This is a genomic window from Micromonospora coerulea, assembly GCF_016598485.1.
GTDB classification, from domain to species: Bacteria; Actinomycetota; Actinomycetes; order Mycobacteriales; family Micromonosporaceae; genus Micromonospora; species Micromonospora coerulea.
Window position 1 is genome coordinate 53945 of the sequence record NZ_JAEMUW010000023.1, and the last position, 41144, is coordinate 95088.

The following is a 41144-nucleotide window of genomic DNA, read 5'->3' on the forward strand; positions in this document are numbered from 1 at the left end:
CCACCCGGACCGTCCGGCCGTGCGGCGCGTCCGGACCGGCCGCTCCGCCGCCGAGGATCCGGCCGTGCTCGACGGCGAGCACGCTGTTGGCCACCCCGAGCGACAGGTTGTGGTGCGCGTGGATGCCGATCTGCGTCTCCGGTTCGAGGACCTGCCGGTACGCGTCGACCCGCTGCGCCACGTCGGACATCAGCAGCCGCCCGCCCGAGTCGGTGACGTAGACGCAGTGCGCGCCGTACGACTCCATCAGCTTGGCCTGGGCGGCCAGCCCGGCCGGGTCGTTCATGTGCGACATCATCAGGAACCCGGAGACGTCCATGCCGTTCTCCCGGGCCCAGGAGATGTGCTGGGCGGAGATGTCCGCCTCGGTGCAGTGGGTGGCGATCCGGACGCTGGTCACGCCGAGCGCCTGCGCCGCCTTCAGGTCGGCGATGGTGCCGATGCCGGGCAGCAGCAGGGTGGTGAGCTGCGCGCTGGTCAGCACCTCGGCGGCGGCGGAGATCCAGTCCGCGTCGCGGGCCGCGCCGTGCCCGTAGTTGACGCTGGAGCCGGCGAGGCCGTCGCCGTGCGCGACCTCGATCGCGGCCACCCCGGCCGCGTCCAGGGCGGCGGCGATGGTGCGGACCTGGTCGACGGTGTAGCGGTGGGCGATGGCGTGCATGCCGTCGCGCAGCGTCACGTCCTGGATGTAGAGGTCGGTCATCGGGCCGCCACCTCCGTCGCGGTCGAACGCCGCAGGGCCACCAGCCGCTCCGCGGTACGCAGCGCGGCCGAGGTCATGATGTCCAGGTTTCCGGCGTACGCGGGCAGGTAGTGCCCGGCGCCGGAGACCTCCAGGAAGACCGAGACCTGGAGCCCGGTGAGGTGCCGCCCCAGCGACGGCACGTACGTGTCGACCCGGTCGAACTGCACGTCCTGCTTGAGCCGGTAGCCGGGGACGTACTGCTGCACGGTCTGCACCATGTCGGCCACCGAGGCGGCGATGGCGGCGCGGTCGGCGTCGGCGTCCGGACAGAGGCAGTAGACGGTGTCCCGCATCAGCAGCGGCGGGTCGGCCGGGTTGAGCACGATGATCGCCTTGCCGCGCTCCGCGCCGCCGACCACCTCGATGGCCCGGGCGGTGGTCTCGGTGAACTCGTCGATGTTGGCCCGGGTGCCCGGGCCGGCCGAGCGCGAGGCGATCGAGGCGACGATCTCCCCGTACGCGACCGGGGTGACCCGGCCGACCGCGGCGACGATCGGCACCGTCGCCTGCCCGCCGCAGGTCACCATGTTGACGCATCCCTCGTGCAGGTGCTCGTCGAGGTTGACCGGGGGCACCACATAAGGGCCGATGGCGGCGGGGGTCAGGTCGACCACGGTCCGGCCGTGCGCGCGCAGCACCTCGAAATGCCGCCGGTGCGCGCTGGCCGAGGTGGCGTCGAAGACCACCTCGACGTCGGCGAACTCGGGCAACGCGACCAGACCGTCCACGCCGTCGGCGGTGGTCGCCACGCCGAGCCGGCGGGCCCGGGCCAGGCCGTCGGAGTCCGGGTCGATGCCGGCCATCGCCACCATGCGCAGGCTGCCACTCAGCCGGAGCACCTTGATCATCAGATCGGTACCGATGTTGCCGGACCCGATCACCGCCACACCGGTCGTCATTCGTCGCCCTCCCCTTCGAAGGAGACCCGCACCGAGCCGAGCCCGGAGATCCGCGCCTCGTAGGCCGCGCCAGGGGTCACCGGCACCATCGGGCCGAGCGCCCCGGAGAGCACGACGTCCCCGGCGCGCAGCGGGTCGCCGGCGCGCGCGAGGGTGCCGGCCAGCCACTCCAGCGCGTGCAGCGGATTGCCCAGGCAGGCCGCGCCGGCGCCGACCGAGACCGGCTCGCCGGCGTGTTCCAGGACCATCCCGCACAGCCGCAGGTCGACGTCGGCGAGCCGGCGGGGCGTGGTGCCGAGCACGAACAGCCCGCTGGAGGCGTTGTCGGCGACGGTGTCCACGATGGAGATGTCCCAGCCGGCGATCCGCGAGTCGACGATCTCAATGGCGGGCAGCACGTGGTCGACGGCCCGGATCAGATCAACGGTGGTGATCCGCTCCTCGGCCAGGTCCGCGCCGAGCACGAAGGCGATCTCCGCCTCCACCCGGGGCTGGAGCAGCCGGCCGATCGCCACCTCGAGGCCGTCGCCGACCGCCATCACATCGGTCAACACGCCGAAGTCCGGCTGGTAGACGCCGAAGTTCTCCTGCACCGCGCGGGAGGTCAGCCCGATCTTCGCGCCCACCCGGCGCTCGCCCCGGTCCCACCGGGCCTGGGCCTGGCGCTGCTGCACCTGGTACGCCGACTCGACGTCGCCCTCGGGCAGCAGCCGCCCGCGCAGCGGCGGGCAGGGCTTCCCGCTCTCCCCGGCCTCGGTCAGCTCCCGGGCGGCGGCTTCGATATCGATCATGTGAGGTCCACGCAGACGTTGGTGAGTTCGGAGTAGAAGTCGAGCGAGTGCACCCCGCCCTCCCGGCCGATGCCGGAGGCCTTCACCCCGCCGAACGGGGTCCGCAGGTCGCGCAGGAACCAGGTGTTCACCCAGACGATGCCGGCGTCCAGCCGCAACCCGGCCCGGTGCGCCCGGCCGACGTCCCGGGTCCAGACGGTCGCGGCCAGGCCGTACTCGGTGCCGTTCGCCAGCGCGTACGCCTCGTCCTCGGTGTCGAAGGGGGCGACGTGCACCACCGGGCCGAAGATCTCCTCGCGGTTGGTCCGGGCGTCCGGGCCCAGCCCGGTCAGCACGGTCGGCTGCACGTACGCCCCACCGTCGCGGGCGTCGCCGAAGCGCGGCGTCCCACCGCCGGCCAGCACCTCCGCGCCTTCGGCGCGGGCCAGGTCGTAGTGCCCGAGCACCTTGTCCCGGTGGCCGTGCGAGATCAGCGGCATGTTCGCGGTGGCCTCGTCGGCCGGCCAGCCGTACGCCAGCTCGCCCGCCCGCTTGGCCAGCCGGGCGGTGAACTCCTCGAAGACCGGGCGCTGCACGTAGATCCGCTCGGTGCAGAGGCAGACCTGACCGCCGTTGGTGAAGCTGGACCGGACCGAGCCGGCGACCGCCGCGTCCAGGTCGGCGTCGGCGAAGACCAGCCCGGCGTTCTTGCCACCCAGCTCGAAGCTCACCGCCTTCACCCCGTCGGCGGCGGCTCGCATGATCGCGCTGCCGGTGGCGGACTCCCCCGTGAAGGTGATCGCGTCCACGCCGGGGTGCCGGGTGAGGAACTCGCCGGCCGAGTCCGGGCCGAAGCCGTGCACCAGGTTGAACACGCCCTCGGGCACCCCGGCGGCGGCCATCACCTCGGCCAGCAGCGTCGCCGAGGCGGGGGTCTCCTCGCTGGGCTTGACCACCACGGCGTTGCCGCAGGCCAGCGCCGGGGCGACCTTCCAGGTGAGCAGCAGCAGCGGCAGGTTCCACGGCACGATGACCGCGACCACGCCGACCGGCTTGCGGACCGCGTAGTTCAGCGCCCGGCCGCCGGTCGGGGTGACCGTGGTGAACGACTCGGTCGGCGCGGTCGCCACGATCTCGGCGAACGTCCGGAAGTTCGCCGCGCCGCGCGGGATGTCGAGGGTGCGGGCCTGCGAGATGGCCTTGCCGGTGTCGGCGACCTCGGCCGCGACGAGGTCGTCGAAGCGGCGTTCCAACTCGTCGGCGACCCGGCGCAGCACCTCCGCGCGCTCCCGCTCCCCCATCCGGCCCCACGGCCCGCGCAGTGCCGCCCGCGCCGCGGTCACCGCGTCGTCCACCGTGGACTCCGCCGCCTCGACCACCTCGAAGACCGGCTCACCGGTGACCGGGCTGCGCTTGGTGAACCGGCGGCCCGCGTCGACGAACTCGCCGCCGACGAAGTTGCGCAGCAGTCCCGGCCCGTCCGGCGCGTGCCCGGCCATCAGCCGGGGATCCCAGAGCGTCATCCCCGCCTCCCTCGGCTGATCGCGGCCAGCCCGCCGGCCAGCAGCGCCACCGCGCCGGCCGCCACCGCCCCGACCACCTGGTACTGCCGGCGCACCCGGCGGCGCACCTGGGCGTACGGGGTGGTGGAGAAGGAGACCAGCTCGTACTGCGAAACGTACCGGCCGGGCAGGGCCCGTTCCAGGGCGTGTTCGATGCGCTTGCGGGTCTGGAAGACCGGCGAGGCGACCTTGTCCCGCATCTCCACGAAGTTGGCCAGCGCCATCCGGGCGATCGCCTCGGCGTTGGCCTGCCGCCGGTGCTGGAACAGCGGCAGCGCCGCCGACCACTCGTCGCCGCACTCGTCGAGGCAGCGGTCCAGCTCCACCACGTCCTCGAACGCGCAGTTGGCGCCCTGGCCGTAGAACGGCACGATCGCGTGCGCGGCGTCGCCGAGCAGGCCGACCTTCCCGTCCACCTGCCAGGGGGTGCAGCGGACCGTGCCGAGCACGCCGACCGGGTTGTGCTGGTAGTCGTCGACGAGGTTCGGGGCCAGCGGCACCAGATCCGGATAGTGCTTCGCGAAGTGCTGCTCGATGGCCGCCGGGCTGCCCAGCGAGGCGAAGCTGGCAGTGCCGTGGGTCGGCCAGAAGAGCGTGCAGGTGAAGGAGCGGTCCGGGTTCGGCAGGGCGATCATCATCGAGGTGCCCCGCGGCCAGATGTGCAGCGCGTCCGGGTCGAGCGCGAAATCCCCGCCGACCGGCGGGACGGTGAGCTCCTTGTAGCCGTAGTCGAGGAAGTCCAGGCTCTCGGTCAGCACCCCGTACCCGAGGAGTTGCCCGCGCACGGCGGAGCCGGCGCCGTCGGCGCCCAGGACGACCGAGGCGGCGGCGCTGACCTTGCCCTGCGGGGTCTCGAAGGTCATCTCGCCGGTGGCCGGGTCGAGGCCGACCAGCCGGTGATCGAAGGCGATCCGCACCCCGGGCAGCTTGCCGGCCGTGTCGAGCAGCGCGTTGTTCAGCGCGCCCCGGCTGATCGAGTTGATCGCCCGGTCGCCAGAGACGCTGTACGACTGGAACTGCGCCGCCCCCGCCACCGGGTGGATCATCCGGCCGCGCATCGGCAGCGCGTCCGCCATCACCTGCTCGGCCAGGCCGATCCGACGCAGCGCGTCGAGGCCGCGCTCGGACAGCGCCAGGTTGATCGAGCGACCCCGCTCGACCGTGCCGGTACGCGGATCCGGCCGCCGCTCGTAGAGGGCCACCGGGTACCCGCGCCGGGCCAGGAAGCAGGCCAGCAGGCAGCCGGCCAGCCCGGCCCCGACCACGGCGATCTCGTCGCGCTCCGTACTCATCAATGCTTCTCCACCGTCGCGGCCAGCGCGTCGGCGACCCGCCAGCAGTCGTGGTACGTCGAATAGAGCGGCACCGCGGCGAACCGGACGACGTTCGGTTCCCGGGCGTCGGCGATCACGCCGTGCTCGTGGCGCAGCCGCTTGGTCAGCTCGTTGGCGCTGCCCACCCCGATCCGCACCGAGAGCTGGCAGCCCCGGCGCTCCGGGTCGCGCGGCGTGATCACGGTCAACGGCCGGTCGGCGGTCACCTCGTCGAGCAGCCGCTCCAGATATCCGGTGAGCCGCAGGCTGCGCTCGCGCAGGGCCGGCATGCCGACGGCGTCGAAGAGCTCCAGCGAGGTGCGGACCGGGCCCATCGCGAAGATCGGCGGGTTGGAGATCTGCCAGGCCTCCACGGTGGCCGGCGGCCGGGAGACCGGGGTCATCTCGAACCGGGTGGCCGCCGCGGTGCTCCACCAGCCCTCGAAGCGCGGCAGGTCGGGGTCGCCGAGGTGCCGCTCGTGGACGAAGACGCCGGCGAGGGCGCCCGGCCCGGAGTTGAGGTACTTGTAGGAACACCAGGCGGCAAAGTCGACGTCCCAGTCGTGCAGCGCCAGCGGCACGTTGCCCACCGCGTGCGCCAGGTCCCAGCCCACGACCGCCCCGGCGGCCCGGCCGGCGGCGGTGATCGCCGGGATGTCCATCAGCTCGCCGGTCAGGTAGTTGACCCCGCCGAGCAGCACCAGCGCCACGGTGTCGCCCTCGGCGGCCAGGAAGTCGGTGACGTCCTCCGTCCGGAGGGTGTCCTCGCCGGCGCGCGGGGTCAGCCGGACCACCGTGGTGTCCGGGTCGAGGCCGTGGAAGCGGGCCTGGCTGCGCACCGCGTAGCTGTCCGACGGGAAGGCGCTGTCCTCGATGACGATCCGGGTCCGCGCGCCCGTCGGCCGGTAGAAGCTCACCATCAGCAGGTGCAGGTTGACCGTGAGGGAGTTCATCACCACGGTCTCCGCGGGCCGGGCGCCGACCAGTCGCGCGGCCGGCGCCGTCAACAGCTCGTGGTACGGCAGCCAGGGCCGCTCCGCCTCCAGGTGCCCCTCCACGCCCAGCCGGCTCCACGCCGCCAGGTCGGCCAGCAGTTCGTCCCGGGTGGCCCGGGGCTGGAGGCCGAGCGAGTTTCCGGCCAGGTACGCCACCTCGGGGTAGCGCCCACCCTCGGCCGGCGGCACGTGGAACAGGTGCCGGCGTCCGGGGTCGGCGGCGTCCAGGCGGTGCGCTTCGCTTTCCAGGGAGTTCATGTGCTCTTCTCCGGTCACATCGCGGTCCGGGCCGACCACAGCTCCGGGAAGACCACCCGGGCCATGCTGCGCTGCAACCAGGCCAGCCCGGCGGAGCCGCCGCTGCCGACCTTGGCACCCATGGTCCGCTGCACCGCCTTGATGTGGTGCCAGCGCCAGTCGCCGAACCGCTCGGCCACCTCGGTCAACGCCTCCCCGAGCAGCCTCAGGTGGTTGTCCGGGCCACCGTCGGCGTAGATCCGCACCCAGGCCGCCTCGACCGCCGGGTCCGGCTCGTGCTCGACCGCCACGTCCCGGTCCAGCAGCTCGGCGGGAAGGTCGAAGCCGCGCCGGGAGAGCAGGGCCACCACGTCGTCCCACAGGCTCGGCGCGGCGAGCGCGGCGGTCAGCTCGGCGTACACCTCGGTCTGCCGGCGGAACGGGCGGATCAGCGTCGGGTCGCGCAGGCCGAGCAGGAACTCCAGCTGCCGGTACATCGCCGACTGGAAGCCGGACCCCTCGCCGAGCAGGTTGCGGAACCGGTTGAAGTCCGCCGGGGTCATCCAGCGCAGGCCCTGCCAGGCGGCGTTCAATCCCTCCAGGTGCAGGGCGGCGCGGCGCAGCGAGGGCAGCGCCTCCCAGATCCGGTCGGCCTGCAGCTGTCGCTGGGCCTCGCGCAGCTCGTGGCAGGTCAGCCCGAAGTACAGCTCCATGATCTGGCTGACCATCAGGAAGGACATCTCGCCCGGGTCGTCGCTGAGCGGCTGCTGGAGCCGGTGCAGCGTGCTCGCCCGCACGTACGCGTCGTAGGGCACCCGCTCGGCGAACTCCAGCGTCGGTTCGCCGCCGTTGCGCGCCGCCCGGGCCGCCCGCTGCTGCGGGGTGGCCGGACGTACCGCCGCGGTCACCATCGGTGACCGCAGGTCCGTCTGCTCCACTGTCATCTCCCTCCGTACGCCGGGTAGCGTCATGATCCCGCAGCTGGATCGGCAGATGGAATGCCTGTTCAACGGCGGTACGGTGGGCGGACCTGCCGGATCGAAACCGGATTCGGATTCGGGTTCACGAAGGAAAGGTCACGCATGGACGACATGGACTGGGCGCTACTGCGGGAGCTCCAGGCCGACGCCCGGCTCTCGTTCAGCGAGCTGTCCCGGCGGGTGCACCTGTCACCGCCGGCGGTGGCCGAGCGGGTCCGCCGGCTGGAGGAGTCGGGCGTGATCACCGGCTACCACACGCACGTCGACCTGGCCCGGGCCGGCCGCAGCGTGGTCGCGCTGATCCGGATGTCCTGCTACGGCCCGCGCTGCATCCTGCACGACCCCGAGGTGGCCGGCTGGCCGGAGATCCTGGAGATCCACCGGATCACCGGGGACGCGTGCAGCATGCTCAAGGTGGCGGCCGGGTCGATCGACGAGTTCGAGGGGGTCATCGACCGCCTCGCCCCGTACGGCCAACCGTCGAGCACCATGGTGCTGTCCACTCCGCTGGACTGGCAGCCGGTGACCCCGCTCCCGCCGCCGGGCGGCGCGACCCCACCGGCCCGCCGCCGCTGACCGGGGTTTGCCCCTGGGCCAGCGGGAATGCAGCCCGCACTGCCCGTCAGCAGGATTCCGGTGCACCGCACCGGAAGGGGGGAATCATGCGGGGGCTTGTGACACATCGCGCCCTGTCCGCCGTACTGGGGGTGCTGGTGCTGATCGGGGCGTTCGTCCTGAGTACCGGCACCCCGGCCCGGGCCGGGGAGAACACGTTCGTCGAGGTCACGCCGAACAGCGCGCAGGCCGGCAGCCGGGTGAACATCCGGGCCAGCTGCGACAACGACAACAACCGCCAGGCGGAGGTGAACTCGGACGCCTTCGGCCGGGTGATGCTCCGCCCGGACAACGGCTTCCTCACTGGCGCCGTCACCATCCCGGGGAACAAGGCGCCCGGGGACTACCCGGTCGACCTGCGCTGCAACAACGGCAACACCGCGTCCACCATCCTCACCGTGCTGAACATGGCCCAGCCGAGCAAGGGCCCGGCGACCGGCGGCGGTGGCACCGCGACCGGCCGGGGCACCGGCTCGCTGCTGCTGGTCGGTGGGCTCGTCGCGGTGGCGGTGGTGGCCGGCGTCAGCGCTCGTCGCAGGACCGGGTCCCGCGTCTGACGAGGTGCGGCCATGGCCCGCTCACCTGACCGGGGCGCCCGCCCGACATCAGACCCGGACACGGCCGCCCGCGGCCGGATCACCGGGACGGCGCGGGGCCGGATGGCACGAACCCGCCCGACCGGGACCGTCAGCGGCCGCCCGGCCGGAACGGTTCTGGGCCGGATCACCGGGACGGCGCGCGGCCGGATGGCACGAGCCCGCCCGACCGGGACGGTCAGCGGCCGCCCGACCGGAACGGTTCTGGGCCGCCCGACCGGGACGGTTCTGGGCCGCCCGACCGCGACGGCCAGCGGCCGCCCGACCGGGACGGTTCTGGGCCGGATCACCGGGACGGCGCGGGGCCGGATGGCACGAGGCCGCCCGACCGGGACGGTCAGCGACCGCCGGGCCGGGACGGTTCTGGGCCGGATCACCGGAGCGGCGCGGGGCCGCCAGGTCGGGGCCGGGCGGGGCCGGGACGACCGGGCGACGCGACGCGGCGTCGACGCGGCCACGCCGCGCCGGCAGCCCCCGCAGCCGTCCGCCGGCCGGGGGCGGGACCCCGGCCGGACCGGGAGCCACGGCGCGGCCGCGGCGCGGTTGCTGTCCCAGGCGGCGCGCCGGTTCGCCCGCGCGGCCGGGCACGCCTTCACGGCCAGCGTCCCCACAACCGACCCACGGGCCCGGCCGGTGTCCGCCGCGGCCGTACGGGCGGCAACGGCGACCGGCCGGTGGCGGTCCGTGCGACAACGCGGTCCGGGCGCCCCGGTGCTGGTGATCGCGGCGCTGATGGTGCTGATCGTGGCGATGCTCGGCGTGGAACGCGTCACCGGGATCAGCGTGCTGCCGGACCAGCTCAGCGCCGGCCTGCGCCCGCCGCCGAAGAAGTTCCCGGTGCTGCCGGCGAGCCCACCGACGGACATCGCGATCGGCCGGATCGACCTGCGGGCCCCGGTGCACCGGGTCGGCATCGCGCCGGACGGCAGCATCGCGGTGCCGGACGTCGGACGCTCCGGCGAGGCCGGCTGGTACGACCAGGGACCGACCCCCGGCCAGTACGGCCCGGCGGTGATCGTCGGGCACGTGGACACCACCACCGGACCGGCCGTCTTCCACGAGCTGAAGAACCTGGACGACGGCGACCGGGTCGAGGTGACCCGGGCGGACCGGTCGGTGGCCGTCTTCGAGGTCACCTCGGTGCAGCGGTACGGCAAGGAGCGGCTGCCCGTCGACGAGGTCTTCGGGGACTTCAGCCGGCCCAACCTGCGCCTGATCACCTGCGGCGGCCGCTGGGTCGGCGGCCAGACCGGGTACGCCGACAACCTGGTGGTCTACGCGTCCCTGGTCCAGGCGCGTCGCGCCTGACCCGCGGTCAGGCCGCCACCTCGGGCTCGCGCAGGTCGAGCCAGTCCGCCCAGCGCGGGTCGGGCGCCCGGTGGCCGAGCACCCGCCAGGCCGTCCCCTTGGGGGCCGCGGGCAGGCTGTGCAGCCGCCAACCCAGCTCGGCCGGGGTCTTGTCACCCTTGGTGTGGTTGCAGCGGGCACAGGCGGCGACCACGTTCTCCCAGGCGTGCCGGCCGCCTCGGCTGCGCGGGAAGACGTGGTCGATGGTCTCCGCCGGGCCCCGGCAGTAGGCGCAGCGCCAGCCGTCCCGGGCGAAGATCGCCCGGCGGGAGAGCCCGACGTGGGTTCGGTACGGCACCCGGACGAAGCGGGTCAGCCGGACCACCGAGGGCACCGGAAGGGCGTTGCGGGCGCTGTGCAGGACGCCGTCGCCGTCGGCGACGCAGACGGCCTTGGCCGACAGGACGAGGATCGCGGCGCGACGCACCGACACGACACACAGCGGCTCGTAGGTGGCGTTGAGGACCAACGCGCCGGAGCCCGCCGTGGGTCGTATGTCAGGCATCGTGCTCACCCTCCCGGTCCAGCTGCTCCCGCCGCTGTCGTGCCGGCGCGCACCCGCGGGCAGCGGGGAGCCGCACCGACACCGGCCGGATCACCGACGTCCGTTGCGCCAATCGTCCCTGATCGGACCCCGGATTGCACGCACTAATCCGGGGTACCCACCGGAACCTGCCGTGGCCCGTGCCAAGTTGACCGGTTCCGCCCGGGTTGATCACCGCCGGGACGGCCGGAGGGTCGACAGCGGGCGTCCAGCGTCGTTGCGGTACGAAGACAGGGTGAGTACCCCCAGCCTGATTCCCCTCGCCGAGCCGATCCTGCCCAGCCCCGGCCCGACGCCAAGTCCCGAATGCCTGCAGGAGGCGCTCTGCAAGGGAGCCTGGGACCTCACCAACTCGGTCTGGTTCGCCGAGGGCAGCTACTGGATCCTGCTCAAGCCGCTCCGGGTCATCCTGATCCTGCTGCTCGCCGTCGTCGCCCGCTGGGCGGTGCACCGGACGATCAACCGGCTGGTGCGGACCACCACCGAGGGCGCGGTGCCGACCATGCTGCGGCCGCTGCGGGAGCGGATCCCCAGCGCCGCGCTCGAGCCGGAGCAGTTCGTGCCGGAGCGGCGGCGGCAGCGCGCCGAGGCGATCGGCTCGGTGCTGCGGAGCCTGGTCACCGCGTTCATCTTCGGCATCGCGCTGCTGATGGTGCTCAAGGAGTTCAGCTTCGACCTGGCGCCGCTGCTGGCCAGCGCCGGCATCGCCGGGGTGGCGCTCGGTTTCGGCGCGCAGAGTCTGGTCAAGGACCTGATCGCCGGCCTGTTCATGCTGATCGAGGACCAGTACGGCGTCGGCGACACCGTCGACCTGGGCGAGGCGACCGGGGTGGTGGAGTCGGTCGGCCTGCGGGTCACCACCGTGCGGGACGGCCGGGGGGTCCTCTGGTACATCCGCAACGGCGAGATCGTCCGGGTCGGCAACAAGAGCCAGGGCTGGGCGCTGGTCGTGGTCGACCTGCCGATCGGCTTCGCCGGCACGGAGGAGGCGACCGCGGTGCTGCGGACCGCGGCGGCGTCGGTGGCGATGGACCCGGAGCTGGCCACGCAGATTGTCGAGGAGCCCGAGGTGCTCGGCGTCGAACAGATCACCGTGGACGGCGCGGTGATCCGTACGGTGGTCAAGACGACCGCCGACGGCCAGTTCGCGATCGGCCGGGAGCTGCGCCGGCGGCTCGCCGAGGCGCTGGAGAACTCCGGCATCACCGCCCGGATCGCCGCCGGCCGGCTCTACCCGGGGATGCCGGCCCCGGCGCCCGTTCGGGGCGAGACCGGCACGGGCGGCGCCACCTGAGACCCGCGGGTGCCGTCCCGGCGGTACGGACGATCCGGGGGTCGCGGACCACGCGGCCCCTCGGGTATCGTCCGTTCGTTCAGTCGGAGATGCGACGATCGACCCGTTCGCCCTAGCCAGTTGTCAGACGATCGGGCAGAATCCGGTGCAACACGCTCCCCCCGGGAGCGTGCTCGTGTCCTCGCTGATCCGTAGATCTGACGACGGTTCCCGAGCAGGTCATCACGAGTGGCCCGCCCTGGGGAACGATGGAGGCGACGGTGTCCGACGAGCGACCCGCCCGGGAGGGCCCAGCCACCTTCCGTGAAGTGTTCGCCCAGCCCGAATACCGCGCCGTCTTCACGGCCAGCGCCCTGTCCTGGATCGGCGACTACATCGCCAAGGCCGCGGTCACCGTCCTGGTCTACCGGGAGACCGAGTCGGTCGCGCTCTCCGCCGCGGCCTTCGCGGTCAGCTACCTGCCCTGGCTGGTCGGCGGCCCGCTGCTCGCCACGCTCGCCGAGCGGCACCGGTACCGGCAGGTCATGGTCACCTGCGACCTGATCCGGATGGCGCTGATGGTGCTGGTGGCCATCCCCGGCAACCCGCCCTGGCTGATCCTCGCCCTGCTTTTCGGCACCACGCTGGCCAACCCGCCGAGCCAGGCCGCCCGGTCCGCGCTGATGCCGCTGATCCTCACCGGCGACCGGGTGGTGGTGGGCCTGTCGATCAACGCCAGCACCGGCCAGGCCGCCCAGGTGATCGGTTACCTGCTCGGCGCGGCGATCGCCACGGTCAACCCGACCGCCGCGCTGCTGATCAACGCGGCCACCTTCGGCGCCTCGGCCCTCGTGGTCCGCCTCGGCGTCCGGGACCGGCCGTCCGCGATGACCTCCGCGCATCGCAGCCACCTGCTGCGGGAGACCGCCGAGGGCTTCCAGATCGTCTTCGGCCGGCCGGTGCTGCGGTCCATCGCCGTGCTGGTGTTCAGCGCGATGCTCTTCTCCATCGTGCCGGAGGGCCTCGCCGCGGCCTGGGCCGCCGAGGGCAGCGGCGGCCACCTGGGCACCGGCCTCGCGCAGGCCGTCATCATGGCGGCCAATCCGGTCGGCTTCATCCTCGGCGGGCTGCTGGTCGGCCGGGCGTTCTCCCCCGACCGCCGGCTCGCGCTGATGCGGCCGCTGGCCGTGCTCGCCCCCGCGGTGCTGGTCCCGGCACTGCTCAACCCGCCACCGGTGGTGGTGGCGTTGCTCGCCGCCGCCTGCGGCTTCGCCGTGGCCGGCCTGCTGCCGGTGGCCAACGGGCTGTTCGTGCGGGCCCTGCCCGACGGCTACCGGGCCCGGGCGTTCGGCGTGATGGCCAGCGGGATCCAGATCATCCAGGGCATCGCGGTACTGACCACCGGGCTGCTCGCCGAGCGGTTCGCCATCTCGACCGTGGTGGGCACGTGGAGTGCGGCCGGGGTGCTGCTGATGCTCGCCGCGGCGCTGACCTGGCCCAGCCGGGAGACGGTCGACGCCGCCGTCGAGTCGGCCGGCCGACCCACGGCGGACGCGACGATCCCGCAGAGCCGCCGGCCCTGCCCGCCCGTGCAGCCGGCGGGGACGGCGGACGAGCGGCCCGGCGAGCGGGGTCGGCGCAGCCACGCGGTGACCTGACCCACCCGCCGGGCCCGGCCGGCCGGCATGGAGCACCTGGCAGGATGGAACGGTGACTTCCGCAGGCGCATCCGACCGGCCCGGTACGTCGACGACGCTCTTCGAGGCGATCGGCGGCGAACCCACCTTCCGCAAGTTGGTGGACGAGTTCTACGCCGGTGTCGCGACCGACCCCCTGCTGCGGCCGATGTACCCCGAGGAGGACCTCGGTCCCGCCGCCGACCGGTTCGCCCTCTTCCTCATGCAGTACTGGGGCGGCCCGAACACCTACTCGGCCCAGCGCGGGCACCCGCGGTTGCGGATGCGGCACGCGCCGTTCCGGATCGGGGCCGCGGAGCGGGACGCCTGGCTGCACCACATGCGGCGGGCCGTCGACCGGCTCGACCTGCCGCCGGAGCTCGCCGGCGCGCTCTGGGACTACCTGGAGCGGGCCGCGTACTTCATGGTCAACGTCATGGAGGACCCGGCGGCCGACGCCTGACGGCGGCCACCCCGCCGCGGCCGGGGCCGGCGGCCCCGGCCGGGGCGATCAGAGCAGGGCGCCCTCGTCGTGCAGCCAGTCCACGAAGGTGGCCGCGACCGCCGCGCCGCAGTCGAGCATCTCGACCAGCAGCGCGTCGTGCGTCCCGGCGCCGAGCGGCACCTGGAGCTCGGCGTAGATGGGCAGCTGACCGCGCTCGGTGGGGTCGCCGATGTACGCCTTGCAGAACCGCCGGGTGTGGTTCCACTCGTTGACCACCCGGTAGGCCCGGTCGGCCCAGTCCGGCGGCACCGTCGCGTGTGGACGGGCTCGCATCACCAGGATCTCGTCCTCCGGCCCCTCCAGGGTGACCAGCACCGCGTGCCGTTCCCACATGGCCAGCAGGTTGCCGTCGCCGTCGGCCAGGTAGCGCACGTCGAGCAGGTCGAGCGCGTCGCAGACCCGGCGGAGGGTGACCGGCGCGACGGTGGCCGGCATTTCCGTGATCACCGGCCGGTCGGCGGCCGGCGCGTCGTCCCCCGGCTGACGGGGGGCCGGTGGTCCGACCCGGACGGTGTCATCCACTGTGATCCCGCTTCGAGTTTCCGAATCGCCGCCGTTGCCGGCGGGACCTGGGCGCCATGACCACCACGGCATCGCTCGCGCACCTCACTCCCCAGCGGATCCAGTCGCCTACGGTGCGTTGGATCCGAGGATGGACGGTACCCGGACAGCCGGGTTGAGGCATCCCCCCAACGGCCGCCCCAGCCCGGAAGAACGATCCGGGGTCATCCGTTCGGGTGACTCGCCGTCGGGGTCAGGCTCAGCTCGACGGCCTTCGGTGACCACGCCGCGCCGTACGGTCCGACCAGGCCGACCCAACGGCCGGCAAGGCGTACCTGCACGTCGCCGGGGCCGAGGAAGCCCATCCGGACCAGGCCCTGCACCAGCCGCTGCGGCACCTCGACCGGGGCGTCCGGCGCGTCGTCGGGGGTGACCACCACGGCGACGTGGTCCAGCAGCGCGTCCCGCAGCGCCCGCTGCCCCACCGCGCGCCCGCCCACCCCGTGGGTGGCCGCCTCGCGCAGGGCGTCGGCCGCCGCCGCGGCGATCCGGCGCAGCTCCCCGGCGGGCAGCGTCTCCACCGCCCGGCTGGTCGTCGGCGGCAGCGGCCAGCGCCACCGGTCGTCCCGGCGGCGCGGCAGCGCCCCGCCGTCCCGCTCCAGCTCGGTTAGCAGCTCCCCCGCCGCGACGGTGACGTCGCCGGGGGCGACGCCGGCGACGGTACGGACCACGAGCACGTCCCAGGGCAGCCGGGCCCAGAGGGCGGTACGGCCCGCGTCGGGCGCCGGACGGAGCCGGACCACGGTGGCCGGATCCAACCGGACCAGCCGGGCCAGGAAGGCGCCCGCGTCGGCCACCCCCCGCAGCCCGTGCCCCCCGGTCTCCACCGCCCCGGTCACGCGGCGCCCGCCGTCGGCGCGTACCGGAGCAGGAAGTCCCGCTCCTCCGGGCTGATCCGCCGGGGCCGCTGCGCGGTCAGGTCGAACGGGACGAGCACCGAGCGGGCCCGACTGGCGAGCACCGCACCGTCGTACAGCTCGTAGGCGACGGTGAACGAGGCGGCCCGCAGCTCCTCCACCCACAGCTCGATCCGGACGGTCGGGGCCGCGTCCGCGCTGGCCCGGCCGAGCGCGTAGTCGACCGGGCGCAGGTAGTCGACCTCGTGCCGGCGGATGACCACCCCGTCGGCGAACGAGCCCACTCCCCACGCCCGGCCGCCGGCGAACATCAACGCCACCCGCGCCTCCTCGTACAGGGTGAGGAAGCGCGAGTTGTTGACGTGGCCGTACGCGTCCAGGTCGGACCAGCGCAGCGTGCAGTGGTAGACGAACTTGTCAGTCACGGGTGAGCTTGCGGTAGGTCACCCGGTGCGGGCGGGCGGCCTCGGCGCCGAGCCGGTCGATCTTGTTCTTCTCGTACGCCTCGAAGTTGCCCTCGAACCAGAACCACTTGGAGGGGTCCTGGTCGTCGCCCTCCCAGGCCAGGATATGCGTGGCGACCCGGTCCAGGAACATCCGGTCGTGGGAGATGACCACGGCGCAGCCGGGGAACTCCAGCAGCGCGTTCTCCAGGCTGGAGAGGGTCTCCACGTCCAGGTCGTTGGTCGGCTCGTCGAGCAGGATGACGTTGCCGCCGATCTTCAGGGTCAGCGCCAGGTTGAGCCGGTTGCGCTCGCCGCCGGAGAGCACCTTGGTCGGCTTCTGCTGGTCGGGGCCCTTGAAGCCGAAGGCGGCGATGTACGCCCGGGACGGCATCTCGACCCTGCCCACCATGAGGTGGTCCAGCCCGTCGGAGACGACCTCCCAGACGGTCTTGTCACCGGCCAGGCCCTGCCGGGCCTGGTCGACGTACGACAGCGAGACGGTGTCGCCCACGCGGACGTCGCCGGCCGTCGGCTGCTCCAGCCCGACGATGGTCTTGAACAGGGTGGTCTTACCCACACCGTTCGGGCCGATGATGCCGACGATGCCGTTGCGCGGCAGCGAGAAGGACAGGTTGTCGATCAGCAGCCGGTCGCCGAAGCCCTTGCTGAGGTCGTGCGCCTCGATGACCGTGCTGCCCAGGCGCGGGCCCGGCGGGATCTGGATCTCCTCGAAGTCCAGCTTCCGGGTCTTCTCCGCCTCGGCGGCCATCTCGTCGTACCGGTCGAGCCGGGCCTTGGACTTGGTCTGCCGCGCCTTGGCGTTGGAGCGGACCCACTCCAGCTCGTCGGAGAGGCGCTTCTTCATCTTGGCGTCGCGGCGGCCCTCGACGGACAGCCGGGCGGCCTTCTTCTCCAGGTAGGTGGAGTAGTTGCCCTCGTACGGGTAGGCCCGGCCGCGGTCCAGCTCGAGGATCCAGTTGGCCACGTTGTCGAGGAAGTACCGGTCGTGCGTGATGGCGATCACCGTGCCGGCGTACTTGGCGAGGTGCTGCTCCAGCCACTGCACGCTCTCCGCGTCCAGGTGGTTGGTGGGCTCGTCGAGCAGCAGCAGGTCGGGCGCCTCCAGCAGCAGCTTGCACAGCGCCACCCGGCGACGCTCACCGCCGGAGAGCTGCGTCACGTCGGCGTCCGGCGGCGGGCAGCGCAGCGCGTCCATCGCCAGTTCGAGCTTGGAGTCGATGTCCCAGGCGTCGGCGTGGTCGAGCTCCTCCTGGAGCTTGCCCATCTCCTCCATCAGCTCGTCGGAGTAGTCCGTCGCCATCTGCTCGGCGATCTTGTTGAACCGCTCCAGCTTGGCCTTGGTCTCGGCGACCGCCTCCTCGACGTTGCCGAGCACGGTCTTGGCGTCGTTGAGCGCGGGCTCCTGGGCGAGCATGCCCACGGTGAAACCGGGCATCAGCCGGGCCTCACCGTTGCTGGGCCGGTCCCACCCTGCCATGATCTTGAGGAGGCTGGACTTACCGGCGCCGTTCGGGCCGACCACACCGATCTTGGCCCCCGGCAGGAAGTTCAGCGTCACGTTGTCGAGCACGACCTTGTCGCCGTGCGCCTTGCGCGCCTTTTCCAGGACGTAGATGAACTGGGCCACGGTGCGGGCTACCTCCGTCGGTTGCGATCGCGAGCTGGTGGGGCGCGGGCGCGGGCCAGGACTTCCGCCGACCGCCGCCGGCCGGGGGCCGGCCGCACGCACACCGTCGTCAATCCTGACAGGTACGGCCCGCTTCGCCCACATCACCCCGCCACCGGAGTACGCGGACCAGGAGTTTGTCGACAAGATCACGGGCAGGGTTCGGCGAGCGTGGGACGGGTAGGGAACTCCGGCACGGGGCTCCAGACGCCGCAGCTACGCTCAGTACGCTCATCGCGGTGGACCCGTCAGCACCCGGAGGTGGCCGATCGTGACCGTCCGTAGCTCCTTTGTCGTAGTGGCGAACCGATTGCCGGTCGACGAGGTGAGCACACCCGAGGGACGGCAGTGGCGACGCAGCCCGGGCGGGCTGGTCACCGCCCTGCATCCCGTCCTCGCCGAACAGCAGGGCACCTGGGTCGGCTGGGCCGGTGGCACCGGCGCCGCCCCCGAGCCGTTCGACCTCGAGGGGATCCGGCTGCACCCGGTGCCGCTCAGCGCCGAGGAGCTGGAGCGCTACTACGAGGGGCAGTCCAACGCGACGATCTGGCCGCTGTACCACGACGCGGTGGAGACCCCGGCCTACAAGCGCCGGTGGCGCGAGGCGTACCGGCTGGTGAACGCCCGGTTCGCGGAGGCCGCGGCGGACGTCGCGGCCGAGGGCGCGACGGTCTGGGTGCAGGACTACCAGCTCCAGCTGGTCCCGGCGATGCTGCGCGAGCTGCGGCCGGACCTGAAGATCGGGTTCTTCCTGCACATTCCGTTCCCGCCGATCGAGCTGTTCATGCAGATGCCGTTCCGGACCGAGATCCTGCGCGGGCTGCTCGGCGCCGACCTGGTCGGCTTCCAGCAGCGGCTGGCGGCGCAGAACTTCGTCCGGCTGGCCCGGCACCTGCTCGGGCTGCGCTACGAGGGGCAGATGATCCAGGTCGACGGGCGGCAGGTGAAGGCCGGTGCCTTCCCGATCTCGATCGACACCCGGGAGATGGAACGGCTGGCCGAGGACCCGGCGATCCAGGCCCGGGCCAAGCAGATCCGCGAGGAGCTGGGCAACCCGAAGACGATCATCCTGGGCGTCGACCGGCTGGACTACACCAAGGGCATCGAGCTGCGGCTGAAGGCCTTCCGCGAACTGCTGGCTGACGGAAAGTTGACAGTCCCGGACGCGGTTATGGTGCAGGTCGCCACCCCGAGCCGGGAGCGGGTGGAGCACTACCAGGCACTTCGCGTCAAGGTCGAACGCGAAGTAGGTCGGATTAATGGCGAATTCGGACGGGTCGGGGTGCCCGCGGTGCATTATCTGCATCAGTCGTACAGTCGCTCCGAACTGGCCGCGATGTACGTCGCGGCCGACGTCATGATGGTGACCCCGCTGCGAGACGGAATGAATCTGGTGGCCAAGGAGTACGTCGCATCGCGCGCCGACCAGGGCGGCGCGCTCGTGCTCAGTGAATTCGCCGGCGCCGCCACCGAGCTGCGCCAGGCCTTCCTGTGCAACCCGCACGACCCCGACGCGGTCAAGGACGCGCTGCTGCGCGCCGTGCACGTCGAGAAACCCGAGGCCCGCCGCCGGATGCGGATAATGCAGCGCCACCTGCGCACCCACGACGTGGGGCACTGGGCCAAGTCCTTCCTGACCGAACTCGGCGTGCCCGATACGGAGGCCGCGTGAACGCCCCCACACCCGCCACCCCGCACGGCGGTGTGATGGACCCCGAGCTGCGCGCCGCCATCGGCCGGATCGCCCGGGTCCCTCAGCTCCTGATCGCCTGTGACTACGACGGCACGCTGGCGCCGATCGTCGAGGACCCGAGCAAGGCGGTGCCGCTGCCCGAGTCGGTGGCGGCGGTCCGCGCCCTGGCCGCGCTGCCGCAGACCACCGTCGCGGTGGTCTCCGGTCGGGCGCTGCGCGACCTGGCCGCGCTCTCCCGACTGCCCAGCGAGGTCCACCTGGTCGGCAGCCACGGCTCCGAGTTCGACATCGGCTTCGTCGAGCGGCTCTCCCCGGAGCTGATCGCGGTGCGGACCCGGCTGCGCGACGCGCTGCGCGAGATCGCCGCGGCCCACCCCGGGGTACGCCTCGAGCGCAAGCCGGCGAGCGTCGCCGTGCACACCCGTGGGGTGGAGCCCCAGGTCGCCGCGGCGGCCATCGAGGCGGTCCGCAGCGGCCCCGCCACCTGGGACGGCGTCACCGTCACGCAGGGCAAGGAGGTCATCGAGCTGTCGGTGGTGGCCACCCACAAGGGCACCGCGGTCGACCAGCTCCGGACCCAGCTCTCGGCCAGCGCGGTGCTCTTCATCGGCGACGACGTGACCGACGAGAACGCCTTCGCCAACCTGCACGGCCCGGACGTCGGCATCAAGATCGGCCCGGGCGACACCCAGGCCGGCTGGCGGGTGGCCGAGCCGATCGAGGCGGCCCGGGCGCTGGGCCTGCTGCTGGAGACCCGCCGGCACTGGCTCTTCGGCGAGCGGGCGGTGCCGATCGAGCGGCACTCGATGCTGGCCAACGGGCGTACGGTCGCGCTGGTCACCCCGGAAGCGAAGATCACCTGGCTCTGCCACCCGAAGCCCGACTCGGCGGCCATCTTCGCCGACCTGGTCGGCGGCAGCCCGGCCGGGCACTTCACCGTCGGCCCCGAGCGGAGCGGCATCCCGCTCGGCCAGCGCTACCGCAGCGGCACCATGACCGTGGAGACCCGCTGGTCCGGCCTCACCGTCACCGACTGGCTGGACCTGCCGGCGGCCGAGACCACGCCGGACGGTCCGGCGGTCGTCACCGGCGACTCGGCCCTGGTCCGGGTGCTCAGCGGCACCGGCCGGACCCGGATCGAGTTCGCCCCGCGTCCCGAGTTCGGCCAGGTCGCCGTGCAGCTCCAGCCGCTGGACGACGGCCTGCTGGTGCTCGGCTCCAACGAGCCGGTGGCGCTCTACTCCCCCGGCGTCGAGTGGGAGGTCACCAGCGACGGGGTGACCGAGAGCGCGCGGGCTGTCGTCGACCTGCGCGCCGCCGGCGGGCAGATCGTGCTGGAGCTGCGCTTCGGCACCCACAGCCTGGAGCACCACCGGGTGCCCATCCACGAGCGCCAGGCCGCCGCCGAGCAGCCCTGGAAGGACTGGGTGGCCGGGCTGCGGCTGCCCAGCACCGCCCGGGACCTGGTCGCCCGCAGCGCCCTGACCCTGCGCGGGCTCTGCCACGAGCCCACCGGCTCCATCCTCGCCGCGGCGACCACCTCGCTCCCCGAGGAGCTGGGCGGCGTCCGGAACTGGGACTACCGCTACTGCTGGCTGCGGGACGCGGCACTGACCGCCCGCGCGCTGGTGGATCTCGGGTCGACCGAGGAGGCGGAGGCACTGCTGCGCTGGACCGACGGCGTCATCGAGCGCACCGGCGGGCACCCGGAGCGGCTACACCCGCTCTACACCGTCGACGGGTACGAACTGGGCGCCGAGGCGGTCATCGACACCCTCCCCGGATACGCCGGCTCCCGGCCGGTGCGGGTCGGCAACCTCGCCAACCACCAGCTCCAGCTCGACGTGTTCGGCCCGGTGGCCGACCTGATCGCCGCGGTGGCCGACGCCCGGGGCTCGGTCCGCGACGACGAGTGGCGGGTGCTGGAGAACATGGTGGAGGCGGTCCGCCGCCGCTGGCACGAGCCCGACCACGGCATCTGGGAGGCCCGCCTCCCCCCGCGGCATCACATCTTCTCCAAGGTCATGTGCTGGATGACCGTGGACCGGGCACTGCACGTGGTGCGCCAGCACGGCCACGAGGACCGGCCGGAGTGGGCGGAGCTGCGCGACCGGATCGGTGCCAACGTGCTGGAGTACGGCTGGCACGAGCACGCCGAGGCGTACAGCGTCGCGTACGGGCACGAGGACATGGACGCCTCCTCGCTCTGGATCGGCCTGTCCGGGCTGCTCCCCGGCGACGACCCGCGCTTCCTGTCCACCGTGCTGAAGATCGAGGCGGATCTACGCAGCGGCCCGGTCGTCTACCGGTACCACTGGGACGACGGCCTGCCCGGCCGGGAGGGCGGCTTCCACATCTGCACGGCGTGGCTGATCGAGGCGTACCTGCGCACCGGCCGGCAGACCGACGCCGAGGAACTGTTCGCCCTGATGATCGACACGGCGGGCCCGACCGGGCTGCTCCCCGAGCAGTACGACCCGCTCGCCGAGCGCGGCCTGGGCAACCACCCGCAGGCGTACAGCCACCTGGGCCTGATCCGCTGCGCCCTGCTGCTGGACAACATGCTCAAGCAGTGACCTGAGCACGGACGGCGGCCGGAGACCTCGCTCTCCGGCCGCCGCCGTCTGTCCGGCCGGCGGACCTCGTGCCGCCGGTGACGCGTTCAGACGTCGAGGGCACCGACCACGTCGCCGACCACCACGATGGCCGGGGCGCGCAGCCCCTGGGCCGCCACGTCGGCCGCCGCGTCGGCCAGGGTCGAGCGGAGGGTCCGCTGGGCGCCGGTGGTGCCCTCCTGGACGACCGCGACCGGCGTCGCCGGATCCTTGCCGTGGCCGACCAGGGTGGCGGTGATCGCCGCCAGGTTCTTCAGCCCCATCAGGATCACCAGGGTGCCGCGCAACCCGGCGAGGGCCTCCCACCGCACGAGCGAGGCCGGCGAGTCCGGCGCGACGTGCCCGGAGACCACGGTGAACTCGTGCGCCACCGCCCGGTGGGTGACCGGAACGCCGGCCACCGCGGGCACCGCGATCGCGCTGGTCACCCCGGGCACCACGGTCACCGGGACGCCGGCCTGCGCGCAGGCCAGCAGCTCCTCGCCGCCGCGCCCGAAGACGTACGGGTCGCCGCCCTTGAGCCGGACCACGAACCGCCCGGCCAGCGCCCGGTCGACCAGGATCCGGTTGATCTCCTCCTGGGCGCGGGACGGCCCGTAGGGGATCTTGGAGGCGTCGACCAGCTCGACGTCGGGGCGCAGCTCGTCGAGGAGCAGCCCGGGCACGAGCCGGTCGGCGACCACCACGTCGGCCTCGGTGAGCAACCGCCAGCCCTTCACCGTGATCAGTTCCGGATCACCCGGCCCGGCCCCCACCAGCGCCACCCGGCCGACCGGCCGCACCTCGCCCGGAAGGGGACCACCGGGGCCCGCCGGGAGCGCATCGGCCCCGCCCACGGTCGTCGCCGCGCGGCCGGTGCCGGCCGGGCCCGGGCCGGCCCCGGCGTCGGGGCGCGTCGCGTCCCCCGACGCGGGCAGCGTGGCCCCCTCCCGGGCGCCGGGGGCCGTCCCAGCGGCGGGCGAGGGCAGGCCGGTCCGGGCGGACAGCAGGTCGCGGACGGCGTCGCGGACGGTCATCGCGCGGTGCGGGTCGCCGCCGCCGAGCACGGCGACGGTGACCGGGCCGTGCCGGGTCACCGCGGGGGTCCACGCGGTGGCGGCGGCCCGGTCGTCGGCGCGTACGCAGAAGATCCGACGCTCGACGGCGGCGGCGCTGACCGCGGCGGCCGCAGCGCGGTCGTTGACGGCGGCCTGGACCAGCCACGCGCCGTCCAGGTCGGCGGGCGCGAACCGGCGCGGCTCCCAGCGCAACCGGCCCGCGTCGACGTGGGCGCGCAGCGCCGGGGTCAGCTCCGGCGCCACCAGCAGGACGTCCGCGCCGGCGTCCAGCAGCGCCGGCACCCGCCGGGTGGCCACCGCTCCCCCGCCCACCACGACCACCCGACGGCCGGCGAGCCGCAGGCCGAGCGGATACGGGTTGCCGCTCACGCCGCCGCCTCGCGCCGCCGCGCGGCGGCGCGCGGCCCCGCGCCCCCGGGTCGGATGGCTCGCTCGCTCCGCGCGTTCACTTCTCGGCCACTCCCGCCGAATCGAAGGTGGCCACCTCGTGCAGCACCCGGACCGCGCCGGTGACCACCGGCAGCGCGAGCAGCGCACCGGTCCCCTCGCCGAGGCGCAGCCCGAGGTCGATCAGCGGGTCGAGGTTGAGGTGGCGCAGCGCGGCCGTGGCGCCGGGCTCGGCGGAGCGGTGCCCGGCGACCATCGCGCCGACCGCGTCCGGGGCGAACGCGGCGGCGGCGAGGGCGGCGCTGACCGCGATCACGCCGTCCAGCAGCACCGGGACCCGGCGGGCGGCGGCGCCCAGGATCAACCCGGCCAGCGCGGCGTGCTCCAGCCCGCCGACCGCGGCCAGCACACCCAGCGGATCGGCCGGGTCGGGCGCGTGCCGGTCGAGCGCCGCCCGCACCACGTCGACCTTCCGCCGGTACGTCTCGTCGTCCACCCCGGTGCCCCGCCCGGTCACCTGCGCCGGATCGACGCCGGTGAAGGCGGCGATCAGCGCGGCGGCCGGCGTGGTGTTGCCGATGCCCATGTCCCCGGTGAGCAGGATCCCGGCGCCGGCGTCGATCAGCTCGTCGGCGATCCGGATGCCGGTCTCCACCGCCGCGCGGGCCTCGTCCCGGGTGAGCGCGGCGGTGACCGTCATGTCCCGGGTCCCCGGGCGCACGTTGGCCGCGACCAGCCGCGGCCCGGTCGGCGCAGTGGTGTCACCCGGAGCCGCGGTGGCGGCCGGGTCGACGGGGAGCGGCGTGGCCACCCCGACGTCGACCACGGTGACCGAGGCGCCGGCCTGCCGGGCGAACGCGTTCACCACCGCGCCGCCGGCCAGGAAGTTGCCGATCATCTGCGCGGTGACCTCCTGCGGCCAGGGGGTCACCCCCTGGGCGTGCACGCCGTGGTCCCCGGCGAAGATCGCCACCGCGGCCGGCTCCGGCAGCGGCGGCGGGCAGCCCCCGGCCAGGCCGGCGAGGCGTACCGAGAGGGGCTCCAGGGCGCCGAGCGAGCCGGCCGGCTTGGTCAGCCGACCGTGCAGCTCGCGGGCGGCGGCCATGGCCGACTCGTCGAGCGGCCCGATCGCCGCGACGGTGGACTCCAACATCATGCCTCCAGGATTTCCGCCAGCACGCCGATGAACGCGTCGGTCGTCGCCGGATCGCGGACCGCGATCCGCAGCCAGTCCGGGCCCAGCCCGGGGAAGGTGTCGCCGCGGCGCACCGCCCACCCGCGCTCGCGCAGCCGCTCCCGCAGCCGGTCGGCGCCGGGTCGGTGAATCAGCACGAACGCGCTGGCCGGGTGGCCCGCCATGCGTACCCCGGGCAGGCCGGACAGGCGGGCGACCAGATGGTCGCGGTCGGCGGCGAGCCGCGCGGCGATGGCGCGCTCGGCCGCGACCGCGGCCGGGCTCGCGCAGGCGGTGGCGGCGGCGAGCGCCGGGGTGGAGACCGCCCAGAGCGGCTGGGCCGCGGCGAACCGGGCCAGCAACCCGGCCTCGCCGAGCAGGTAGCCGATCCGCAGGCCGGCCAGCCCCCAGGTCTTGGTGAGGCTGCGGACCACGACCAGGCCGGGCAGGTCACGGCGGGCCGCCAGGGACTCCGGCTCGCCCTCGACGCCGGGCGCGAGCGTGGTGTCGGCGAACGCCTCGTCGACCACCAGCACCCGGCCCGGCCGGGCCAGCGCCGCCAGCGCGGCGGCGGGGTGCAGCACCGAGGTGGGGTTGGTGGGGTTGCCGATCATCACCAGGTCGGCGTCGGCGGGCACCCGGGCCGGGTCGAGGCGGAAGCCGTCGGCCGGGTCGAGCAGCACCCGCTCGACCCGGTGGCCGGCGGCTCGTAGCGCGGCCTCCGGCTCGGTGAACTGCGGGTGCACCACCACCGGCCGGCGGGCGTCCCGCAGCGCCCGGGCGATCAGCACGAACCCCTCGGCGGCGCCGGCGGTGAGCAGTACCTCCTCCGGGGGACGCCCGTGCCGGGCGGCGACGGCCGCGCGGGCCGGCGCCGGGTCGGGGTAGGCGGCCAGGTCGCCCAGGGCGGCGATCACCGGGTCGGCCAGCCAGTCGGGCATCGGGGCCCGGCGGACGTTGACGGCGAGGTCGACCAGCCCGGGGGTGGCCTCGACGTCGCCGTGGTGCCCGAGGTCGGGCTCGTGTGGGTCCGTCGCGCCGGCGACGGGGCCGGCGGCGCCGGTTGGCGGCGTCCCGGCGGGGGTCGCCCCGGCGGCCGGCGCCGGCTCGTTCCCGGCACCGGACGGCGGCGTTCCGATCAGCTGACCACGCATGTCCGCGATCCTGCCGGGAAGCCGCCGCCCGGGACAGCGGATCCCGGCGTGGGCCGCGTCACCACCCCTCGACCCCCTCGCCCGTTTATGAATTCTTCTCATTTCCGAATCGGAAATGTCATAGCTTGGCCACGTGAGCAACCGACCCCTTGCCTCCGTTGGTCGTGCCGTTCCCCTTCTTCGCGCCGGGCTGATCGCCGGCATCGTGGTCGCCGCCGTGGCGTACCCGCTGGCCGCCTTCACCGGCCTCGGAGCCAAGGCCACCGCGCACGCCGTGGAGCAGAAGACGAGCATCCTGAAGACCGCACTGCCCGCCGAGACCTCGTACCTCTACGCGCCGGACGGCAAGACCGTGCTGACGATGTTCTACGAGGAGTACCGGCAGTACACCAAGATCTCCGACATGTCCCCGAACATCCAGCAGGCGATCGTCGCCGCCGAGGACAACCGCTTCTACCAGCACCACGGCGTCGACCCGAAGGGCGTCGCCCGCGCCTTCGTGTCCAACGCCCGCTCCGGCGGCGTCTCCCAGGGCGCCTCCACGCTGACCATGCAGTTCGTCCGGATGGCCCTGCGGGACAGCGCCAGCACTCCGAAGGAGGTCCAGGAGGCCACCCAGCAGACCAGCCTGCGCAAGGTCAAGGAAATGCGGATGGCGCTGGACGTCGAGAAGGAGCTGAGCAAGGAGCAGATCCTCGAGCGCTACCTCAACTCGGCCTACTTCGGCCACCGGGCGTACGGGATCTACGCGGCGGCGGAGATCTTCTTCTCCAAGACCCCGGCCACCCTCACCCCGGTCGAGGCGGCCACCCTGGCCGGCCTGGTCAAGTCCCCCTCCGAGTACGACCCGATCACCTCGGACCAGAAGGACGCCACCGGCCGGCGCAACTACGTGCTGGACCGGATGGCCCAGCTCGGCTACCTCTCCCCGGATGCGGCGGCGACAGCGAAGTCCCAGCCGATCCAGCTGAAGCTCACCAACCCGCCCAACGACTGCGCCTCGATCGACAAGAAGTACACCACCTGGGGCTTCTACTGCGACTACCTCAAGAACTGGTGGAGCTCCCAGCCGGCGTTCGGCGCCAACCGGCTGGAACGGATGGACAAGCTGCGCCGCGGCGGCTACCGGATCGTGCTGGCGATCGACCCGAAGATCCAGGACGCGGCCGAGAAGAACGTCGGGGCCAAGGACGGCACCGGCACCCCGTTCGCCAACGGGATCGTGCTCGCCGAGCCGGGCACCGGCCGGATCAAGGCGATGGCGGTGAACCGCACCTACTCCCTGGACCTCAGCGAGAACGGGCCCAGCTCCAACCCGGAGGCCGGGCCGAAGGTCAAGGCGAACTACCCGAACACGGTCGCGCCGCTGCTCGGCGGCGGCAGCCTCCCGGGCTACCAGGCCGGATCGACGTTCAAGATGTTCCCGATGCTGGCCGCGCTCAATTCCGGCAAGACGCTGTCCACCGAGTTCAACGCCCCGTACCGGTACAGGTCGCGGGTCTACAACGACTGGCAGCCGACGAACGCCAGCGGCGCGATGACCGGTCGGCAGACCATGTGGTCCGCTTTCGGCAAGTCGGTGAACACGTACTGGGTCTGGCTGGAGGAGCAGATCGGCGCGGAGAAGGGCGTCCGCCTCGCCGAGCAGCTCGGGCTGCGCTGGCGGACCGACGTCGACCGAGAGCACGCCGCGCCGGACCGCGCGCCGCAGTGGGGCGCGTTCACCCTGGGCGTCTCCGACGCCACCCCGCTGGAGATGGCGAACGCGTACGCCGCGATCGCCGCCGACGGTCGGTACTGCGAGGCCATTCCGGTGAACATGATCCTGAACCGGGACGGGACACCGGCCATGTACCGCACGCCCGGCGGGGTGCAGCGGGAGGTCGCCAAGCCCCGCTGCCGGCAGGTGGTCAACGCGGACGCGGCCCGGGCCGCCACCGACGCCGCCCGCTGCCCGACCGGCGACACCCCGGCGCGGGGCAGCTGCGGCGGCTGGTCGACCGCCGACAGCGTGCGGGGCACGGTGGGCCGCCCGGTGGCCGGCAAGACGGGTACCACGGACAGCACCCGGTCCGCCTGGTTCGTCGGGTACACCCCGGAGCTGGCGGCGGCGAGCTTCATCGCCGACCCGGACAACCCGTTCAACGCGGTGGGTGACGGCCAGTCCCAGGTCCCGATCGGCGCGGTGGCCGAGACCCTGCGCGACGCGCTCAAGGGCCAGCCCACCCGCGAGTTCACCCCGCCGTCCGACCAGATCGTCGGCTGACGACCTGACCGCCGACCACCCACCACCACCGAACCGCCCGGGGGTGCGCCCGGGTTAGTTGATCAAGAGGTTTGCGTCCGGATCCTCGCGGTTTCCCGACGCAAACCTCTTGATCGACTGTGCCGTCCGGTGGCGTGAGGTGGGCGGGGCGCGTGGACCCGGGGTCAGCGGAGGTCGGCGGCGACGAAGGACCAGAGTTCCAGGTCGACCCGGGCGCCGCGGACGTATCCGGCGTTGCGCAGCAGGCCCTCGTAGCCGAACCCGGCCTTCTCCGCGACCCGCCGGGACGCCGTGTTCCCCGGCGCCACCCGCAGCTCGACCCGCTGGAACCCGTGCTCCAGGATCAACGCGATGGCCAGCGCGTCCACCGCCTCGGCGGCCAGCCCGTAGCCCCGGGCGTGCGGGGCGATCGCGTAGGAGACCTCGGTCAGCCGGGCACCCCAGTCGGTGCGGCGGGTCCAGAGGCAACCCACCACCCGCTGGTCCTCCCGGCGGACCACCCCGTAGTGGTCACCATCGCCACTGTCCCGGCGCTGCCGGGCCAGCTCCGTGCACCAGGCCCGCCCCTCGATCTGCCCCGCGGCGTCGGCCAGCGGCAGCCAGCGCTGGGTCTGCCGGTCCGCGAACACCTCGTCGACCGCCGCCGCGTCGGCAGCGGCGAGCTGCCGGACCTCGGTGCGCGGGGTGGAGACGGTCAGCGTCGGGAAGCGGCGCACGGCCACCTGTCCGATCACGCCGGGGCCTCCGCGGTCGCCGGCTCCACCGCCGCGGCGCCCACCAGGCGCCCGGCGATCTCCGGGTACGCCGCCCAGTGCGGGACCAACTGGGAGGCGTGCACGCCCCGCCAGACGAAGCCCTCCGGCGCGCCGCCGTCCCAGCTCCACGCCGGTCGCTCGCCCGCCCGCGGGGTGAGCACCGCGCTGTGCTGCTTGTGCCCGACCACGACGGTGCCGGCGGCGGCCACCACGCTGTCCGTCCGGGCGGTGGCCTCCCGGTAGCCGATCACCATGCCGTCCCGGCTCGCGCCGATCGCGTCGATCACCCCGCACATCGGCCGGCCGTCCAGCTCCCGGGCCAGCCAGAGCAGGCCGGTGCCCTCGGCGATCACCGGGCGCCCGGTACGGGCCAGCTCGGCGACGGCGATGCACAGCCGGCGGTTCGCCGACAGCTCGTCAGCGTACGACTCGGGGAGCCCGCCGCCGACGACCAGCGCCCGGGTGCCGGCGGGCAGCGCCTCGTCGCGCAGCGGGTCGACGGTGACCACCTCGGCGCCGGCGGCACGGAGCAGCTCGGCCGTCTCCGGGTGGCTGTAGCTGCCGCCCGGGCCGCCGGCCAGCGCGACCACCGGACGCGGCCCGGCCGGGGCGCCCGCCGCCGGCTCCGGCGACCACGGGTCGACCGGCAACGCCGGCGCCGACCGGGCCAGCGCCAGCAGCCGATCCAGGTCGACCGTCGCCGCCACCGCCTCGCCCAGCCGGCGCACCGCGCGCACCGCGTCGGCGTCGCGGGTGATCGCGGGGACCGGGCCGTGCCGGCGGGCGGGCAGCACCGGAGGCAGCTCGTGCCGGCGCAGCGCGCCGTAGACCGGGACGCCGATGTCGTCGAGCGCCTCGCGCAGCATCGCCTCGTGCCGGGGCGAGACCACCCGGTTGAGGATCACCCCACCGAGCCAGAGCTGCTCGTCGTACGCCCGGAAGCCGTGCACCAGGGCGGCCACCGACTGGCCCATCGCGGCCACGTCCACCGTCAGCACGACCGGGCTGCGCAGCGCGGCGGCGACCGCCGCCGTGGACTCCGTCTCCGGCCGGCCGGCGACCGAGTCGTACAGCCCCATGGTGCCCTGCACCACCGCGAGCCCCGCCCCGGCGGACCCGTGCGCGAAGAGCGGGGCGATCCGCTCCGGGCCGACCAGCCGGGGGTCCAGGTTGCGCCCCGGACGGCCCGCGGCCAGCCCCAGGTACGCCGCGTCGACCTGGTCCGGCCCGATCTTGAAGCCGGCCACGTCGAGCCCCCGGTCGGCCAGGGCGGCGAGCAGCCCGAGGGAGAGGGCGCTGGTGCCGTGCCCCGAGGAGGGCGCGCTCAGCAGGACGCGCGGCACGACGGTCATCATCGACTCCTCGCAGGCGACGGGACGTGCGTGGCGGGGTGGTGCGCGGCGCCGGACCGGTCGCGCGGTCCGCCCGCGTGACCATACCCGGCCGGACCGACGGGTGGCGGCCGCCGACCGGCCGGTTGGTGGCCCGCGCAGGTCAGTGGCCCGGCTCATACGGGTAGCCTCGACGCGTGTACCGGTTCCTGCTGACCCCGCGCTGGCTGGGCTACCTCGCGCTGACTCTGGTCGCCGCCGCGCTGATGGTGTTCCTCGGCAACTGGCAGCTGGATCGCTACCGGGGACGGACCGCCATCAACGAGCGGATCGACGCCGGCGCCACCATGGCGCCCGCCCCGCTGAGCGACGCGATGCCCGCCCCGACCGGTGGCCCCGGCACCGCCGGCCCGGCCCCCGCCGACGAGCTGACCTGGACCCGGGTCACCGCCACCGGCCGGTACGACGCCACGAACGTGGTCCTGGTCCGCGGCCGGACGGTCGACAACACGGTCGGCTTCGAGGTGCTCACCCCGCTGGTCCTCGACGACGGCACCGCGGTGCTGGTGGACCGGGGCTGGATCCCGCCGGCCTCCGGCGGCGGCGCCATCGCCCAGCCGCAGGTGCCGGCCGCGCCCACCGGCCCGGTGACCGTCAGCGGTCGGGTGGTGGCCAGCGAGACCGGCGGCGGCGCGGTGGACCGGCGCGACGGCAAGCTGGAGACCCGGCGGATCGGCGTCCCCCGGATCGCCCGGCAGCTCCCGTACCCGATCCACGGCGGCTATCTGCTGCTCGACGAGCAGAGCCGGGCCACCGACCCGGCCTTCAAGCCGGTGCCGATCGGGCACACCAACAACTGGCAGAACTTCGGCTACGTGGTGCAGTGGTGGCTCTTCGCCGGCATGAGCCTCGTCGGCTACGGCTGGGTGGCCCGGCGGGAGGCGCGCCGGGCGGCCGGGCTGGGCAAGCCCCGCCCGCCGGTGGACCGCGCCGCCGAACCGGCGCCCAGCGCGACGGCCTGACCGGGGCGGACCGCCGGACGCCCGGTCAGCCGGTGACCCGGCCGGCGTGGATGGCCCGGACCGCGTCGATGGTGTCGGCCTCCGCCGCGGTCTTGTCGCCCCGGTAGCGCACCACCCGGGCGAAGCGCAGCGCCATCCCACCCGGGTAGCGGCTGCTGGTCTGCACCCCGTCGAACGCGATCTCGACGACCTGCTCGGGGCGGACCCGGACCACCCAGTCGCCCTTCTCCACCGCCAGGCCGAGGAACCGCTCGGTCTGCCAGCGCAGCAGCTCGTCGGTGAGGCCCTTGAACGTCTTGCCGAGCATCACGAACTCGCCGGTCCGCGGATCCCGGGCGCCCAGGTGCAGGTTGGAGAGCCAGCCCTGGCGCCGCCCGCTCCCCCACTCCACGGCCAGCACCACCAGGTCGAGGGTGTGCCGCGGCTTGACCTTGATCCAGGCCGACCCGCGCCGGCCCGCGTCGTACGGGGCGGCCGGGTCCTTGACCACCACCCCCTCCTGACCGGCGTCGACCGCGGCGGCGAAGGCCTCGCCGGCCCGCTCCGGCCCGTCCACCTCCATCCGGCCGACCAGCAGCGTCGGGTCCACCACGCCGGCCAGCGCGGCCCACCGCTCCCGGCCCGGCAGGTCGATCAGATCGGTGCCGTCCAGGTGCAGCAGGTCGAAGAAGTACGGCGTCAACACGGTCTCGCCGGTGGTCTTGGCGGCGGCCAGCACGGCCGGGGCGACCGGGCTGCCGCCGGTGGTGCTGGGCGTGGTGCGGCGGGCGGCCCGGCTGGAGGTCTGCTGGAACGGCAGCGGGCGGCCGCTGGCGTCCAGCCCGATCGCCTCCCCGTCGAGCACCAGCTCCCGGGCCGGCAGCGCGCGCACCGCGGCGACCACCTCGGGCAGCCGGGCGGTGATCTCGTCCAGGCTGCGGGTGAAGACCGCGATGTCCTGCCCCGACCGGTGCACCTGGATGCGGATGCCGTCGAGCTTCACGTCGACCACGGCCGGGACGCCGGTCGCGGTGAGCGCCTCGTCCACGGAGGGGGCGCTCTGCGCCAGCATCGGCGCGAGCGGCCGGCCGACCTGGAGCCCGAACCCGGCCAGCGCGGCCGCGCCGCCGGAGAGCGCCGCCACCGCCACCGCCCGCAGGTCACCGGCGAGCAGCAGCGCCCGCCGTACCGCCGCCACCGGCACCTCGGCCGCCCGGGCCACCGCGTCGGCGAGCAGCCCGGCCTGGGCCCCCTGCCGCAGCTCGCCGCTGAACAGTCCGCGCAGCATCCGCTGCTCGTCCGCGGTGGCCGCGGCGAAGAGCCGGCCGAGCAGCTCCCGACGGCGGGCCTGGGAGCCGGCGCCGCGGACCGCGGCGAGCTCGTCGATGGCCGCGTCGACGCCGGCGACGGTGAGCGTCGGCTCGGCGGCCGGCGGCGGCAGGTCACGGAGGCTGGCCCAGCCCACCCCGGTCTGCCGCTGGCGCAGCTCCCCGGCGAGGTAGCCGGAGCCCGCCGGCACCTCGGCCGGGTCGAGCGCGCGGAGCGCGGCGGCGAGCAGCTCCACCTTGGCCCGCCGGCCGCTGGTGGCGCCCACCGCGGCGGAGGTGGCCGCCAGGTCGAGGAACCGCACGGACCCATCCTGCCAGCCATCCCCGACACCGCGGCGGATCACGGCCGGGCGGCGGATCCCGCGCGCCGCCCGGCCGGCCTCAGCACCGGAAAGCCCGCCCGTCAGGCGGAGACGGGCTCCTCGATCCGCAGGCCCCGGCCGCGGACCTCGTCGGCGACCCGGGAGAGCAGCGTGTCGAGCGCGACCAGCACGGCGGAGAGCTCCCCGAGCTGATCCTTGAGCGTGTCCTCGGGCCACGCGGAGACGTCGACGTCCCCCAGAGCAGTCACGGCGGCCTGGAGCCGCATCATCTCGTCGTTCGTACGCATGTTCGAAAGGCTATAACAGCCCCGCGCCCGCCACACCCCAAACTCCGACATCGGTGCCGAAGTTACGGTTCCGACGCCTAACCGCGCGTCCCGCCCGCCTCGGCGACCTTCGCCAGCAGCAGCGCCTCGGCCAGGCAGACTCGGGCGAACTCGCCCAGGTGCAGGCTCTCGTTCGGCCCGTGCGCCCGGGCGTGCGGGTCCTCCACCCCGGTCACCAGGATCGCCGCCTGCGGGAACATCTCCTGGAAGGTGGCGATGAAGGGGATCGACCCGCCCACCCCGATGTCCACCGGGTCGGTGCCGTCCCAGGCGCCCTTGAACGCCGAACGGGCCGCGTCGAACATCGGCCCGGTGGCGTCGATGACGCAGGGGTCGCCGTCGTGCTCGAATGTCACCGTCACCTGCGCGCCCCACGGCGCGTGCTCCTCCAGGTGGGCGCGGAGCGCCGCGTACGCCTTCTTCGGGTCGTCGCCCGGCGCCAGCCGCACGCTCAGCTTGGCCTTCGCGGACGGGACCAGCGCGTTCGGCGCCTCGCCGGTGGCGGGGGCGTCGATGCCGAGCACCGCGAGGGCCGGCTTGGTCCAGAGCCGGTCGGTGATCCGGCCGGTGCCGATGAACCGCACGCCCTCGGCCAGGCCGGACTCGGCGCGGATCCGGTCCTCCGGGTAGTCGACGCTGGCGCCCTCCCGGCCGACCAGTCCCGCCACGGCCACGTCCCCGGCGTCGTCGTGCAGGGTGGCCAGCAGCCGGACCAGCGCGGTCAGCCCGTCCGGCACGGCGCCGCCGAACATCCCGCTGTGCACCGCGTGCTCCAGGGTGCGGACCTCGACGAAGCAGTTGACGATGCCGCGCAGCGAGGTGGTCAGCGCCGGCACGCCGATGTCCCAGTTGCCCGAGTCGGCGATCACGATCACGTCCGAGGCGATCTCGTCGCGGTGCTCGGCGAGCAGCTGCTCCAGCGAGTCGGAGCCGTACTCCTCCTCACCCTCGATGAAGAGGACCACGCCCACCGGGAGGCGGTCGCCGAACGCGCGCAGCGCGGCCACGTGCGCCATGATGCCGGCCTTGTCGTCGGCGGCACCGCGGCCGTAGAGACGGCCGTCCCGCTCGACCGGCTCGAACGGGTCGGACTCCCACAGCGCCCGGTCGCCGACCGGCTGGACGTCGTGGTGGGCGTAGAGCAGCACGGTGGGCGCGCCGGGCGGGGCGGGCTTCCTGCCGATCACGGCCGGCTGGCCGCCGGAGCGCACGATCTTGACGTCGAGGTCGCAGCCCCGCAGCAGCTCGGCCACCGCCTCGGCGGAACGCTCCACGTGCGAGTGGTCGAAGCCCTCGAAGGCGATGCCCGGGATGCGGACGAGACGTTCGAGGTCGGCACGGACTCCGGGCAGTTCACGCTCGACGGCGGCCCGCACCTCGGACTCGGACATGATCGGTGTGGTCATGACCGGCATCGTATGCCGACCTTACCGACGCCTTCGAGCCCGTCCGCCTGGCGGCTGGCCCTCGTCCGCCGGCTCCCGTTCGCCCGTTCCCGGCTGCCGGCGGCCCCGGTGCCGGCGACCCGGTGCCGGCACCGGTGCCCGCCGTCCAGTGCCGGCGACCCAATGCCGGCCGCGTCCGGTGCCGCTGCCTGGTGCCGGCGAGTTTCGGGAAGTGCTGCGCAGGGGCGTGCCAGCGTCCGGGATCCAGCGGCGGAGGCGCGAAGGCGGTCAGGGCCGGCGGACGTAGTAGCGGGTGGCGTCGTGCGGGAGGGTCGGCGCGCCATCGACCACCAGGTCGGCTGCCGTCTCGGTGCGGTCGGCGGCGAAGTGCGCGCGTTCCCCGGCGTGCCAGCGACGCAGCTCGGGCAGGATCTCCAGCCCGTCCCGGGTGAGCGCGCGGGACAGTCGCAGCGGCTCCGGGGCGGTGACGAAGACCGACAGGGTCAGCTCGGGGCGGATCGCCGCCCGCGCCGCGCTCACCCCCTCGACCAGCAGCACCGGCGAGACCGGCACCGGCACCTCCCGCGGCAGGAACGACCGTCGCACCCAGCTGTACCGCCGGTACGCCCCGGGCCGCCCGGCCCGCAGCGGCCCGAGCACCCACTCCTCCAGCCGCGACCAGAAGGTGAGCTGGTCGTCCCAGCCGTTGAGCAGGTCGTCCGTGCGTACCACCGGTGGTCGCCCGCCGCCGGGCAGCGCGGCGAGAGCGTCCGCGAGCCGCGTCGCGAAGACGCTCTTTCCCGCGCCGCTCGGCCCGTCGACGGCCACCAGCCGGGTACGCCCCAACCGCGCCGGCCCGGCGAGCACCCGCCGGGCCAGCTCGGCGTACGCCTCGACCACCGCCACCGTCACCCGCCCGACGCTAGCGCTCTGACCACAAACGTTGGCCGGGTTGGCCGGTGGTTGGGGAATTGTCGTAGGGCTGGTGTTGGCTTCGGTTCGTGCCTCGCCGTCGGGATCCCGCCTTGCCGCGGGTCGTGCATCGCACGGCCCGGGTTGCTGTGCGGGTGACGGCAGGGCAGCGGCGGCGGTGTTTCGGGCTGCTGCGGTCGGCCGGTGATGTGTGGGCGTGTGTGTTGGAGGTCAACGGGTGGCGGCGCCGCCGCCGGGACGCGCCTCTGGTCGGCTATCAGCAGTTGTGTCGGGAGCTGTCCGCGTCGGGGCCGGGCACGTTCGCCGAACTGGACACCACGGGTGCCCGGTCGGTGTTGCGCCGGTTCTCCGATGCGTGGTTCGCGGCGGCGAAACGCCGCAAGGCGGGTGACGCGTCGGCGCGGTTCCCGCGTCGCCGGCGGGGGTTGGTGCCGGTGCGCTGGTATCACGGCACGTTCACCCTCGACGGCCGCCGGGTGCGGATCCCCACCGCGAGAGGCGGGGCGCCGTTGTGGGTGCGCCTGGCGCGGGAGGTGCCGTATCCGGCCGAACAAGTCCGGTCGATCACCCTGCTGTGTGAGGGCGGCCGCCTGTTCCTCGACGTGACCGCCGAGGTGCCGGTGGCGGTCTACCCGCCGGGTGAGGGACCGGATCCGGCCCGGGTGGCCGGGGTGGATCTCGGGATCATCCACCCCTACGCCGTGGCCGGCCCCGCCGGGGAAGGACTGCTGGTGTCGGGGCGGGCGATCCGCGCCGAACATCGCATGCACCTCGCTGACACGAAAGCCCGCCGCCGTGCCGTGGCCCGTCGGGCGCCGAAGCCGGGCCAGAAGGGGTCCCGGCGGTGGCGCAAGTACCGGCGTCGGGCACGCCTGGTGGAAGGCCGGCACCGGCGGCGGGTTCGCCAGGCCCAGCACGAGGCCGCCCGCTTGGTCGTGTCGTGGGCGGTGGGTCAGCGGGTCGGTGTGCTGCACGTCGGTGATCCCCGCGGGGTGTTGGAGATTCCTGCTGGGCGGCGGCACAACCTGCGGTTGCGGCAGTGGCAGATCGGCCGGCTCCTGCAGGTCCTCACCGACAAGGCCACCCTCGCCGGCATCACCGTCCGCCTGGTCGATGAGCGGGGCACGTCGTCCATCTGCCCTGCCTGCGGAAGGCGGGTGCCGAAGCCTCGTGGGCGGACCTTGTCCTGCCCGCACTGCGCGTTCTCCGGGCACCGTGACCTGGTCGCGGCCGCCAGCATCGCCACCCGTGTTCCGGGCGGCGGATCCACCACCCCGACAGCCGTCGTGCTGCCGGAGGTGGTCGAGCACCGTCGAGCCGGCCGGCACCTACCCGGTGCCGGGCGGTCTCAACGTGACCCCCGCCGCCCACCCCGGGCGGCGCGAGGATCAGTTGGCCCGCGCAGGCCCGCCCCACCAACCGGTGGGGAGTCGCTCGCCCAACGGGCGAGGATCCACAACACCCACCGCAAACCCGGTGAACGTTAGTGGACACCGCACTAGCGCCCACCACCGATCCTCCGATGGCCACCCGGGCCGCTCAATTCCCCACCCGACTCGCGCGGCTCCAGGCCCGCGCCGCGCCCCGGCCCCGCGCCACCGCGCGGCTCGCCCTGGTCACCCGCCGTCGGCGTCCGTCCCCGGCGCCCGCCTCCCCGGTGTGGCCCTCGGTCCCCCGTCCGCTGGATCCTGCGGGGCGGCGGGGCCGTTCGCCCAGCGGAGCGGGAACGCCGCCGGCATGATCGGGGAGTGCTCCATGACGTGATGAGTCCGGGCGTCGACGCCCTCCTGGAACAGGCCCGGGCCGGGCTCCGCCGGCTGACCCCGCACGGAACCGTCGAGGCGGTCCGCGCCGGGGCGCTGCTGGTCGACACGCGTACCGAGGCGCAGCGACGCGAGCAGGGAGAGCTGCCCGGCGCGGTCGTGATCGAGCGGACCGTGCTGGAGTGGCGGCTCGACCCGGCGAGCGCCTGGCGGATCCCCGAGGCCACCGGGTACGACCGGCAGATCGTGGTGGTCTGCCGCGAGGGCTTCAGCTCGAGTCTGGCCGCGGCGGGTCTGCAGGCACTCGGGCTGCGCCGGGCCACCGACATGATCGGCGGCGTGCAGGCCTGGCGGGAGGCGGGCCTGCCGCTCTCCGACCGCCCCGCCGACGTCCGCTACTGACGGCCGGGCAAGCCCGCCGGCGGGCGGTCAGGTGGGCGGGGCGCCGGGCGGGATGAAGGGCAGGCCGCCGGGCGGGCCGGACTCGATCAGCTGCCAGAGCGCGGCCGTGTCCAGGTGCTCCTCGACGAGGTCCCCGAGCAGGTCCAGGCTCCGCTCGCGGGCGGCGGCGAACGCGGTGTCCGGGGCGACCCGGAAGCCGGTCCGGCGGGCGAGCCGGGCCACCTCGGTGAGGAACCGGCGGCGGAACCCGTCCGACTCGAACGCCCCGTGCCAGTGGGTGCCGTGCACCGCGCCGAGCAGCGCCCCCTCGCCGGTGCCGTCGGCGTACCGGAGGAGCGGGGGCAGCGCCGGGTCGGCGGCGGAGACGTACCCGTGGTGGATCTCGTAGCCGCGGACCGGGACGTCGCCCGCGGCGCTGCCGGTGGCCTGGCGGACGGTCTTGTGTGGGTCGAAGGTGACCTCGATGGGCAGCAGTCCGAGCCCGGGGACGCTGCCCTGCCCGCTCTCCACCGGGTCGTGGATGGCCCGGGCGAGCATCTGGAAGCCACCGCAGATGCCGAGCAGCGGCCGGCCGGCGGCGGCGTGCGCCAGCACGGCGTCGGCCAGGCCGGTCTCGCGCAGCCAGGCCAGGTCGGCCACGGTCGACTTGGAGCCGGGGAGCACGATCAGGTCGGCGGCGGCCAGCTCGGCGGGCTCGACGGTCAGCCGGACCCGGACGCCGGGCTCGGTGGCGAGCGCCTCGACGTCCGTGGCGTTGCTGATCCGGGGCAGCCGGACCACGGCCACGTCGAGCCAGTCGGTGCCGTGCGGGGCGGCCGGTCGACCGAGCACCCGGCCGTAGGCGAGCGAGTCCTCGGCGTCCAGCCACAGGTCCAGCTCCCAGGGGAGCACCCCGTACGTCGGCCGGCCGGTGACCTGGCGCAGCATGTCCAGCCCGGGCTGGAGCAGGCCGAGGTCGCCCCGGAACTTGTTGATCACGAAGCCGGCGATCAGCGCCTGGTCGGCGGGGTCGAGCAGGGCGACCGTGCCGAACATCGAGGCGAAGACGCCGCCCCGGTCGATGTCGCCGACGACGATGGTGGGCAGCCCGGCGTGCCGGGCCAGCCCCATGTTCACGTAGTCACCCGCCCGTAGGTTGATCTCGGCGGGGCTGCCGGCGCCCTCGCAGATCACCACGTCGTACGCGGCCCGCAGCTCGGCCAGCGCGGCGAACGCGGTGCCGGCGAGCCGGGGGCGCAGCTTCCGGTAGTTGCCGGCGGTGACCGTGTCCACGGCCTCGCCGAGCAGCACCACCTGGCTGGCGTGGTCGCTGCCGGGCTTGAGCAGCACCGGGTTGAACCGCAGGTCCGGCGCGAGTCCGCAGGCGGCCGCCTGCATGGCCTGCGCCCGGCCGATCTCGCCGCCGCGCCCGTCCGGCCCGACCACGACCGCCGAGTTGTTGGACATGTTCTGCGCCTTGAACGGCGCGACCTTGACGCCCCGCCGGTGCAGCCAGCGGCAGATGCCAGCGGTGAGCACGCTTTTGCCGGCGTCCGAGGTGGTCCCGGCGACCAGCAGGCCGCCGCTCACCGCCCGCTCCTCCGCGCCGCCCCGGCCCGGGGCAGAGTCGTCGGAGCGTCGTGACCGGCGCGCGAGGCCACCCCGATCCGCGCGGCCGGTGGCGCGGCGAGCGCGTTTCGCACGCCGCGCAGGGCGGACCGCCCCACCACACCGACCAGCCGCCCGGCGGTCAGCGGATACAGCGCCGCGATCCCGAGCGCGGCGAGCCCCACCGCGCCGGAGATCCGGGCGGCCCGCGCGAGGTGCCGCGCCTCGGGACGCGGGCCGTCGCCGAGGAACGGTCGCACCTCGGAGCGACCGAAGTAGACGTTGCGCCCGCCCAATCGAACGCCGAGCGCGCCGGCCATCGCCGCCTCGCACTGGCCGGCGTTCGGGCTCGGGTGATCGTTGCGGTCCCGACGCCAGACCCGCCAGGCACGCTCGCGATCGCCGTGCGCGGTCGGCGCGACGGCGATGGTGAGCAGCCCGGTCAGCCGGGCGGGTACCAGGTTGAGCAGATCGTCAAGGCGGGCGGCCGGGGTGCCGAACCGGGCGTAGCGGGGCGAGCGGTGCCCCACCATGGCGTCCAGCGTGTTCGCCGCGCGGTAGCCGAGCAGGCCTGGCAGCCCGGCGACGGCACCCCAGACCAGCGGCGCGACGACCGCGTCGGAGGTGTTCTCGGCGACCGACTCGACGGTGGCCCGGGCCAGTTCCGACTCGTCCAGCGCGGACGGGTCCCGACCGCACAGGTGCCCGAGCCGCTGGCGGGCCGCGGGCAGGTCACCCCGGCCCAGCGCCCGGCCCATCACCCGCGACTCGTGCCGCAGGGTCCGGCCGCCGAGGACGGTCCAGGTGCCGGCGGCCACCAGCGCGGCCCGCGCCACCGGGTGCCGCCGAGTGGCCAGCGCGGCGACGGCGCCGAGCAGCACCGGAGCGCCCACGGCGAGCGTGGTGAACGCCGCCCCGGCCGTCCGGTCCGGCCGGTAGAGCCGCTGCTCCAGCGCACCGGCCGCCCGGCCGAAGCCGGCCACCGGATGCCAGCGGCGGGGATCGCCGAGGAGCGAGTCCAGGGCGTAACCCGCCACCAGTCCCGCCGCGTTCGCCGTCGCGGTCACCTGCCGCACCCGTCACCACCTCCGGCCGGCCAGCCTAGTCGTACGGCGGGGTGACCACCGTCGCGTCGCCACCCCGCTCCCCCGTGCACGACCCGAACGCTCAGGCGGGCACCGGTGCGCGCCCCCGGCCCCGCCGGCCCCGGCCGGTCGGGGTGACGCCGGTTGCGCTCTCCTCCACCAGCGGGTCCAGCTCGTCGGGGGACCCGGTGTCACCGCTCCCGGCGGCCGGCTCGCCGCCCTCCCCGTCGTCCTCGCCACCGCCGTCGACCCGGTCGTCGAAGGGGTCGGGCATCTCACCGAACTCGTCGCCCGATGGGCCGTCCGGGTCGAGGCCGGGCACCTGGTGCCCGGCACGCGGGGCGGCGAACTCGGGCGGTGCGAACTCGTCGTCGAGCGGCCGGTCGTCGAGCGAGACGGGCGCCTGGCCCGACGGCACCGGCTCGGTGTCCTCGCCGTGCACCCGCCGCTCCGCCTCCGCGTCCTCGACGGTGCTGGTCGTCGCGCTGGGCCGGTTGCGCAGGAATCGGCCCCGGCCGCGGGACAGGTCGTGCCCCACCGCGACGGCCTCCAACTCGTAGAGGGTGCGGAGGTTGCCGGCGTCGTCGGTCCAGTCGCGGGTGTAGAGGCGGCCGACGACGACCACCGGGTCGCCCACCATCACCGAGGCGGCCACCCCCTCGGCCAGCTTCCGCCAGCAGTTGACCCGCACGCGCAGGCTGTTTCCGTCTACCCAGCGGCCGCTGTCCCGGTCGAGCCGACGGGCGGTGGAGGCGACCTTGAAGTTGGCCACCAGGGTGTTGCTCTGGGTGGTGCGGCGCCACTCGGGCGCGGTCAGCACGTTGCCGACGACGGTGACGTACGTATCGAACATCGTCCCTCCAGGGGAGATTCGGGCTTGCCGTGACGAGTCGACTCGACGTCGAGCCTCGGCCACCGGACCGGCCGCGGGCGCCCCCGGCGGGCGGGCCTGTGGACGACGCGAGGGGCT

34 protein-coding genes and 2 pseudogenes (1 of these 36 cut by a window edge) are annotated in these 41144 nt (G+C 74.3%); 12 read left to right on the forward strand and 24 right to left on the reverse strand.

The annotated features are described in order from the left end of the window. The 7 genes in view from dmpG to I8N68_RS25575 are tightly spaced (at most 20 nt apart) and all read right to left on the reverse strand, a layout consistent with a single transcriptional unit that may run on beyond the window. Positions 1-703 carry the 5' portion of a 4-hydroxy-2-oxovalerate aldolase gene (dmpG, locus tag I8N68_RS25545; RefSeq protein ID WP_200215034.1) on the reverse strand. Its footprint begins 371 nt before the window's first position, so the window shows 703 of its 1074 coding nt (coding positions 1-703); the start codon lies at positions 701-703; its stop codon lies off the left edge, out of view. Continuing rightward, positions 700-1644 carry an acetaldehyde dehydrogenase (acetylating) gene (locus I8N68_RS25550; RefSeq protein WP_200215035.1) on the reverse strand — a complete coding sequence of 315 codons (945 nt, stop codon included), beginning with the start codon at positions 1642-1644 and terminating at the stop codon, positions 700-702. Before I8N68_RS25550 ends, dmpG begins: the two co-directional genes overlap by 4 nt. Continuing rightward, positions 1641-2435, reverse strand: a complete 795-nt coding sequence (locus tag I8N68_RS25555) for a 2-keto-4-pentenoate hydratase (protein WP_200215036.1) — start codon at positions 2433-2435, stop codon at positions 1641-1643. The genes I8N68_RS25550 and I8N68_RS25555 overlap by 4 nt, the downstream gene beginning before the upstream one ends. Beyond that, positions 2432-3913, reverse strand: a complete 1482-nt coding sequence (locus I8N68_RS25560) for a 2-hydroxymuconic semialdehyde dehydrogenase (protein ID WP_200215067.1) — start codon at positions 3911-3913, stop codon at positions 2432-2434. The genes I8N68_RS25555 and I8N68_RS25560 overlap by 4 nt, the downstream gene beginning before the upstream one ends. Before the next feature lie 20 nt (positions 3914-3933). Continuing rightward, positions 3934-5268 carry an FAD-dependent oxidoreductase gene (locus tag I8N68_RS25565; protein ID WP_200215037.1) on the reverse strand — a complete coding sequence of 445 codons (1335 nt, stop codon included), beginning with the start codon at positions 5266-5268 and terminating at the stop codon, positions 3934-3936. Next, positions 5268-6542: a kynureninase gene (gene kynU, locus I8N68_RS25570; protein WP_200215038.1), complete on the reverse strand. Its 1275-nt coding sequence runs from the start codon at positions 6540-6542 to the stop codon at positions 5268-5270. Before kynU ends, I8N68_RS25565 begins: the two co-directional genes overlap by 1 nt. A gap of 14 nt (positions 6543-6556) precedes the next feature. Then, on the reverse strand, positions 6557-7465 hold the full coding sequence (locus I8N68_RS25575) for a tryptophan 2,3-dioxygenase (protein ID WP_372433847.1): 909 nt from the start codon (positions 7463-7465) through the stop codon (positions 6557-6559). A gap of 138 nt (positions 7466-7603) precedes the next feature. Between I8N68_RS25575 and I8N68_RS25580 the strand changes: the two genes are divergently transcribed. The 3 genes from I8N68_RS25580 to I8N68_RS25590 all read left to right on the forward strand — a co-directional run bounded on the left by I8N68_RS25580 (position 7604) and on the right by I8N68_RS25590 (position 10020). Then, positions 7604-8077: an Lrp/AsnC family transcriptional regulator gene (locus I8N68_RS25580; protein WP_200215040.1), complete on the forward strand. Its 474-nt coding sequence runs from the start codon at positions 7604-7606 to the stop codon at positions 8075-8077. A gap of 86 nt (positions 8078-8163) precedes the next feature. Then, positions 8164-8673: a hypothetical protein gene (locus I8N68_RS25585; RefSeq protein ID WP_200215041.1), complete on the forward strand. Its 510-nt coding sequence runs from the start codon at positions 8164-8166 to the stop codon at positions 8671-8673. A gap of 348 nt (positions 8674-9021) precedes the next feature. After that, positions 9022-10020: a class F sortase gene (locus tag I8N68_RS25590; RefSeq protein ID WP_200215042.1), complete on the forward strand. Its 999-nt coding sequence runs from the start codon at positions 9022-9024 to the stop codon at positions 10018-10020. A gap of 7 nt (positions 10021-10027) precedes the next feature. On the opposite strand, the gene I8N68_RS25595 is transcribed toward I8N68_RS25590, so the two are convergent. Next, complete coding sequence (locus I8N68_RS25595) at positions 10028-10564, reverse strand: HNH endonuclease (RefSeq protein ID WP_200215043.1); 537 nt, start codon at positions 10562-10564, stop codon at positions 10028-10030. Positions 10565-10838: 274 nt separating this feature from the next. Between I8N68_RS25595 and I8N68_RS25600 the strand changes: the two genes are divergently transcribed. From I8N68_RS25600 to I8N68_RS25610, 3 genes are all read left to right on the forward strand, one after another. Further along, complete coding sequence (locus tag I8N68_RS25600; RefSeq protein WP_200215044.1) at positions 10839-11897, forward strand: mechanosensitive ion channel family protein; 1059 nt, start codon at positions 10839-10841, stop codon at positions 11895-11897. Positions 11898-12145: 248 nt separating this feature from the next. Then, positions 12146-13534, forward strand: coding sequence for an MFS transporter (locus I8N68_RS25605; protein WP_200215045.1), 1389 nt, complete (start codon positions 12146-12148; stop codon positions 13532-13534). Between the two features lie 52 nt (positions 13535-13586). Then, positions 13587-14015, forward strand: a complete 429-nt coding sequence (locus I8N68_RS25610) for a globin (protein ID WP_200215046.1) — start codon at positions 13587-13589, stop codon at positions 14013-14015. Positions 14016-14063: 48 nt separating this feature from the next. On the opposite strand, the gene I8N68_RS25615 is transcribed toward I8N68_RS25610, so the two are convergent. From I8N68_RS25615 to ettA, 4 genes are all read right to left on the reverse strand, one after another. Next, the gene (locus tag I8N68_RS25615) at positions 14064-14651 is read right to left on the reverse strand and encodes a type III secretion system chaperone family protein (protein ID WP_200215047.1); all 588 of its coding nucleotides are present in this window, start codon (positions 14649-14651) and stop codon (positions 14064-14066) included. Between the two features lie 131 nt (positions 14652-14782). Next, positions 14783-15457: a DUF8185 domain-containing protein gene (locus I8N68_RS25620; RefSeq protein ID WP_200215048.1), complete on the reverse strand. Its 675-nt coding sequence runs from the start codon at positions 15455-15457 to the stop codon at positions 14783-14785. After that, positions 15454-15900, reverse strand: coding sequence for an acyl-CoA thioesterase (locus I8N68_RS25625; RefSeq protein WP_200215049.1), 447 nt, complete (start codon positions 15898-15900; stop codon positions 15454-15456). The genes I8N68_RS25620 and I8N68_RS25625 overlap by 4 nt, the downstream gene beginning before the upstream one ends. Beyond that, positions 15893-17569 (reverse strand): energy-dependent translational throttle protein EttA, encoded by a 1677-nt coding sequence (gene ettA, locus I8N68_RS25630; protein WP_200215050.1) that lies wholly within the window; start codon positions 17567-17569, stop codon positions 15893-15895. The genes I8N68_RS25625 and ettA overlap by 8 nt, the downstream gene beginning before the upstream one ends. Before the next feature lie 310 nt (positions 17570-17879). Here ettA and I8N68_RS25635 point away from each other — a divergent pair, with 310 nt between their 5' ends. Further along, entirely contained in the window at positions 17880-19280 is a 1401-nt protein-coding gene (locus tag I8N68_RS25635) for an alpha,alpha-trehalose-phosphate synthase (UDP-forming) (protein ID WP_200215051.1), read from the forward strand. 35 nt (positions 19281-19315) lie between these two features. Next, entirely contained in the window at positions 19316-21877 is a 2562-nt protein-coding gene (gene otsB, locus I8N68_RS25640; protein ID WP_200215068.1) for a trehalose-phosphatase, read from the forward strand. 86 nt (positions 21878-21963) lie between these two features. Here the strand turns inward: otsB and cobA are convergent, their stop codons facing one another. The 3 genes from cobA to cobC all read right to left on the reverse strand — a co-directional run bounded on the left by cobA (position 21964) and on the right by cobC (position 25689). Then, positions 21964-23343 (reverse strand): uroporphyrinogen-III C-methyltransferase, encoded by a 1380-nt coding sequence (cobA, locus tag I8N68_RS25645; RefSeq protein ID WP_200215052.1) that lies wholly within the window; start codon positions 23341-23343, stop codon positions 21964-21966. A 76-nt stretch (positions 23344-23419) separates the two neighbouring features. Then, the gene (gene cobT / locus I8N68_RS25650) at positions 23420-24514 is read right to left on the reverse strand and encodes a nicotinate-nucleotide--dimethylbenzimidazole phosphoribosyltransferase (RefSeq protein ID WP_200215069.1); all 1095 of its coding nucleotides are present in this window, start codon (positions 24512-24514) and stop codon (positions 23420-23422) included. Continuing rightward, positions 24514-25689 (reverse strand): Rv2231c family histidinol phosphate aminotransferase CobC, encoded by a 1176-nt coding sequence (gene cobC / locus I8N68_RS25655; RefSeq protein ID WP_200215053.1) that lies wholly within the window; start codon positions 25687-25689, stop codon positions 24514-24516. The genes cobT and cobC overlap by 1 nt, the downstream gene beginning before the upstream one ends. A 133-nt stretch (positions 25690-25822) precedes the next feature. Between cobC and I8N68_RS25660 the strand changes: the two genes are divergently transcribed. After that, positions 25823-27955, forward strand: a complete 2133-nt coding sequence (locus I8N68_RS25660) for a transglycosylase domain-containing protein (protein WP_200215054.1) — start codon at positions 25823-25825, stop codon at positions 27953-27955. Between the two features lie 164 nt (positions 27956-28119). Here I8N68_RS25660 and I8N68_RS25665 read toward each other — a convergent pair whose 3' ends face one another. Further along, positions 28120-28689, reverse strand: coding sequence for a GNAT family N-acetyltransferase (locus tag I8N68_RS25665; protein WP_200215055.1), 570 nt, complete (start codon positions 28687-28689; stop codon positions 28120-28122). Beyond that, the gene (locus tag I8N68_RS25670) at positions 28686-30062 is read right to left on the reverse strand and encodes a cobyrinic acid a,c-diamide synthase CobB (RefSeq protein WP_200215056.1); all 1377 of its coding nucleotides are present in this window, start codon (positions 30060-30062) and stop codon (positions 28686-28688) included. Before I8N68_RS25670 ends, I8N68_RS25665 begins: the two co-directional genes overlap by 4 nt. A 176-nt stretch (positions 30063-30238) precedes the next feature. Between I8N68_RS25670 and I8N68_RS25675 the strand changes: the two genes are divergently transcribed. Continuing rightward, complete coding sequence (locus I8N68_RS25675; RefSeq protein ID WP_307812969.1) at positions 30239-31063, forward strand: SURF1 family cytochrome oxidase biogenesis protein; 825 nt, start codon at positions 30239-30241, stop codon at positions 31061-31063. 25 nt (positions 31064-31088) lie between these two features. On the opposite strand, the gene I8N68_RS25680 is transcribed toward I8N68_RS25675, so the two are convergent. The 4 genes from I8N68_RS25680 to I8N68_RS25695 all read right to left on the reverse strand — a co-directional run bounded on the left by I8N68_RS25680 (position 31089) and on the right by I8N68_RS25695 (position 35376). Beyond that, the gene (locus I8N68_RS25680; RefSeq protein WP_200215057.1) at positions 31089-32672 is read right to left on the reverse strand and encodes an ATP-dependent DNA ligase; all 1584 of its coding nucleotides are present in this window, start codon (positions 32670-32672) and stop codon (positions 31089-31091) included. A gap of 101 nt (positions 32673-32773) precedes the next feature. Next, a complete protein-coding gene (locus I8N68_RS25685; protein WP_200215058.1) occupies positions 32774-32980 on the reverse strand; it encodes a hypothetical protein in 207 nt (68 codons plus the stop codon). A gap of 77 nt (positions 32981-33057) precedes the next feature. Further along, a complete protein-coding gene (locus I8N68_RS25690; RefSeq protein ID WP_200215071.1) occupies positions 33058-34410 on the reverse strand; it encodes a dipeptidase in 1353 nt (450 codons plus the stop codon). A gap of 282 nt (positions 34411-34692) precedes the next feature. Next, positions 34693-35376 (reverse strand): uridine kinase family protein, encoded by a 684-nt coding sequence (locus I8N68_RS25695; protein ID WP_372433849.1) that lies wholly within the window; start codon positions 35374-35376, stop codon positions 34693-34695. Between the two features lie 149 nt (positions 35377-35525). Here I8N68_RS25695 and I8N68_RS25700 point away from each other — a divergent pair, with 149 nt between their 5' ends. Beyond that, positions 35526-36824, forward strand: a complete 1299-nt coding sequence (locus tag I8N68_RS25700; protein ID WP_372433850.1) for an RNA-guided endonuclease InsQ/TnpB family protein — start codon at positions 35526-35528, stop codon at positions 36822-36824. A gap of 276 nt (positions 36825-37100) precedes the next feature. Beyond that, on the forward strand, positions 37101-37502 hold the full coding sequence (locus I8N68_RS25705) for a rhodanese-like domain-containing protein (RefSeq protein WP_200215072.1): 402 nt from the start codon (positions 37101-37103) through the stop codon (positions 37500-37502). Here I8N68_RS25705 and I8N68_RS25710 read toward each other — a convergent pair. From I8N68_RS25710 to I8N68_RS25720, 3 genes and pseudogenes are all read right to left on the reverse strand, one after another. Further along, positions 37404-39071: pseudogene (locus I8N68_RS25710) on the reverse strand (cobyric acid synthase); the annotation flags it as partial. The gene I8N68_RS25705 and the pseudogene I8N68_RS25710 overlap by 99 nt on opposite strands. A gap of 107 nt (positions 39072-39178) precedes the next feature. Beyond that, positions 39179-40156: pseudogene (locus I8N68_RS25715) on the reverse strand (cobalamin biosynthesis protein); the annotation flags it as partial. A gap of 100 nt (positions 40157-40256) precedes the next feature. Beyond that, on the reverse strand, positions 40257-41027 hold the full coding sequence (locus I8N68_RS25720) for a single-stranded DNA-binding protein (RefSeq protein WP_200215063.1): 771 nt from the start codon (positions 41025-41027) through the stop codon (positions 40257-40259). Positions 41028-41144: the final 117 nt, after the last annotated feature.

Excerpts from the sequence above, each read along its gene's own strand:
- I8N68_RS25550 (WP_200215035.1), bottom strand. The coding sequence starts at position 1,644 with ATGACGACCGGTGTGGCGGTGATCGGGTCCGGCAACATCGGTACCGAT.
- I8N68_RS25555 (WP_200215036.1), bottom strand. The coding sequence starts at position 2,435 with ATGATCGATATCGAAGCCGCCGCCCGGGAGCTGACCGAGGCCGGGGAG.
- I8N68_RS25560 (WP_200215067.1), bottom strand. The coding sequence starts at position 3,913 with ATGGCCGGGCACGCGCCGGACGGGCCGGGACTGCTGCGCAACTTCGTC.
- I8N68_RS25565 (WP_200215037.1), bottom strand. The coding sequence starts at position 5,268 with ATGAGTACGGAGCGCGACGAGATCGCCGTGGTCGGGGCCGGGCTGGCC.
- kynU (WP_200215038.1), bottom strand. The coding sequence starts at position 6,542 with ATGAACTCCCTGGAAAGCGAAGCGCACCGCCTGGACGCCGCCGACCCC.
- I8N68_RS25575 (WP_372433847.1), bottom strand. The coding sequence starts at position 7,465 with ATGACAGTGGAGCAGACGGACCTGCGGTCACCGATGGTGACCGCGGCG.
- I8N68_RS25580 (WP_200215040.1), top strand. The coding sequence starts at position 7,604 with ATGGACGACATGGACTGGGCGCTACTGCGGGAGCTCCAGGCCGACGCC.
- I8N68_RS25585 (WP_200215041.1), top strand. The coding sequence starts at position 8,164 with ATGCGGGGGCTTGTGACACATCGCGCCCTGTCCGCCGTACTGGGGGTG.
- I8N68_RS25590 (WP_200215042.1), top strand. The coding sequence starts at position 9,022 with ATGGCACGAGGCCGCCCGACCGGGACGGTCAGCGACCGCCGGGCCGGG.
- I8N68_RS25595 (WP_200215043.1), bottom strand. The coding sequence starts at position 10,564 with ATGCCTGACATACGACCCACGGCGGGCTCCGGCGCGTTGGTCCTCAAC.
- I8N68_RS25605 (WP_200215045.1), top strand. The coding sequence starts at position 12,146 with ATGGAGGCGACGGTGTCCGACGAGCGACCCGCCCGGGAGGGCCCAGCC.
- I8N68_RS25615 (WP_200215047.1), bottom strand. The coding sequence starts at position 14,651 with ATGCCGTGGTGGTCATGGCGCCCAGGTCCCGCCGGCAACGGCGGCGAT.
- otsB (WP_200215068.1), top strand. The coding sequence starts at position 19,316 with ATGGACCCCGAGCTGCGCGCCGCCATCGGCCGGATCGCCCGGGTCCCT.
- cobT (WP_200215069.1), bottom strand. The coding sequence starts at position 24,514 with ATGTTGGAGTCCACCGTCGCGGCGATCGGGCCGCTCGACGAGTCGGCC.
- cobC (WP_200215053.1), bottom strand. The coding sequence starts at position 25,689 with ATGCGTGGTCAGCTGATCGGAACGCCGCCGTCCGGTGCCGGGAACGAG.
- I8N68_RS25670 (WP_200215056.1), bottom strand. The coding sequence starts at position 30,062 with ATGACCGTCGTGCCGCGCGTCCTGCTGAGCGCGCCCTCCTCGGGGCAC.
- I8N68_RS25685 (WP_200215058.1), bottom strand. The coding sequence starts at position 32,980 with ATGCGTACGAACGACGAGATGATGCGGCTCCAGGCCGCCGTGACTGCT.
- I8N68_RS25690 (WP_200215071.1), bottom strand. The coding sequence starts at position 34,410 with ATGTCCGAGTCCGAGGTGCGGGCCGCCGTCGAGCGTGAACTGCCCGGA.
- I8N68_RS25705 (WP_200215072.1), top strand. The coding sequence starts at position 37,101 with ATGAGTCCGGGCGTCGACGCCCTCCTGGAACAGGCCCGGGCCGGGCTC.
- I8N68_RS25720 (WP_200215063.1), bottom strand. The coding sequence starts at position 41,027 with ATGTTCGATACGTACGTCACCGTCGTCGGCAACGTGCTGACCGCGCCC.